Source organism: Pacificibacter sp. AS14 (genome assembly GCF_038899935.1).
In the GTDB taxonomy this organism is placed as follows: Bacteria; Pseudomonadota; Alphaproteobacteria; order Rhodobacterales; family Rhodobacteraceae; genus Celeribacter.
The window spans coordinates 114340-170932 of record NZ_JBBMQI010000002.1 but is presented as its reverse complement, the minus strand read 5'-3'; the positions used below and the strand labels follow the sequence as shown (position 1 = coordinate 170932).

Genomic DNA, 56593 nt, shown 5'->3' with positions numbered 1-56593 from the left:
TGAGGTGTGGTGGGATAAAATCAAAAACAGCACCACGCGCTTTGACAACCTTCAGGTTCTCAATTTGACCGAACAAAACACCAACGAGTTGGCCACGCTGGCAAGTCGGTCGATGAAGCTGCAAGTGAACATTCAAGACGGTGACGTGATGATCAGCGTTGATGACAGCATCGTTTACGTCACGCCGGTGAAGTGGAAACATAACGATCACTGAACAAAGGGGCCGCGCAAGTGTTGCGCGGCTTGCCTATGGCTTTGGCAGCAACCCGTTCAACATCAAGGCCAGATGGTCGTCTACGAATTTGTCGATATCCAACGCGTCGCGATCATGGAATAAGATGTTCCAAATGGCGATGTTGACATGTGTACCCACAAGGACACGCGGGCTGATGTCGATCACATCCGCGCGAAACTCGCCGCGTTCGACGCCATACTCCAATGTGGACCGAATAAGGGCTGACCCTTTTTGCACGACGTTTTCATAATAAAAATCGATGATGTCTTGCTGCTTTTGCCCGCCTGAAATCATGTAGCGCAATAATGTTTTCATGCCGGGGGAGGCCATCTGCGCTGCGATCATTTTGAACTGCAAAGACAACAGGTCAGGCGCGCTGCCCGTATGCGATACTGTCGCTTCAGTGATGCGTTGAAGGCTTGGCAGGATCGAATAGACCAACACGCCTTTGAGCAACTCTGCCTTGGATCCGAAGTAAAGATACATGGTCCCTTTGGCCACGCCAGCCCGATCCGCAATGTCGCTGATTTTGGCCGCGTCAAAACCGTCGCGATCAAACGCCTCAAGCGCCGCTTGGATGATGTCGTCGCGCCGTCTGAGTTGCGCGCGCGACAGCTCTTTTGTCTCAAAGGGATCTTGGGTCAAGTCGGGCTCCTCAGCCGATGTCTGGGCACACCTTTATACAAAATTTCCGTAGGCTTAGAAAGGTGTGGTCGGTGTGACTTGACATAGAATGACTTATAAGTCAATTAATGACCTATCAGTCATTTTTGGAATCACTGGTGGTACAAGATGGCGTGGGGGCTAAAAAGTGTCATGCGTTACAGGTTTCTCAAAACAGAAAAGACGGCTCATAATGCGTAAATTTTTATTCTTTACGGCCCTTTTGGCCCTGGTGGCCTGTAATGAAGACGATCAGACGACCGTCGCGCCCATTCGCGGTTTGAAAACGCATCTTGTCGCAGATGCGAAAAAGTCGACTGTCCGCAGGTTCCCTGCCGTGCTCGAACCGACCTCATTGAACACGCTGTCTTTTGAGGTGGCTGGGAAACTGGGTGCCGTTCCTCTTGCTGTTGGGCAGCGCGTGCAAGTTGGTCAAACCTTGCTAAGTCTCGACACAACCACATTGCAATTACAACTCGACACTGCCGAGGCGGGCGTCCCCTCAGCGCAGGTTGCACGCGATAACGCTGTCGATAACCTCGCGCGGCAGATGCAGTTGTTCGACAGGAGGGTGATAACCAAGAAAGATCTGGACGACGCAAGCACTCTGTCTGCCGCTGCGCAGGCGCAATTGGAGCAGGCGATCAAAGCCCGCGACAGCGCGCGCGAAACTTTGAGCAAAACCATCATCACCGCGCCCATCGATGGGATCATCAATTCTGTCGATGCAGTAAGCTTTGGCACAGTGTTAGCAGGGGCGCCCATGGTGACGCTCTATTCACCCGATCAATTTGAAATTTCGTTCAGCGTCAATTTCGACACCGTGTCACAACTGGTTGTCGGAACGCCCGCTACCGTGCGTTTGGCAGATTTACCCAATGTTAATCTTGACGCAGTTGTCAGCGAACTCGGGTCGCGCGCGGATACCGTCTCGAGTTTTCCTGTTGTACTGAAATTGAAAGATACCGATCCGGTTCTCAAAGCAGGCATGGCGGTTGAGGCCACGATTGAACTGCCGCTGCCCGCCGAAGAGGGCTTTACTTTGCCACTCAGCGCGATTGTCAAAAAGGGGCAGATCGGGTTTTCGCCCGATGGGCTGCAAGGTCAAAGTGCGGCGCGGGTTTTTGTATTTGACCCGCAAACCGAAACCGCTGTGCTGCGCGACGTGACGGTCGGCGGCGTGCGTGAAAATGAACTGCTTGTCATTGACGGTCTTGAGCATGGCGAATTGGTCGCCTCGGCGGGTGTGTCCTTTTTGAGAGACGGGATGCACGTCAAGCTCCTGGATGGTGAATAACGATGGAATTTCTAACACGTTTTGGACTTGAAAAATCACGCCTGACCGCACTGGTCATGATTGGATTGCTCATTGTTGGTTCGATGACCTATATGGCCATTCCCAAACGTGAAAATCCCGCCATCACCGTACGCACCGCCGTGGTCGCAGCGCAGTTTTTGGGAATGGCGCCTGAGCGTGTCGAGGATCTGATTGCTGTGCCTTTAGAGCGTGCAGCGCGCGAAATCGGCGAGGTGGAAGACATCGAAACACGTGTGATCACAGGTGGTGTGATCTTGAAGTTGAACATTTACGATTCCGTCCCAGAAGGCGATCTTGAACAGGTCTTTCAAGACATTCGCAACAAAATGAGCGACAGCGCGAGCGAACTGCCGACTGGTACGCTGGGGCCGATTGTGAATACCGATTTTGGTGATGTGGCCATCGCGACAATTGCGGTGACCGGCGACGGGTTTGCGCAAGACGAAATGTTTGATGCCGCGGATGCCCTGCGTGAGGGGCTTTATACGCTGGACGGGATCACCAAGGTGTCGATCTATGGCCAACAAGAAGAGCGCATTTGGTTGGAAATCGACACCCGCAGGCTGGCTGCTATTGGCGTGCAGCTTGAACAGGTTTTGGGGGATTTGCAGGCGCAGAATGTGATCTTGCCTGCGGGGCAGATGAATTCAGACGGCATCAACATTACGATGGAAGCCAATGGCGACCTTAAGACTGTTGAAGATATTGAAAACGTACTGACCAAAGTGTCAGGGCTCAATGGGTTCGTGCGTTTGAAAGATTTGATGAGCGTGCGGCGCGGCTATGTTGACCCGCCTGAGACGCCTATTTTCTTTAACGGGCAGCCCGCTTTGATGGTCAGTGTCGAGATGGCAAACGGCAAAGACATTCAACAGCTTGGGCGCGCGCTGAAAACACGCATCACTGAATTGGAACGCCAGCAACCTATTGGCATGTCTTTCAATATTTCGACCTTTCAGGAAACCAATGTGACCGTGGCGATCGACAATGCGGTGTCGAATGTTGGTCAGACATTTCTTGTCGTGCTGGCTGTTATGTTGGTGTTCTTGGGAATTCGACCCGCGTTGATCATCGCCAGTATTGTGCCATTTACAGTGATGTTCGCGCTATTGGTCATGGTCTATGTTGGCATCGATATTCAACAGGTATCGATTGCGGCCGTGATTATTTCGCTTGGGCTTTTGGTCGATAACGGACTTGTCGTCGTCGAGGAAATTCAAACCAAAGTTGACAATGGTATGTCCCCCTATGATGCAGCCATCGCGTCTTGTGGACAGTTTTTCATTCCCTTGGCTGTGGCCTCTTTGACCACGATTGCGGCGTTCATTCCTATGCTGATCCTTGACGGGTCCGAGGGTCAGTTTGCCTTTGCAATGGGTGTTGTTGTGGCCGCGATGTTGTCGGGATCTTGGTTGGTCGCGCATTACATTTTACCGTTTTTATCCGCGCGTCTGGTCAAGCCAAGTGTTAAAAAGGTAGAATCTGAAAACTGGTTGATCCGAGGTTATGGCAATCTGACGCGCCGCATTTTGCCTTTGGGCGTGCCTATCATTGTTTTATCATATGCGTTGGTGATTGGGTCTGCGACCGTATTTCCAAGCCTTAAGTCTGAGCTGTTTCCGCTGAGTGAACGGTCGGACTTTTTGGTCTATCTCGATATGCCCAAAGGCACCGCGATTGAGGCAACACGTGACGAGGCCTTGGTCGTTGAGGCGTGGTTGCGTGACAAGGACGAGAACCCTGAAGTGCGCGATACAACCCTTTATGTCGGCGATGGCGGGCCACGGTTCTATCTTAGCCTTGATCCTGCCGAGACCGATCCCGCGGGTGCTTTTTTCGTGGTGAACACCACAAGCCCGAAAGACGCGCAAATCGTTGAGGCGCGCGCGCGGCAGTATCTGTCGCAAAACGTGGCTGCTGCACAAGTGCGGCTGACGCGATTGTCCATGGGTGGCAATGAATCTGGCATTGTTGAAATTGAAATCACTGGCCCTGACGGCGAAGTGCTGATGCAAGCCGCAGACAAAGTGAAAGCCGCTTTTGACGAGGTGCCAGATTTGGTACGCAATGAAGACGATTGGGGCAACAAAACCGTCAAAGTCGTCATCGATGTGGCGCAAGATAAAGCGCGTGAACTTGGTATCACCTCAAGCGATATTTCGGATGTGATGGATACGTTCTTTCGTGGCTCGACCTATTCTACGTTTCGCGATGGCACGGATGCCATTCCGATTGTGGCGCGTGCCGAAGACAGCTTTCGCGATAGTCTAGAAGATCTGGCAAACCTGTCGGTGCCAACCAGCAGTGGTTTGATTTCGCTCAATCAGGTGGCAAGCTTTCGCCCCAAACTGGAATACGCGCAAATCCGTCGTGAAAACCAAGAACGAATGATCACCATTTCGGGCAAAAGCCAATCCTTGGGCGCAACACAGGTCGAACAGTTGCTTGCGCCGACGCTTGAGGCGCTTGATCTTGGGCCAGCGTATAAGGTCAACATCGGTGGCGAGACTGAGCAGGGGGGGGAGATCAAACGCAAACTTGCGGCGGGTCTACCCTATACGCTGGTCGTCATGTTGGTGGCTTTGACGTTTCAATTCAATTCGGCGCGGCGCGTGACGCTGATCTTCATGACAATCCCATTGATCGTTGTGGGCGCGCCGATTGCCTTACAACTTGCGGGACGCCCGCTGTCGTTTTTCGCGATCTTAGGGTTGATGTCTTTGATGGGGATCATCATCAACAACGCGATTGTTTTGATTGATCAGATCGACATTGAACGAGAAACCAACGACCTGGATGATGCCATTGTCATCGCCGCCAAAAAACGTGTGACGCCGGTGATGTTGACCTCGTTGACCACGGTGTTGGGCCTTGTGCCGATGGCGATCAATGGTGGCGCGTTGTTTGAGCCGATGGCGACGCTGATGGTGGGCGGTTTGCTTTTGGCCTCGCCTTTGACCCTTGTGTTTGTGCCACCAGCCTACCGTCTGTTTTTCCGCAAATCAGCCTAAGGCAACGGTGCGTTTTGCCGTTCTTTGATAAAATTTAGGCCATGCACCCGTGGCGGGATGCATGGCCTTGGACACTTGGGCGCCTCAGCGGTAAAAGTCCGATGCCCGTGCCGACGATCAAAGAGATCATTGCAGAAATGCCAACTCCTAAGAAAAGCCGCATTAAGGAAGCCCAAGTGTCTTTCCACAATACGATTTTCTTGGAGCGTTTGGCTGGTTCACAAAACAGGCGCTGGGCTGTGTCCCAAATGGTCGCGGGCGCGGGCAGCAGCTTGTCTTAAGGGGTCGCGGTGAGGCGGATGTCAGAGCCAATCGCATAGGCGATCAATACGATGGCGAAAGGCAAAGCAGCCAAAAATACCGCATTGGGTTTGGAGGGTATTCGATTGATCCGTCTCATGGTGCTCCTCCGTTTGGGTGAGCGTGTGAAGCGATGCAGGCAATGCAAATGCCGATGCAAGTCCGGCTGAGAGCGCCGCAGCGGATAGAATGTTCTTGAGTGTCCTGACTTTCCCCGTTGTGCGTCCCGCCTGATTTTAAAGACGTGTTTTCACACGCAGACGGAACAAGAGAATATAAGCGCGGACAAAACCAACGCAGTAACCTCCCGGGATTTTGCCCCGCCGTGTGCCTTTGCGGATTTTACCGCCTAGGTGGCGCTTCTCGGACCAGACCTTTGGTTTTGCATCCAAGCGAAACCCTAAGCACCCTGCATCTGTAGCCAACGACACCGGTTGCAATTGGGTCAAGGCGTCGGAGGATTCATTTTATGCGGTGAGATGGTTTTTGCAAAAATTCACCAAAAAGCATCGATTTGATGTGGATTTGTGCATGTGCCGCTCGTTTTGCAGCCTCTGTACTGTTCGCCAATCGGTTCATTCGCACCGTATGCTTATCTGGGTATCGGTAAAATTGCATTGATTGGCGTGCCGCATTCTATTTTTGAGGAAGCGTCGCGGGCCGGGTGGTCGCAAAAAATGGGATATACCTGACCTTGATGAGTTTATGGAACCGTGCGACAATTCTATTGCACGATATTCCTACAAATTGATTATAGTGAGTGTTTTGCCACGCAACAGAATGGGCAAGGTGACTAAAATATCTTGCACAATTCCTACAGTCTATGTTTGCTCCTGTGTAGGGGGATCGAATTTCTCTTTGTGAGGGGCTGTTACCTCGGCATCTCACAAAAACTGGTCGGTGCAGCAATGTGCCGGCCTTTAATATGCCTAATCCACACCACGCATATCGCTTGACGCTGCTTTCTTAATAAAGCGCGGCTGGCCGTGGGCCGTTTTTTGTCAGAGCGGCTACATTTGTACACCTATTTTAAGGTGCTGCCAAATTGCAACGCATTAACAAAGGCAACTTTTGTGCCGTAATCGTGCCTAATTCACAGCGATCTATAGGGACTGTTAACCAAATTGATCTAGCCTCAACAAGGACACCTGACCCCCAAGGACGTCTCGCTATGCCAAGACTTATTCGCCTTTGCGCTGTTATACTTTCTGCTTTGCTCGGCTTAATTGCCGCGCTGCCTGCGGACTCTCAAGAACGCCAAGCAGTGGGGGTTGGGCGCCTTTTTTCCAATGATTTTCTCGGGGATGGCAAAGATCGTTGGCATGCGACTTCATACGTTGTCTCAGCGCTAAGTGAACCGATTATTAGCCAGACTTCGCCAGCCACCTCAGGCCATATTATTGAACATCGATTGAGCGGCAAAGTTGTTGCGTCTGCCAATTTGTACGCCGTGGCTGCGGGTGATCGACCATATTCTGGGGTTCTTTCCTATAGTCATCACCGTTACTTGCGCAACGGTGATGCCCTCAATCGTATCGGCATAGACGTTGTTGTTGGTCCGCAAGCCGGCGTGGGTCAATTGCAAGGTTGGGTGCATGACGGTTTAACTGCGCCTCGCCCTGATCTAGAGGCGCAGTTGCCAAACGCGATCTATCCGACTTTGAGCGGCGAAGTTGCGAAATCTTTTCATCTCAGTAGAGTAGAGTTGCGCCCTTTCGCCGAAGTTCAGCTTGGCGTTGAAACTTTCGCGCGTCTTGGCGCAGATGTGTTTGCAGATGCGTTTTTTGGCCAGCGGGATGCAGAACAAATGCGCTTGCGCGATGTGACCACAGGGCAGCTTTACAATTCCGCTAGCGCACTCTCAGGTCCAGATATTGAATTTATGCCGGGCGCTGATATGGCTCGTGTTTGGTCGTCAAAATATCTTCCCGTATCTGATGGATATATGGTTGAACCCGCCCGGTTTCGCGGACGGGCGGGGGTACAGGTTTCTGTGCCGCAGGCGGATATGTTTTACGGTGTGACTTGGCTTGGTCCGCAATTCGAAAATCAACCAAGCGATCAGGTGGTGGGATCGTTGAACGTAAGCTTGCGTTTCTAATCCCGTTGCAAACAACCGTTTTATTAAGATTCGCGAGATGCAAAGAAATTGGTTAACAGACCGATTCGCTTGTGTTAGCTTGGAACCAATAAAAAAATTAAAAACTAAAATTGGCAGGCATACAGGCTATGAGAACGGGCTTTTCCGGCACGTTTGTCATTGCGTGGACACAGGTAGAGGTCGAAGGCCTCACTCGTGCACCGCTCACCGCACTCACAATCGGCGCTTTGTGGCGCTGGTCTGGGAATGAGGTGTGCGTGGACGGGCCGCGTGATGTACTCGTGCTCGACGGCGCGATCGGCAAGGCAGAACTTCATCAACGTGCGGCGCAATCCGTGCGGAGATTGATTGGCACAGCATTGGCGGGCGCTCCTATATATCACGACCCTGAGGCGCGTGAGCGTCTCTTCGACGGTGGATTTGATGTCACCGACGGGGTCAAAAAATACGAGATCACTTTGATCGATAGGCCTGACTTAGGCGCGCCCTTATTGATGTTCATAGGTGAAATGCCACCCAAAGACACCGATCTTTGGGTTGTATCCATCTATGTGGCAACTGCGCGGGATGCTCGAGTTGATGACAAAGGGGCTGTCATCTGCTTTACACCCGGCACTCAAATTTTGACCCCTGATGGGGCGCGTTTGGTTGAAGACCTAAGTGAAGGCGATTTGGTGCAAACCAAAGACAACGGTCCGCAAGCTTTGCGTTGGATCGGTGGGCGGCGTATTTCCGGCGCGCGGCTTTATGCGATGCCTGAGCTGCGCCCGGTGCGGTTGCGTGCCGATGCGCTTGGCTTGGGCAATCCCGATGAGGATTTGATCGTCTCGCCGCATCACAGAATGTTGGTGTCTGGTAAAGCTGCGCGTGAGTTGTTCAATGCCGACGAGGTACTTGTCGCAGCGAAAGATCTGGTCAATGACAAATCTATCGTCATTGATAGGTCCCACAAGCAATTGTATTATATTCATCTACTGTTTGATGCGCATCAGGTGATTGTGGCCAATGGGCTTGAAACCGAAAGCTTCCATCCCGAAATTGCGGATCTAAAGGATGTATCTGGAGAACAAAAACGGCATCTTTTTGAGCGTTTTCCAAATATTGCAGAACCGGGTGATTCGTATGGTCCTTCTGCACGCCGTACATTGACGGGTGCTGAAGCGGCCATTTTAATGCATGACGTCGCATGAATTAGAAAAACACGCGTCCCAGACGGGGGCGCGTGGTTGACACCCCCCATCAGCCCTATATAAGCCGCTCATCCCGTGTACAGAAATGTGTGCGGGTTAACTATTGGTGTTGGTGGCCCTCGCAAGAGGATGCCTGTCGGCCGAAAGCGATAACTGTGCTCAATGCACATAGTTCGTGGAAAGCAAAGGACAGCACCTTTCACATAATTTGAAAGGATCCAGATCGTGACCAAACGCACATCTGCCAAGTACAAAATTGACCGCCGCATGGGCGAAAACATTTGGGGCCGCGCTAAATCCCCAGTGAACCGCCGTGAATACGGCCCAGGCCAGCACGGTCAGCGCCGCAAAGGTAAGCTTTCCGACTTCGGTCTTCAGCTCCGTGCAAAGCAAAAACTGAAAGGTCACTACGGCGATCTGACAGAGAAACAATTCCGCCGCATCTACGCTGACGCTGTACGTGTCAAAGGCGATACAGGTGAAAACCTCATCGGCTTGCTCGAATCCCGCTTGGACGCAGTTGTGTACCGTGCGAAATTCGTTGCGACAATCTTTGCTGCCCGTCAGTTCGTAAACCACGGCCACATCACTGTGAACGGCAAGCGCGTTAACATTCCTTCTTACCGTGTAAAAGAAGGTGACGTTATCGAAGTGCGTGATCGTTCCAAGCAAATCGCAGTTGTTCTTGAAGCAACTCAATTGGCTGAGCGTGATGTTCCTGACTACATCGATGCGGATCACTCCAAATTGAAAGCAACTTTTGTGCGCACGCCTGGCCTCTCAGACGTCCCATTCGCTGTTCAAATGGAACCAAACCTCGTGATCGAATTCTACGCTCAGAACTAATCTGGGCCATCACGATAAAGTTTTGAAAGGCCGTCCGCTGGGGCGGCCTTTTTCTTTGAGGTATAAATGGCGCTTTAAGGTCGTTTGCTTGTCAAAACAGACGCGCCCGCGCAACATATTTGCGCCTATGCTTGAAGCGACTTTCCTTGCTGCGCGCACAAGGGTATGACGGGCACATCCTTATCGTGAGTTGAGCTATGACCCGTGTGATTGAACCCCAACCCAAAATTCTTGACATCACTTTGTATCAAGGTGGTGAAAGCCAGATTGCTGGACAGGGTAACGCCGTCAAACTGTCGTCGAACGAAAATCCGTTCGGAACACCTGATGGCGCGAAAGCGGCCTATACCAAAGCCGCCCATCAATTGCACCGATATCCCAATACAGATCACGGCGCGCTGCGCCAAGCCATTGGCGATGTGCACGGACTTGATCCGCGGCAAATCATTGTGGGCGTTGGGTCAGATGAAATTATCACCTTTTTGTGCCAAGCCTATGCAGGTGTTGGCGATGAGGTGATCCACACAGAACACGGGTTTTCGATGTACCGCATCTCGACATTGGCCGCGGGGGCGACGCCCGTCTGCGTGCCTGAGCGCGAGCGCGTGGTTGATGTGGATGCCATTCTTGCGGCCTGCACCGAGAAAACCAAGATTGTATTTATCGCCAATCCTGCCAATCCAACTGGAACAATGGTCGGTCAGCGCGAAGTGTCGCGTTTAGCGGATGGTTTGCCACCGCAAGCGATCTTGGTACTTGATGGCGCCTACGCTGAATATGTCGAAGCCTTTGATGGCGGTGCTGCCCTGATAGAGACCCGCGACAACGTTGTCATGACGCGGACTTTTTCCAAAATTTACGGATTGGGCGGCGCGCGGATCGGATGGGGCTATGGTCCACAAGAAATTATCGACACGCTCAATCGTGTGCGAGGCCCGTTCAATATGTCCGAGCCGCAATTGGCGGCGGCTGAAGCGGCAGTCAAAGACCGTGACTGGGTCGAGAAGTGCCGTGAAGAAAACACCCGTTTGCGCGCATGGTTGGCTGAGGCACTGATGGAACACGGTGTGCCATCCGATACATCTTGTGCCAATTTTATCTTGGCGCGTTTTATCGATGCCGTAGAAGTCGAAAACTGTGACGCATTTCTCAAATCCAATGGATTGTTGGTGCGTCGTGTGGCTGGCTACGGTCTGCCCAACTGCTTGCGCATTACCGTCGGGGATGAATCTTCTTGTCGCCGTGTGGCTCATACGATCGGGCAATTTTTGGAGCAAACCAGATGAGCGTCATGTATGAGCGCGTGGCCCTAATCGGGCTGGGCCTCATTGCGGGCTCTATGTCTTTGGCGATGCGCCGTGCAGGTATTGCGGGCGAGATCACAGGTTATGCGCGCTCAGCCGAAACCCGCGACATCGCCCGTGATATGGGACTGGTCGACCGTGTGTGCGACACTGCGATTGAGGCTGTGAAAGACGCCGATTTGATCGTTTTGGCTGTCCCAGTTGGTGCTATGGGCGCTGTTATGGCTGAGATTGCGCCTGGGTTGAAAGCGGGTGCTGTGGTGTCTGATGTTGGCTCCGTAAAGAAAGACATATTTGCATCCGTTTTGCCGCATCTACCTGTAAATGTTGAATTTATAGGCACTCATCCGATGGCTGGGACCGAGCATTCTGGCCCCAAATCAGGCTTTGCCGAACTGTTTGATAATCGTTGGTGTTTGATTGTGCCGTCTGATGAATCCTCTGAGGAGGAGATTGTGCGTCTTGAAGAGTTTTGGCGCGCTCTAGGATCAAACACCAAGCGCATGGATGCTGAGCACCATGATCTTGTTTGTGCGGTTGTGTCCCACACTCCGCATTTGATTGCTTATACAATGGTGGGTGTCGCCGATGATTTGAGCCGCGTCACGGATCAAGAAGTTATCGAATTTTCGGCTGCAGGTTTTCGCGATTTTACGCGTATCGCGGCCTCTGACCCGACCATGTGGCGTGACGTGTTTTTGTCCAACAAAGATGCCACGCTTGAAATCTTGGGCCGATTCACAGAAGAATTGTTTGCGCTGCAGCGTGCCATTCGTCAGGGCGATGGCGATCATTTGCACAAGTATTTCACCCGTACCCGCGCCATTCGTCGTAGCATTATTGATGCGGGCCAGGATACCGATGCCCCCAATTTTGGCCGCAATTCAGACGCGTCATGAGGCGGACCTGTGGATCCATTTTATCAATTTGGGTATTGATGAGTGCCGAAATTGCCACCGCCGAAATGACGCGGTCACCTTTTCCAATGGCGCGGCCCGGCTCTGTTGCGCTGGTCGATCCCGTAGTCGTCTTGCCGAACGTGGTGATTGCGCCTCAAACCGCGCCGGCAATGACGGTCTCTCTTGTGCCGCAATTCCGACCAAAAACCTTAAAGGCGCCGAGGCAAACTCAGGTGTCTTATCGGACCGCAGGATCTGTTTGCGGACATCGCGATATTCGTGGCACGGCGATTAAAGAAATTCAAGCAACACTCAAAGGCTGCGGTTTAAGCGATCCGGTGCGGATCACTGAAATATCCGGCGTCAAACTGTTCTCGCCCGCAATAATCGACTGCACAACAGCCAAAGCATTGCGCACGTGGATCGATAAAGGTGCGAAACCTGCGGTGGGGCGCAAAGGTGGCGGCTTGAGTGAGCTCAAGGTGGTTGCAAGCTATTCTTGTCGAACGCGCAACAATCAGCCGGGTGCGAAAGTATCCGAACACGGTCGAGGTCGCGCCATCGATATCGCTGGGTTTACACTTAAAAATGGCGATTCTACCACCGTTCTAGAGGGGTGGAATGATCGTAAGTATTCAACGATACTGAAAAAAATGCACAAATCTGCCTGTGGGCCATTTGGGACAGTATTGGGACCGAACGCCAATAAATATCACAAAGACCATTTCCATTTTGACACAGCACGCTATCGCTCAGGCAGTTATTGCCGTTGACGCATTAGCGGATGGTGATGCGCGGAGCAGGGCCAAGCGGCAGAAACCCAAGCGAAATATTACCGCGTGAAAGTGTTAGTTCTGCGTCAATCGTGTTGGCATTGCCCGACATCTTTGCCAACATTTCGCCGCCACGCAGCGCCAAGTTTTCAAAATTCTGAGGGATGATGCCTGCCGCGGCAGCGAGCGCAATCATCTCGCGCCAATTGGTTGCCTTTAGACTGATTTTCCCGTTGGGCACGCCGCGCTCATCTACTTCAAATTCGCCAGCAATGCGCAGATCAAGTGCGCCCCAAGTGGCTGCCATATTGCGCAATAGCACGTGAGTGGGCTGCGGACGGGGACCTTCAAGGGCTGTGATGTCCCAATCTTTGTCAAAAGTCATGCTGGCATCAATGGCCAAGGCATCGAACTGATCCGACAGAATGCCGTTTGGATTCAGCCGTTTCATCAAGGATGTCGATGGCGCGAGATCGTTCAATGTCATCTGTATATCATGGGTCAAGGGATCGTCTTCAAGGCGCTGAACCGTTGCCGTGGCGCTGTCCAAAGAAAACCCCCAACCAAGCGTTGATTCGGCGATAAGGTCGTCAAAATCAAAGGTCGCGCGATGCATTGTCAACGCAGGACCGACCTCGACAAACAAGGTGCCATTTGCGGAGGCGTTGGTTATGTCGATGTGTTGAAATGGCGTGGACAAGCGGACGTCTTGCGCAAGTTCCGCGTGCAATCGTGTGGGGGTAAAGCTGCGGCTTTTGATTGAGATTTTGGATGTTTGATAAGCCAGCCCCGTAGCAGGGTCTGCAATAGCGACATCTGTGAGCGTGGTCTTGAAGGTTAAAGGAAACCCACGTGTTTCGAGTGTCGCGTATTCTGTTTGCCATCCCTCAGTGGTGCGCGCCTCAAGCCATGTTTTGACGCCGAGCTCGCTGCCGCGCGCCGCAATAAACCAATAGCCGGAATAGAGCACAGCAAGCCCCAAAAGAAGCCAAGTGACTTTGCGCATAACGATCCCTTTCAACAAGACTTCCAACGGTGGCCAAAGACGTGTTTAACCACAGCCAAGCAACTTGGCCAGTGGGCCTGTAAGACAAGGGCGTGATCAATTATGGATGATTTCGAAAATGGGTTTTGGGTCTTTGGTTACGGATCGTTACTGTGGAACCCCGAGTTCGATTTTGTCGATCATGCGCCTGCCACGCTGACGGGGTATGCGCGTTCGTTCTGCATGTGGTCGATCCATCATCGCGGCAGTGTCGACGTGCCTGGTCTTGTTTTGGCGCTAGATGCGACTGCAGGTGCCACGTGCCGTGGTGTTGCATTTCAAGTCGGCGCTGATACAGCCCTGCAATGTTTGAACGACTTGCGTGAACGCGAATTGGTGTCTTCTGCCTATTTCGAAGATCATGTGAAATTGCATTTGGATGATGGTCGTGAGATCACGGCCTTGGCATATGTGATCGATCCAAAGCATGTGCAATACACCGGCCCTCTGCCATTGGAGCAACAGGCTGATATCATCGCTGTTGCAACAGGTGGCCGAGGTCCAAACAGCGCCTATTTGTTCAACACAGCGGAGCATTTGGTGGGCATGGGTATGGAAGATGTCGAGCTTACGGTGCTCGCGGACAAAGTTAGATCGCGTTTGCATGCAAAGTCTTGAAATCGCGTGTTGGCAGGACGCCATTCGTCCCCTATCGTAGCCACAACATGAAACATTAGGTCAGGACAGGGTCACATGGGCCAACCCGATCAAGAGGTGTCGCAGTATTTTTCACAACCCGTGAGACAGATCACTTTGATGGTGATGGTCCTGGGGTTGGTTGGCTTTGGCGGATACGTGGCTTTGCCGCGGGTTCTTCCTGTGTTTCTGGCCAATCCCTATCTTAACGGATTCATTGGATTTGTGTTTGTCATCGGTGTTGTCGCTTGTTTTTGGCAGGTGTTGCAGCTCGTGGGATCGGTCAATTGGATCGAGCGTTTTATTGGCGTGCGACCCAGACAAGAGGGCAAGCGCGCCCCTCGGCTTTTGGCACCGCTTGCGGGGTTGATGCGCGAACGCGGTGCGCAGTCCCAGATCTCGAGCTCTTCATCACGCTCAATATTGGATTCTGTCGCCACGCGCATTGACGAAGCGCGCGATATTACCAGGTACATATCTAACCTTTTGATTTTCTTAGGGCTTTTAGGTACGTTTTACGGCCTTGCCACGACGGTACCTGCACTGGTTGACACCATACGCGCGTTATCTCCGCAAGAGGGCGAGGGCGCATCTGTTGTCTTTACACGTCTGATGACGGGGTTAGAGCAGCAACTTGGCGGGATGGGTACGGCCTTTGCATCGTCCCTTTTGGGTCTCGCAGGCTCGCTCGTGGTCGGGCTACTTGAACTGTTTGCATCTCATGGTCAAAACCGTTTCTTCCGCGAACTTGAAGAATGGATGTCCTCGATCACACGAATCGGATTTTCTTCGGGGGATGGCGATGGCGAAATGTCCGGCGCCGCTGCTGTTCTTGATCACATGTCCCTGCAGATGGAGGGGCTGCAAAATCTTTTTGTGCAGTCGGATGTCTCGCGTTCTTTGATTGATGATCGTATCGACCAGCTTTCAAAATCTATCGATCGCATGGTTTTGCGCATGGAAAATGATGGCGGGACTGGACCAGCATTGGAGAAGATTGCCATAACCCAAGAACGCCTTGTCTCTGTGCTTGAAAAAAATGCGAAATCTGAGACACAAGGCGATTTGGGTGACGATGCCGAAAGCAGAATGCGGTTGCGTTCGATAGACGTTCAACTTTTGCGCATTCTCGAAGAACTTTCGGCGGGGCGCCAAGAAAGCACCACGGCATTGCGCGGCGAAATTTCCGCCCTGACACGTGCTTTGCGCGATATCGCAGGGCAGGAGCAATAGGTCGTGGCCGTTTTGCGCCGTTCTTCGCAACGCATGTCAGGGTCGATTTGGCCTGGCTTCGTCGATGCGATGACCGCGCTTTTACTGGTTTTGATGTTTGTTTTGACCATTTTTATGGTCGTACAATCTATGTTGCGCGAAACGATTTCAGGGCAAGAAACGGAGCTTAATGCACTGACATCTGAAGTTGAAGCTTTGGCTTTGGCATTGGGGCTGGAACAACAGCGTGCATTTGGGTTGGAAGATCAACTCGGCACGATCCGCGCCACATTAAGCGACGTACGCGATATGGCGGCGGCCCAGACTGCATTAATCGCATCACTCCAGTCGCAGAACTCTGAAAAAGAGGCTCAAATTGCTTCATTTGAGGCGCAAGTTGCCAGCCTGTTATCGGAGCGCAACTCCGCTTTGGCGCTGTCCGGTGAGCAATCCGCTACCATTGCGGATTTGGAGGCGGCCAACGCGCGAATCATTTCTGAGCAAGAAGCCCTGCAGCTTGCTTTGGCCCGTGCACGTGATGAAATCGATGTCGCTACGCAAAATGCACGTCTTGCTGCGGCAAGACGTGAGGCATTGGATGCTTTGGTGGCGCAATTGCAAGCAGATGTGACGGATAAAGATGCTGCCTTGGCTGCAGTCATAGCGCGTGCCGATGACGCAACCGCTGCCTTAAACGCCGCAGAGCAGGCTCGACTTGATGCCCAAACCGCTCAGGCACAGTCGGACGCTGCTCGACTTGAAAGCGATACGGCACTCTCGGAGGCGCAAAAAGCACTTTTGTTGAAAGAGGCCACTTTGACTGAGGCAGAAAAGGCCCGCATTCTGGATCAAGCGGCTTTGCAGGCTTTGCGTGATAAACTGGCGACATCGCAAGATGAATTGACCGCCTTGACCCTTGCCCTTGAAGAAGAACGCAAATCTGCCGAAGAAACGTTGACCTTGCTTGCCGCAGCCGATGCTGCCCGCAAGTCGCTTGATCTCGATGTTCAAACCCAATTGTCAGAGGCACAAAAGCAGGCGGCTTTGTTGGCAACAGCCAAAGCAGCCCTCGCGGATGAAAGTGAAAAGTCAGCTGAGAGCGCGCGTAAAGTGACCTTGCTTAATCAGCAAGTGTCGGCGCTGCGTAGTCAACTGGCGTCTTTGCAGGCCATTTTGGATGATCGCACCGACCGCGATGTCGAAGCCAATGTGCAAATCGACGCACTGACATCGCGGCTCAATTCTGCGCTTGCGCAAGTTGCCGCCGAAGAACGTCGTCGCGCACAACTAGAAGAGGCCGAGCGCAAACGACTGGAAGAAGAGGCCAAGCAGCTGCAAAATTACCGATCAGAATTCTTTGGCCGCCTTCGTGACATTCTTGGGGATCGAGATGGTGTGCGCATCGTCGGCGATCGCTTTGTGTTCAGCTCTGAGGTTCTGTTTGGTCAGGGGTCGGCAACCTTGGCGGCCAGCGGCCAAGCACAAATTGGACGTGTTGCCAGTATTTTGGCTGAGGTTTCCAAAGATATTCCTACAGAAATTGATTGGGTAATCCGCGTGGATGGCCATACTGACAAAGTACCTCTGTCAGGGACCGGAGATTACAAGGATAACTGGGAATTGAGCCAAGCGCGTGCTTTGTCAGTTGTGCGGTATATGATAGATGCGCTCGGTTTTCCTGGCAGCCGTTTGGCAGCCGCGGGCTTTGGCGAATTTCACCCGATCGCACTTGGCGATAGTCCCGCTGATTTGGCGCAAAATCGCAGAATCGAGCTTAAGCTGACGGAGAAATAGTCCTAGGGCGTAACCGTGATTTGGTGCGCTTTGGTTTCTATTATTTCGCTGTCACGTATGATCTGAACTTTGGCCGTATAGGTGCCAGCAGGCCAGTCCATTGAAGATTTTCGACCTGTTGCATTGAAGTATTGGGCTTTGTTTTTGTCCAAAGTGACGTCGCGATTGGCAACTGTCCCATTGGGACCAGAGAGCATCAGGCGCATAATATCCCCACCGTGACCGCCAAATGCAAATCCAAAAACGACCAGATTAGGGCTATCGATGGATAAGGTTTCGGCCTGTGCAGTCCCTGCTTTGACGTCGTCGTAATCTGGAATTCCTGAGGCAATGCCCACGTAGAGAAGACCTGTCGATTGATATGCGATGGGGATATCCCAAAGTGTGTCAGTATGTGTTTCACCACAAGTGGTTGCAGGCTCTGGACTGAACGGATCAATGACCTTGCCGTCTTTTCGGACGACCAAATGCACATGTGGAAACTCTGTCATACCTGACAGACCGACATGGCCGAGAGAGGTGCCTCGGTCCAAATGATCGCCCTTTTGGACGCGAATAGACCCTTGCATCATATGGCAATACTGCGTCGTCCAGCCTTCACCGTGATCAATGACAAGACCGTTGCCGCATTCAACGCCAGACACGTCTGGAGCGCCGGCTGTGCGCTGCCGGTGGTCGGTCATTCCGTCGCGCGTGGCCATAACCGTGCCTGCCGCAGAGGCAAGGACGTGCACATTGCTTTCGAGATCTTTGACTGTCGGCAATGCGAAATCTGTACCCTTATGGCCGTCGTAGGAGAGAGCGCCGCAGGTGAAATCCGCCATAGTGTCGCTTGGGTCGGCATCGACGTAGTTTTGGATGTAGCAGGTGTTCCCCAGCTCACAGTCGATAGGAAGCCCCAAAGAGATGTCCCCCGCCAAAACAGGGCTGGCGAGGGACATACATGTCACTATAGGTAGAGTTAGAAGCCGCATTGACGACTTAATCAGCTGTAAGCAAAGGCGGTTTTTTGCGTGCAGCGATTTTTCGGTCACCTGGTTCTTCTATGCGCAGATCGATTTTTCCATCTTTTACGCCAACCTGAACGACACCGCCTTTAGCCAATTTCCCAAAGAGTAGTTCTTCAGCCAACGGTTTTTTGATGTACTCTTGGATCACCCGGCCAAGAGGACGTGCGCCCATTTTGCTGTCATAGCCTTTTTCACCAAGCCATTCAGCTGCGGCACGTGTCAGTTCGATTTGAACATTGCGGTCCATAAGTTGTGCTTCGAGTTGCAGTACAAATTTTTCAACCACTTGGAAAATAACGTCTTTTGGCAGAGGCGCGAAAGAAATCACGGCATCCAAACGGTTGCGGAATTCTGGGGTAAAGGTGCGTTCAATCGCGGCGGTGTCTTCACCTTCACGACGGTCACGTCCAAAGCCGATAGCTTCTTTCGCTTGCTCAGCCGCGCCCGCGTTAGATGTCATGATTAAAATGACATTACGGAAATCAACTGTCCGTCCGTTGTGGTCAGTGAGTTTGCCGTTGTCCATCACCTGAAGCAGGATGTTGTAAACGTCAGGGTGGGCTTTTTCCATTTCATCAAGCAACAGCACACAATGTGGGTGCTGATCGATACCGTCTGTGAGCATACCGCCTTGGTCAAAACCGACATAGCCAGGAGGCGCACCAATCAAGCGCGAAACAGCGTGTTTTTCCATGTATTCGGACATGTCAAAGCGCAAAAGTTCAACGCCGAGTGTGTCCGCAAGCTGCTTTGCAACTTCGGTTTTGCCCACACCTGTTGGTCCGGCAAAGAGGTAGTTGCCGATGGGTTTTTCAGGCTCGCGCAGACCTGCTCGCGCCAGTTTGATGGCTGACGATAGGGCAACGATGGCTTTGTCTTGTCCAAAGACCACACGTTTGAGCGTGGCTTCGAGATCTTTGAGCACTTCAGCATCGCCTTTGGAGACATTTTTAGCAGGAATGCGTGCGATTTTCGCCACCACAGCTTCGATTTCTTTGGTGCCGATTGTCTTGCGACGACGGCTCTCAGAAACGAGATGTTGTGCTGCACCAGCTTCATCAATCACGTCGATGGCTTTGTCCGGCAGTTTGCGATCGTGGATATAGCGCGCGGCCAATTCTACAGCAGACTTGATCGCGTCATTGGTGTAGCGGATATCGTGATGTTCCTCAAAGTAGGGTTTGATCCCCATCAAGATTTTCACGGCATCATCTACAGAGGGTTCATTCACATCAATTTTTTGAAAACGACGTGCCAAAGCGCGGTCTTTTTCAAAGTGCTGACGGAACTCTTTGTAAGTTGTCGAGCCCATACAACGCAGCTTTCCGCCAGCCAAAGCAGGTTTGAGAAGGTTGGAAGCATCCATGGCACCGCCAGAGGTGGCACCTGCGCCGATCACGGTATGAATTTCATCAATGAACAAAACGGCATCAGCGTGATCTTCAAGCTCTTTCATAACGGCTTTGAGGCGTTCCTCAAAATCACCGCGGTAGCGAGTGCCTGCCAGCAAAGCGCCAAGATCGAGTGAATAGATTGTGGACCCAGCCAGAACAGCTGGGGTCTCGCCGTCAACGATTTTACGCGCAAGACCTTCTGCGATGGCGGTTTTACCAACACCTGGGTCACCCACCAAAAGTGGGTTGTTCTTGCGACGACGACAGAGGACTTGGATACAGCGTTCGACTTCATGTGAGCGGCCAATGAGGGGGTCCACATCCCCTTCAGCGGCCTTTTTGTTCAAGTCGACACAGTATTTGGCCAGTGCAGATTCTTTTTCTTCGCCTCCAGAGGCCGGTCCGCCAATGGTTGGACCTTCATCCTCGTCATCGGCGCCGGCGATCGGGCGAGTTTCTTCAAAATCGGGATCTTTGGCAACGCCATGCGCTATGAAGTTCACAGCGTCGTAGCGAGTCATGTCTTGTTCTTGCAAGAAAAACGCCGCGTTGGATTCCCGTTCGGCGAAGATCGCAACCAGAACATTGGCTCCGGTCACTTCTGTGCGGCCTGAGGACTGTACATGGATCGCTGCGCGTTGAATGACGCGTTGGAAGGATGCCGTTGGAACGGCTTCGGAGCCCTCGACGTCGGTGATCAGCGTTGTCAAATCGTCTTCTATATAGTCTACGAGCGTTTTGCGTAGCTCTTCCAGTTCGACGTTGCAGGCCTGCATGACGCGGGCAGCATCAGGTTCATCGATCAACGCGAGCAACAAATGCTCGAGCGTTGCGAGTTCATGTTTGCGCGCATTCGCAAGCGCCAGCGCTGCATGAATGGCTTGCTCAAGGGTGTTCGAAAATGATGGCACTGTGGGGGTGCTCCTTTCATTCGGGTCCAGACGGGGCTTGTAGTGGCCCTTCAGCCACCGTCGCCTCATACTCTTAAAGTTCGATTTAAGCCTGCGTACTTCAAGATGTTTTTTGGTTAAGACACGTCATTTTGATTGGTCGTACCAATATTTCCTCGGCACCGCGTATAAATGCAGCCCCTTTGTTAACATGATGTATGCTGCGCCCCTGTCTTTGCAAGGGCCAATGTAAGATCAGAACCTGTCTTTTCGGGTGCGAATTTCTGTGAAGGCCTCTAAATCTGTTGATCCAGACATGCCGATGGCGGCTTTGAGGGCCGTATTGTCTGCGCGAAGGAACGGATTTGTGTCGATTTCGAGCTGTAAAGTGGAGGGTACTGTGGGCAGGTTTTGCGCTCGTTTTGTGTTGATATCTTTGATCCGCGCTTTGAGTTCTGCATTGTTTGGATCAACTGTGATCGCAAAGGCAGCGTTGCTTTGAGCGTACTCGTGGCCTGAACACACAGTGGTTTGTGCTGGCAAAGCACGTAGCTTTTGCAAGCTGTCCCACATTTGCGCGGGGGTGCCTTCAAACAAACGCCCGCAGCCCAGCGCCATCAGACTATCTGCGGTAAACAGAGTGCTGATGCTGGGCAGGTGAAAGGCGATGTGGCCAACTGTGTGCCCTGGAACATCGATGACATGCACAGGGATGTCCCCGAAGACAAAAGTATCGCCATCGTGAGTTTGATAGGTGATCCGGTCGGTGGGTAGGCGGTGCATATCGGCGCGTGCGGCCACAACGCGTGGGGCCCAGCCGCGGGATGCGCAGGAGTCTAACAAGGGCGCAAGGCCGTCGACATGGTCCCAATGGTGATGCGTGATCCAAATGTCCGTTAACGTCCAACCGCGTTTGTCGAGCTCGGCCAGAATGGGGGCGTGGTCCGCAACATCGACAAGAGCGGTGGACTCTGATGCCTCGTCATGCAGCAGAAATGCGTAGTTGTCTTGAAGCACAGGCAATGTGACGCGTTCTGTCATGGTGTTTGTCCGCCTTTTGAGTCATGGTTGCTTTAACTCTGTGCCATGGACCCTGAACATTCAATGCATCTCGACGTTGTTGATCTTAGAAATTTCTACTATCGCACCGGCCTTGGGCGGGCGGCGCAGCGTGTGATCCGCAATCAAGTGGTGTCCTATTGGCCCGATGCATCGCGCCAGACTGTTGCGGGCTTCGGGTTCGCCGTGCCGTTGTTGCGACCCTATTTGGCTGATGCGCGTCGCGTGGTGGCCTTGATGCCCGACCAGCAAGGGGTCATGCATTGGCCTGCGGGTATGGAAAACACATCGACGCTTTGCCAAGAAATCCGCTGGCCGTTGCAAACAGGCGTTGTGGACCGGCTTGTGGTGATGCACGGGCTTGAAACTTCGGAAAATCAAGCTGCCTTATTAGACGAATGTTGGCGGGTCTTGGGCCCTGGGGGGAAGGCGTTGTTTGTTGTGCCCAATCGCGGGGGCCTCTGGTCGCGCTCGGACGACACGCCGTTTGGCTATGGTCGGCCCTATTCTTTGGGGCAGTTGGAGGCGCAGTTGAAGCGCGCCAACTTTATCCCTGAGCGCCACAAGGCCGTGTTGTTTCAGCCGCCATCGAACAAAAAATTCTGGCTACGCTCTGGGCCTGTGCTGGAAAAAATAGGCCGCCAAGTGACCGATCACTTGGCGGGTGGGGTTTTGATTCTGGAAGTGTCCAAGCAGGTCTATGCCCAAACTGGCACGGGCAGCCCTCAGGCTTTGAGCCGTGCCAAAGGCGTGCTGGGCGGGCTGCGGCCTGTGCCCGAGACGAAGCCGGCTTAATACTGGCGCGGATAAGCTTGGTCTTGTGACGGTTTAGTACCGGTCTCTTTCGAGCAATATTTGCTATGACGGAGATCAAGAATGGCCAAGAGATATCAAGAGATATCAAGAGATCTACAGACGAATTTCTCCGCGACGCTGTTCGCATAGCATCGCCACGACCAGTGGCCTGACGCGACCACAAGCGGTCTGCGATTTTTGGGCTTTCGGCGTTGAACAAATGGGTTCAGAATCATCAGCATGACGACCTGATGTCTAGGCCGCCCTTTGGCGTGACGACTTCCGATTCATCTTTCTCGAGATCTGAAACATCTCCATCTGTTTCGTTGTCATCTGGTTCATTGAATAACTCTTCTGTGTCTGCGGCGTCAGAATTCAACAGGTCAATCAGCATGGATCCTATGCCAAGCCGATAAAATACAGAATAAGACGTTCGGACATACTGCACCTGACGCGAAAATTGAGTCCAATTGTACCGCAGCACCGATCTGAGCCATAGCTGCGACTGGACTATCTAATTTACGTAGAGTTTGTCCTGGCCGAACAAGGTGTGAATTTGGGAAAACGGAACAGTCAAAAGGACTACAGCGTGGATGGTCACAGTCTCTCGTTTTTGTCTGTATTGTTTTGAAAGTAAGTAAGTTGCTGGCAGTGTCGCCACTTAGAAAACGTTTCACTTTAATCACGTTCTCAAAATGTCAGCACCGACCATAGCATCGAGTCACCCAGTAAATTCAACACTGGATTCGCCCAATTGAGAGGCAAAATGGCAGCAATGTTTAACTTTTTTTCAGGCCTTGGATCGGGTATTTTCCCTAAGTAATTGATTTTACGTAAATGCCCCCGCGACATCTTGGCACGACAGGTCAGTAACAAGGTTGCGAGGTGGCAAATGCTCAGCTATACCCAGCGCGATTTTTACTGCCTGTGCATCCGCACGGGCTTCTCAAGATGCCCGACCTTTGATGTACACAAATCCGTGTATTGAGAAGGAAAGGCCCAACGACATCGGAAGGGTGGACGTGTCCGAACCAGCTTCGATTTCCCGCGGTATTGCCGCACGCTACGCCACGGCCTTGTTTGATCTGGCCAAGGAAAGCAATGAGCTAAAAGCGCTTGAGAGCGATGTTGCGTCTCTCGCATCGGCTCTGGCCGATAGTGCTGACTTGAATGCGGTTATCGCATCACCTGTTGTCTCGCGTGAGGAACACGGTGCTGTTGTTGCCGCCATCTCGAAAAAAGCGAATTTTTCGTCCATCATGGCCAATACTTTGGCCTTGCTGGCGCAAAACCGTCGTCTTTTTGTGCTTCCACAACTCGTGGAGACACTGAACGCCATGCTCGCAGAAGAGCGCGGCGAACTGACTGCGGACGTCACCTCTGCTAAGGCGATGACCAAAACGCAGAGCGACAAATTGGCCAAAACACTCTCTGCTCAATTTGGCAAAGACGTCACCATCAATGCGACCGTGGATGAGTCCATCATCGGCGGTCTTATCGTTAAAGTGGGCTCGAAGATGATTGATACGTCAATCGCTTCAAAACTCGCGTCCCTCCAGAATGTTATGAAAGAGGTCGGATAATGGGAATCCAAGCAGCCGAAATTTCTGCGATCCTCAAGGATCAGATCAAAGACTTTGGCAAAGATGCCGAAGTTGCTGAAGTTGGTCGTGTACTGAGCGTTGGTGATGGTATCGCCCGCGTCTACGGTCTCGACAACGTTCAGGCTGGTGAAATGGTTGAGTTCCCCGGCGGTATCCGCGGGATGGCTCTCAACCTCGAAGCCGATAACGTAGGTATCGTTATCTTCGGGTCTGACAAAGACATCAAAGAAGGCGACACAGTTAAGCGTACGAAGTCCATCGTGGACGTTCCTGCCGGTGACGAACTTCTGGGCCGCGTCGTAGACGGCCTTGGCAACCCAATCGATGGCAAAGGCGAAATTAAAACGTCCAAACGCCTCGTAGCTGACGTGAAAGCGCCGGGCATTATCCCACGCAAATCCGTTCATGAGCCAATGGCAACAGGTCTTAAATCTGTTGACGCGATGATCCCAGTTGGCCGTGGCCAGCGCGAGCTCATCATTGGTGACCGTCAGACTGGTAAAACAGCTGTGGCGCTCGACACCATCCTCAACCAAAAATCCTACAACGATGCTGCAACGTCTGAAAACGACAAGTTGTACTGTATCTACGTGGCTATTGGTCAAAAACGCTCCACAGTGGCTCAGCTTGTTAAAAAGCTCGAAGAGTCCGGTGCGTCTGAGTACACAATCGTTGTGGCAGCAACCGCGTCCGATCCTGCACCTATGCAGTTCTTGGCACCTTACGCTGCGACAGCTATGGCTGAGCACTTCCGCGACAACGGCCGCCACGCTTTGATCATCTATGATGATCTTTCAAAGCAAGCTGTGTCCTACCGTCAAATGTCCTTGCTTTTGCGCCGCCCACCAGGTCGTGAAGCTTACCCAGGTGACGTTTTCTATCTTCACTCCAGACTTCTTGAGCGGTCTTCAAAATTGAACGAAGATTATGGTTCAGGGTCTTTGACGGCTTTGCCGATCATCGAAACCCAAGGCGGCGACGTTTCTGCGTTTATTCCGACAAACGTGATTTCCATCACCGATGGTCAGATTTTCCTTGAAACAGAACTCTTCTACCAAGGGATCCGCCCTGCGGTGAACACTGGTCTGTCTGTTTCCCGTGTTGGCTCATCTGCGCAAACTAAAGCGATGTCTTCCGTTGCTGGCCCAGTGAAACTCTCTCTCGCTCAGTACCGCGAGATGGCTGCTTTTGCTCAGTTCGGTTCCGACCTCGATGCCTCCACTCAGCAGTTGCTGGCCCGTGGTGCGCGTTTGACAGAACTCATGAAACAAGCTCAGTACTCACCGCTGACCAACGCAGAAATCGTTTGCGTTATCTTCGCGGGTACAAACGGTTACCTCGACAAAATCGCTGTATCCGATGTGAGCCGTTTCGAAAAAGGTCTTCTTGAGTTCTTGCGCGGCAAGCACAAAGATCTTTTGACTTGGATTTCTGATGAAGATCCAAAAATCAAAGGCGACGCCGCCGATAAGGTGAAGGCTGTTCTGGACGAATTCGCAGCAACCTTCGCTTAATCCCGGGAAAAGGACAGTTAAATGCCTAATCTCAAGGACCTGAAAAATCGGATCGCGAGTGTGAAATCCACACGCAAGATCACGAAAGCCATGCAAATGGTCGCGGCCGCAAAATTGCGCCGCGCCCAAGATGCAGCTGAAGCGTCACGGCCCTACACAGAACGGTTCAATGCCGTTCTGGGTGCCTTGTCGGCTTCAGTTGGTGGCTCTGATAGCGCGCCCCGGCTTCTTGCTGGGACGGGCAAAGACGATGTGCAATTGCTCGTCGTGATGACTGCAGAACGCGGCCTGTGTGGTGGCTTCAACTCTTCGATCGTGAAACTCGCAAAAACACGTATCGCGGAATTGCAAGCGGCTGGCAAAACAGTGAAAGTTCTCACTGTTGGCAAAAAAGGTCGTGAACAGCTGAATCGTGAATTTGGTGCGCTTTTGGTCGGCCATGTCGATCTGAGCGGCGTGAAACGTCTGGGCTATGCCAACGCACAAGAAATCGCCAAGGATGTCCTTGGTCGTTTCGATGCGGAAGAGTTCGACGTTGCGACGATCTTCTACTCGAAGTTTGTCAACGTTGTGTCCCAAATTCCAACAGCTTTGCAGGTTGTCCCAGCAGCATATGAAGCAAGTGAAGATGACGGTGGATCGCTCTACGATTATGAGCCTTCCGAAGAAGCCATCCTCGCAGACCTTCTGCCGCGCGGCGTCGCCACGCAGATCTTTGCAGCTCTTTTGGAAAATGCTGCCTCCGAGCAGGGTGCGCGCATGTCCGCTATGGACAACGCCACACGCAACGCAGGCGACATGATCGACAAACTGACGATCCAATACAACCGTTCGCGTCAGGCTGTCATCACCAACGAGCTTATCGAAATCATCTCGGGCGCTGAAGCGCTCTAAGAACCGGAGTAACGAAACATGGCACAAGCAAAAGGCAAAATCACGCAGGTGATTGGCGCCGTTGTTGACGTTCAGTTCGTCGGCGACTTGCCGGCAATTTTGGACGCGCTCGAAACAGACAACAATGGCAACCGTTTGGTTCTCGAAGTTGCGCAACACCTTGGCGAAGGTACAGTTCGTACAATCGCTATGGATGCGACTGAAGGCCTCGTACGTGGTCAAGCCGTCACAGCAACGGGTTCACAGATCTCTGTTCCAGTTGGTAAAGCGACTTTGGGCCGCATTATGAACGTCACAGGCGATCCTGTTGACGAAAAAGGTCCTGTTAACACAACTGATCGCCGCCCAATTCACGGCGACGCGCCTGCGTTTGACGAGCAATCTACAGCGACTGAAATCCTCGTGACAGGCATCAAGGTTATCGACCTTCTCGCGCCTTACACGAAGGGTGGTAAAATTGGTCTCTTCGGTGGTGCGGGTGTTGGTAAAACAGTTCTCATCATGGAACTCATCAACAACATCGCGAAAGTGCACTCTGGTGTGTCTGTGTTCGCCGGTGTGGGTGAGCGTACACGTGAAGGCAATGACCTTTACCACGAGATGATCGAATCTAACGTTATCGTTCCTGACAACCTCGAAGAGTCTAAAATTGCTCTCGTTTACGGTCAGATGAACGAGCCTCCCGGTGCGCGTATGCGTGTTGCTTTGACAGGTTTGACCCTTGCTGAGCAATTCCGTGACGAATCCGGGTCTGACGTTCTGTTCTTCGTCGACAACATCTTCCGCTTTACACAAGCCGGTTCCGAGGTGTCTGCGCTTTTGGGTCGTATCCCATCAGCTGTGGGTTACCAACCAACATTGGCGACCGACATGGGCGCGATGCAAGAACGCATCTCATCCACCAAGAACGGTTCTATTACGTCCGTTCAAGCGGTTTACGTGCCTGCGGATGACCTTACTGACCCTGCACCAGCGACGTCCTTTGCTCACTTGGATGCGACGACCGTTCTCGATCGTTCTATCTCTGAGAAAGGTATCTACCCAGCGGTTGATCCACTCGGTTCCACATCTCGCTTGCTCGATCCTTTGATCATCGGCGACGAGCACTACAAAGTGGCGACTGACGTTCAGCAAATTTTGCAGCGTTACAAGTCTTTGCAAGACATCATCGCCATCCTTGGTATGGACGAGTTGTCTGAAGACGACAAAATGACTGTGACACGCGCCCGTAAAATCGAGCGTTTCTTGTCCCAGCCATTCGATGTTGCGAAAGTGTTCACCGGCGCTGACGGTAAACAGGTTCCTCTCGAAGACACTATCAAATCGTTTAAAGCTGTTGTGGCTGGTGAGTACGATCACCTTCCAGAAGGCGCTTTCTACATGGTTGGTGGCATCGACGAAGTGCTTGCTAAAGCTGAGAAAATGGCGGCTGACGCTGCTTAAGTCTGACACTCCAAACGGTTCGGGATCTATGTCCATCTGGACTTGATCTCGGATCGTTCGCCACCACACATCGGGTAGATTTGGTCTATCGGGCGTGACGGGGCGGGGGGCAAAACGCTTTAAAGGAGGCCATTCATGGCTGATACTGTCCAATTCGACCTCGTCTCTCCTGAGCGCAAACTTGCGTCTATGGTTGCGACAGAGGTGCAGATCCCAGGCGCCGACGGTGATTTGACTGCGATGGCCGGCCACGAGCCGACAATCTTGTCATTGCGTCCCGGTTTCCTGACCGTCAAGGGTGCTGCAGGCGAAGAGCAGTTTGTTGTCACAGGCGGTTTTGCTGAACTGTCAGCAGACACCATTTCTGTTTTGGCTGAAATTGCTTTGCCACGTGCTGAAGTGACACCAGAGGTTCTTGCTGAGCTCGTGTCCACTGCAACACAGGCGCATGAGGCGGCAGAAGTTGATGCGCATCACGAGACGCAAAAGCTTCTCGCTGATCTCGTCCACATTGCTGAACACTTGGGCTTCGACGCTCACCTGTAAGCTTCAGCACTGTTTAGAGATTTAAAAGTCCCTTGGTTTACGCCAAGGGACTTTTTACATATAGCCGTGGCGGTTCCGTGTTGGTTGGAACACTAAATTTCGTCATCGCGCCAGCATCAAAAAGCCGTAATACGCTCATAGTCTACCTGAACGTGGACAAGCCTGCGCGCACAGCCTAGAATGGAAAAAAGGTCGATGGGGCGATCCTAAAATTTAGTCCACCCTATTGAACATGCTAGAGATATACTGACTTATGCAAAGAATTGACACGCACCAACTGGGAATTGAACAGGATTCCCTTTTGCTGTTTTCCGATTTTCAAGATGGCGGCGTGATGTGGACCGGCACTGGTCCGCGCGAATTGCGCCGCGTGATTGATTTCGATGAACCCTTTTCAACCTCACCGATGATTACCGTTGGGCTTTCGATGCTCGATATTGACCAAGCGACCAATCACCGCGTGGACATTTGCGCCGAGATGGTGACCGAAGAGGGCTTTGTGATCGTCTTTCGAACATGGGGCGACACGCGTGTGGCCCGTGTGCGTGCCGACTGGATGGCCATTGGTCCGGTACGTCACACGGATGATTGGGACGTCTAACAGCATGACAGTCGGGTCGTGGCCCAAACCCTGAGCTTAAAATTGAAAATGGCGCGCAAGGGTTCCCTTCCGCGCCACTTTTGTATCTGATGTGCTGACCGCTTACAGGTGGTAGTGGCCTTCGTACAAAGGCACCAAAGTCTCGTTGTCGAACAAAGACGACACAGATGTGCCGTTCCAAGTGTTGATGATCCCTTGAGCAAACAGTGGGGCTGTTGGTACGATACGAATGTTCGGGCAGTTTTTGACCGCGTCTGAGGCCTCAATCGAATCGGTGATCACCAAAGACTTCATAACAGAGTTGGTCACACGCTCGACCGCAGGGCCTGACAACACGCCGTGGGTGATATAGGCGTGCACTTCTGCGGCGCCGTGGTCCATAAGATTCTCAGCCGCTTTACACAGCGTGCCAGCCGTATCGCAAAGGTCATCGACGATGATACATTTTTTGCCAGCAACGTCACCGATCACAGTCATCTCGGCAATTTCGCCAGCTTTTTCACGACGCTTGTCAACGATCGACAGTGGCGCATTGATACGTTTGGCAAGCTCGCGGGCCCGCGCCACACCGCCAACGTCAGGGGACACCACCATGATGTCGTCCATAGCGCCTTTGAAATGGTGCTTGATGTCCAAAGCGAACACCGGCGAGGCGTAAAGGTTGTCTACGGGAATGTCGAAGAAGCCTTGGATTTGTGTCGCGTGCAGGTCCATGGTCAAAATGCGCTCGATACCAGCTTCAACCATCATGTTGGCGACCAGTTTGGCAGAAATAGGTGTGCGCGCTTTCGAGCGGCGGTCTTGGCGTGCGTAGCCAAAGTAAGGGATCACAGCCGTGATACGACCTGCACTTGAGCGGCGCAGCGCATCGGTGATGATCAACAGCTCCATCAAGTTGTCATTGGCAGGGTTTGATGTGGGCTGGATGATAAACATGTCCTCGCCGCGTACGTTTTCGTACACCTCGACGAAAATTTCACCATCATTGAAACGTTCAACGCGAGCGTCACAGAGCTGCACATTCATACCGCGATGCATCGACAAACGTCGCGCGACAGATTTTGCGAGAGGTCTGTTCGCGTTACCAGAAATCAGTTTAGGTTCAGAAGCGTTCGGCATTGCAGCATTCCCGATGAGTTATTTGGCCAACAGTCATGGAATCGTGATGTTGACACCGCTTACCATCCCTCTACGGTCTTGAAAACAGCGCTGACCAGGAGAGACGCAAAATGAAACAGATTGACTACTATTTTTCACTGCTTTCGGGCTTTGCCTACCTCGCCGGAGATCGTTTGGAAAAGATCGCGGTAAAACATGACGCCACGATCAATTATAAACCCTATGACATCATGGCGATGTTCGAGGCTTTGGGTGCGCAAAAGCCTGCGGACCGTCCTGAAGGACGCAAGGTTTACCGCACGCAAGAACTCACCCGTCTGTCCAAGAAAACGGGCCTGCCTTTGAAACTGAACGCGCAGTTTTGGCCAACCAATGCGGCCCCCGCATCTTACGCGATTATTGCGGCGGTTAACGCAGGCGGCGGCGATGTTGCGGCTGTGATCACATCATTGAACCATGCCATGTGGGCTGATGACAAAAACATCGCCGATGACGCCGTGATCACCGAGGCGCTCAAAGCTGGCGGGTTTGATCCGCAGCTGTCGATGACAGGCATGTTGCAAGGCGCGGAAACCTATGCGCGCAATTTGGAAGAGGGCTTAGCGGCTGGCATCTTTGGGTCGCCGTTCTACATTGTCAAAGACTCAGACGAGCGGTTTTGGGGGCAAAATAGCCTTGAGGATCTTGATCTGCACCTCGCGGGCAAGATCTAGACCAGCAAACTCAAGGCTTGCGTTTTAATCTGCGAAAGCGGCCAGCAAAGCGTCCACATGCGCAGGCGTCGTGGACCAGCTGGCCACAAACCGCGCCATCTGGGGCGTGTCTGGATCGCCGATCAACGCGGTGTCAGCGCACCACAGGTTATAGACCGCGCCCTTTGCCTTGGCCTGCGCATGTTTCCCGCGGGGCAGGGTGGCAAAGACCATATTGCCGTCGACACTATAGTTCAGATGTCCGCCCAGTTCGGTGATCCCTGCGGACAGACGTGCAGCCATGGCATTGGCGTGTGACGCCAGTTCAAGCCAAAGATCATCCTCAAGCCAAGCCAAAATCTGCGCCGAGACAAAACGCGCTTTTGATATGTTGTGCCCACCGCGCATACGTTGGCTTTCAAAGGCTTGCACCAATTCTGGATCAAACACCACAGCGGCTTCGGCAGCCATCGCGCCGGTCTTGGTGGCCCCCAAAGACAGTGTGCTCAACTCGCGGGTCATTTCCCAAGGCGTCGCACCACTTGCGGCCATGGCATTGGCAAAGCGTGCGCCGTCAAAATGGATAGGCAGAGACGAAGCGCTGGCGATTTGTGCGATTTGCGCTGGTGTGTAGATTTCGCCAAATTCGGTAAGATTTGTCAGCGACACAGCAGCGGGGGGCATGCCGTGTACATCGGTGTTGCCGCGGTCCTCAGTCACTTTTGTGCGCAAAAAATCAACATCAATGCGGCTGTCTTTGGACGCCAGCGCCTTGAGTTTCGCGCCCCCTGCATAAAACGTCGCAGCGCCCCGTTCATCGACTTCGATATGTGCTGTTTCGTGGCAATAGATCACGCCCCAAGGCGGCGTCATAGCTGCCAAAAGTGCTGCATTGGCGCCCGTGCCTGAGGTCATCGGGTAGACCCGCGCATCAGGCGCATCAAACATATCACGCAAACGTTCTTGCAGCGCGCCCGTGTAGCGATCATTGCCGTAAGCAGGGGCAAAGCCGCTGTTGGCCTCGGCTAGGGCTTCCATGATTTTGGGGTGAACCCCCGAAGTGTTGTCAGAGGCGAAAAACATTAGACTGGCTCCTCAATGATGTGATGTTCCCAGTCATCATCATCCACGTTCAATTCAGATACTGTCATGCCTTGCACCGACACGCCCGCGTCATGGACGCTTTGCGGGTCGCCGGTGAGCAGCGGGTGCCATTCGGGCAGGGCGTGACCCTTGTGCAGCAAGCGATACGCACAGGTCTCGGGCATCCAATAGATGTGCTTTTCCAAGGTGCTGGGTTTGAGCACGATGCATTCCGACACGATGCTTTTGCGCGTCTCATATTGACCGCACAGGCAGCTTTGATCATCGAGCAGACGACAGGCCACGCGGGTCAAAAAGACTTCGCCCGAATCCTCATCTTCGATCTTGTTCAAACAGCATTTGCCGCAACCGTCACACAGCGCTTCCCACTCATCCGCATTCATTTTCTTGAGAGGCACTTCCTCCCAAAAACGTGGGCGCAGGGTCATGTCAAGGACGCCAAAATGCGCCGCGCTTTATCGCAATCGGCATGCATTTGGGTGATCAAGTCGTCCAAATTGGAGAACTTTTCTTCGCCGCGCAAAAATTCAACAAACCCAACAGACAGATGTTCGTCATATAGGTCGCCATCAAAGTCGAAAATAAAGCTCTCTAAGCAGGGCACATTGGACCCAAAAGTAGGCTTTACACCCAAAGAGGCCGCGCCTTTATAGCTGCCTTGATGCTTGCCTGTGAGCACATCCACCAGCACAGCATAGACGCCAAATTTTGGCGCGTGCAGCCCGTCGATGGACATATTCGCCGTCGGAAATCCAAGATCTCGGCCACGTTTGTCGCCGTGGTTCACAGCGCCCTCGATACGGTGCCAATGGCCCAGCATATCCATGGCGTGGCTCATCCGACCGTCGGCCAAGGCCTCGCGGATCGCAGATGACGATGACACACCGCTTTCGGTTTTCAACAAAGGTGCGATGGTGACGCCAAAGCCCATCTCTTTGCCATAGCGCACCAAGTCTTCGGCTGTGCCGGCGCGACCTTGGCCAAAGCAAAAATCAGCGCCCACCACGACATGACTGAGGCCCAGCCCGTCTTTGAGAACTTTACGGACAAATTCTTCAGGCGGCATTGCCGCGAGCTCTGCGTCAAAAGGCAGCTGAAACAGATGTTCGACGCCGTTTTTTTCCAAACGGCTTTGTTTTGATTCCGCATTCATCAAGCGAAAGGATTTGCTGTGTGGGGCAAAATATTCGCGTGGATGCGGTTCAAACGTGAGAATGCCAAGCGGCCCCTTGGCGCGCGCGATGTCGATCACCGCACAATGACCAAGGTGAACCCCATCAAAATTTCCGATGGCGGCACTTGCCCCACGGGCGGTGTCAGGAATGTTCGTCCAATGTGTGTGCGTCTTCATGGGGCTCCTCGCGGGGGCCGCCCCGCGCGTCAATCAAATTTGCGGCTGGGCGCCAGCACCATGGCGTCGCCCTTTAAAACCACGGTATCGCCCACCGTGCACTTACATTCAAGGGCGACGCGACGTTTTGCGTGGATGATATCGGTCACTGTGACCTCGGCTAACACCATATCGCCAGGACGCACAGGGGCAAGGAACTTAAGCGTTTGTCCTAAATAGACCGTCCCATGCCCCGGCAACTGCTCGCCAATCACAGCTGAAATCAACCCTGCGGTTAGCATGCCATGGGCAATACGGCCTTCAAAAATAGTGTCTTGCGCATAGGCCTCGTCCAAATGCACGGGATTGCGGTCGGTAGACACCTCGGCGAACAGTTCGATGTCGCGGTCGGTGACGATTTTGCGCAAGGATCTGGTCATACCGATTTCGATATCTTCGATACAGATCGTCCCACGGGGAAAATTGTCGAGCATATGATGCGATTCCTTGGTCATGTTGCGATGCAGCATAGCACAAGGGAGACCGTAAATCAATCATATGCGCAACTTAATTACTATTTTAGCAACATAATGAGAATCAAGTTGCGCGATAGGTTTATACAAGGCTCAGCGCAGAAATGAAATCGCAGCCGTTGGCGACAGGTTTTGGTCCGCCAACCATGTTTTCAGGCGCTCGGGATCGGGATTGGCAGGATCGTTGCCAAACTCATGTGCCGCCAAACCGCCGGTGATGAACAAAACATCCAAGCCTTCGCCAATGCCGCCCATAACATCTGTGCCAATACCGTCACCGATACACATGATTTTCGCGTCATCGACCTGCGCAATTTTCGACAGATGCCTGCGCGCGAGATCATAAATGGGCGGATGAGGTTTGCCGAAATACAGGCTTTCGCCACCCATTTCGGTGTAAAGCGCCGCCAAAGCACCCGCACACCACTCGCGTGTTTCACCGCGATCCACAACAATATCGGGGTTGGCACACAGAAGCTTCAAACCCTTTTGCTTGGCGTATAAAAACTCAGGCCGGTTCACATCGACATCTGCCATCGAATCGCGCGGGCCGGTGCAAACGATGCCTTCGGCCTCTTCCAATGGCACTGTTTCGATCTCAAGCGCGTTGTCCAAAATATCGCTAGGGGCAAAGAACACCGCGATCTCGTCAGGTGTGCCGATGTGGTACACTTTTTGTCCAACAGCGCCCATGTGCATCGCCGTGCGCGCGGAATCGCCAGAGGTGGCGATGGCGTCATAGGCATCTTCAGGCACGCCGAAGCTGAGCATCTGTGCGGCAACCGAACGCCATGGACGTGGGGAATTTGTGACCAAAATCACGATGCCGCCGCCCTTACGGTAGTCTTGCAGCGCTTTCACCGCCTCAGGGAAGGCCTTGATCCCGTTGTGCACGCAGCCCCAAAGATCGACAAAAAGCGCGTCGTAGTTGGTGGAAATCTCGGACAGGTTTTGGATCAAACGGGTCATAGCGGCCTCATGCATTGCGGTTCATGGCTGTGGTATAGATTGGGCGTGTAAAAGGAAAGAGACAGGCGGTTGATCGAGGGATTAGAGCTGTTTGCACAAGAAATGACGCGGATGCCCGTCCATATAGGCGTCGATCTTGCCGAATTCCTCATACCCCAGCGTTTTATAAAACGCGGGCGCTTGAAAGGCGAAAGTGTCGAGGAAAATACCGGTGCGGTTCATGTCGCGCGCCTTATCCTCAACCTGTTGCATCAATTGTTTGCCCACACCGCGTCCGCGGGCTTCAGGCGCGACAGCGAGCAGCTCTACGTAAAGCCATTCCTTGCCAGCCTTGGCAAAAACGCCGCCCAAATACACATCACCGTCCCAAGCCTCAAATCCCCAGTCTTGCATCACAAACGGGGTGCCGTTGTCTTGGGCATGGGTCATCAAAATGTCGATAAGGCGCGTACGAATGTCTTGCGGGTCTGCTGCAGGGCGGATGTCGATCATGGGCTGTCCAAGTGAGGAGACGAAAAAGGCGCCCCCGAAGGCGCGCCTGATTTTTATCACATGTTGCTTCGAATTACGTTGCTTCGAATTACAGTGTGAGGTTCGGGATGATCTGTTTTTTGCGAGACATGATGCCTGGCAAAACAACCGCATCGCCGGTCACTGTCGCCCCGAAAGATTTCTCGGCCACTGTTTTCACTGTGTCGTTTTGTATGAACAATGTGGCTTCCTCGTTCAAGATGTCGACAACAAACAAAAGCACGTGATCAACGCCGTCTTCTGCCGCTACTTCAACCATTGAGTTCAAAAGGCTGGCTTTGCGGTCGAGTACGATTTTCGGTGCAGTTGTTTCCAAAACTGACACGCGGAATTTTGTGCCCTCAACTGTGAACTCTTTTGAGTCCATACGGATCAGGTCTGCGTCAGAGAATTCTGACACGTCTGATTTCGCTTCGAACAATTCAGCCGCATAAGCCGCCATGTCGATGTTCAACTCAGCTGCCAATTTTGTGGCCACAGCTTTGTCGTGGTCTGTTGTGGTGGGGGAGCGGAATTCAAGCGTGTCAGACAAGATGCAAGACAGCATCGCGCCTTTGATATTGTCAGGCATTTTGTCTGCATCATCACCCATCAGGTCGAACATGATCGTCGCGGTACAAGCCAGCGGACGGATGGTGATGTCGATTGGGCCCTTTGTTTCCAAGCCGCCAACCAATTTGTGGTGATCGATGATCGCTGTGATGTTCGCGTCGTTGATCGCCTCAGGCAATTCTGCTGGATTGTTGGTGTCTACGATGACAACGTCTTGGTCTGCTGCCACTGTTGAAATGATTTCAGGTTTCTCAAAGCCCCATTTTTCAATGACAAATGCCGCTTCAGTGTTTGGCTCGCCGAGCAAAACAGCTTTGGCAGGCGTGCCTTTGATCTCGGACAGGTACCAAGCCCAGATGATGGGGGATCCTGTGGAATCAGTGTCAGGGGATTTGTGGCCGAAAACGAGCGTTGTCATGTGATATATCCGTAAAAAGAGTGATTTCGCGTTCTTATAGGCAGTGCAGCATCGCTTGTCACCTATTCAGATTGGGGTGCGGCTATGTGCGTGCCGCAGGGCTTTCCCATCTTTGTCCATCTCGTTACAACAAGGCATGAGCAAACTGCGTGAAACCGACCTGTATCTGCCCGTGAAAGCCCATTTCGAGGCGCTGGGCTATGAGGTGAAAGCCGAAGTCAAGGATGCAGATGTCATGGCGCTGCGCCCTGATGCGCCAGACGCGCCACCTGTGATCATCGAGTTGAAAACAGTCTTTTCACTCAAGCTGTTGCACCAAGCCATCGCGCGTCAAAGCATCACCGATCAGGTCTATGTCGCTGTGCCGCGCTGGAAAGGCCGCGCGGCGTGGAAGGTCTTTAAGGGCAATATCTCCATCTGCAAACGCTTGGAGCTGGGCATGATCTCGGTGAATGCCTTGGAAGGTACGGTACAGGTCCATAATGAGCCAAAACCGTTTAAGTCTCGTAAAAACTTAAAACGCAAAGAGATCACGTTGAAAGAGTTCAACGGCAGAGACGGAGACCGCAACATCGGTGGCACGCCGGGCGGCGCCAAAAACACCGCCTACCGCCAAGACGCCGAGACCTGCCGCGATTATTTGCTTGAGCATGGCCCAACCAAGGGCGCTGTGGTTGCAAAGGAAACAGGCGTAGAGCGTGCCACAGCAATTATGCGGGCCAATCATTACGGCTGGTTTGAGAAAGTGGAGACGGGGGTTTATGGGGCAGTGGGTTAGATATTTTTGAGTGGAATCTGGCATGTCTGTCCACGCCAACCTTGGTACAGGCGTCGATCTATCATTTTTCCACGATAGCCGATAACGCCAAATATCAGGACTTCGACCAGCCATTGTGCTAGCAGCCAAATTTCATGAAGCTGAATACCCGTAGGTGTGAACTTGATATCTTGATGAACAAGTTTGTTTCTGAAGAAAGATATCAACGCGTAACTATCTATATTCCTTGCCGAAACCACTTTTCTTAATTCAGGGCTTTCACTCAGCAGGTCAGCTTGTATCCCATAATAATAACATGCTGCTCGCAATTTGTCTGAGAATGAGTTGGTTCTAGAGGTCATTAGTGCATTAGACCAGCCCGCACGGTATTCTAGGATGAAGTTTACGATAGCTTCTAGGGCGCTGTGGGCCGCTATGATCGACATTTCGATTGATACATCTCGCGAAGCGTTTGATGCACGGTAAAATTCGATTGTTTGCCTAAGTGCTGTTTGCGCTAAGTCGTCCGATAATGCTTTAGTAAACAGCGTAAATATGGCGGGCAATTGACTCTGGATTCCGATGTCGAACCAATTTGTTTTTCTTTTTTGTGCATCGTTGCGCGTAAAGCCAATTAATCTCAGCGCGATTACGGCATTTTCATCATGTGCGATTAGGTTGCCAAAGCCCAAGTGCCCACCTTTAACGAAAGTAAGGAAATCGATAAGAGGGCCTAGCGGTTTGAGAGGGGCGTCCGCTCTTAGTTCTAGGTTAGAGCTGATCACACAAGGGCTGTTCGTCTCTTTTGCACGCACAATTGTGTACTCGACGCCGTCAATATCCGTCAGGATAATAGGCTTTTGCAAAAATTCGGGTGGGTTTAGAAGTACTGCATCAAAGCTGGAGGATGTTTGTTTGTCGACTAAGAGTATAGGTTCTCGTGTGCTTACGGCTTCTATATCGGTCTCTGGCTTGTTGGAAGAGAAGTTGGCTTTTGTTATAAAGAGGGTTTGATCGGTGTCTCCAGTTTTATATTTAAAAGAAATAGTTGGTTGGTTGAATGCATCCTTAAATGTAGCGAGCTCTTGCAATTGTATGCGAGGGCTAAACTGCTCATTATAGTGTATGTGTAAGGTTGTTGGACCTAAGCAAGCCCCATTCACGTTAAATTCAGCTACATCTATTTTAAAAGCTGGCAGTTCGGATGCTGAGATGAACTGATCGGGAGTAAGCATGTATGAAATATCCTTAATCTAAATCTGGGTAAATTTTACGCGGGAATTCCGAGATGTGGCTAGGATTTATTTTTCTCGAAAGAGAAACGCAGCTCCGCCCATTGACACCCTCCAAATCCGTACCTAACTATGCATCGTTATCACTCGATACCTTTGAGTGCTAACGATGAATTTACCTCTGTCTTTTAGATAGGGACTGAAATTGAAACTTTGTGCAAGGAGCCGCGCAAGATGGCCTTTAAACCACTTCACGACCGCGTCGTAGTTCGCCGCGTTGAAAGCGACGAAAAAACAGCTGGCGGGTTGATCATCCCTGATTCCGCAAAAGAAAAACCAGCAGAAGCTATCGTTGTTTCCGTTGGTGAAGGTGCTCGCAAAGACAACGGCGAATTGATCGCAATGTCAGTGGTCGCTGGCGACAAAGTTCTCTTCGGCAAATGGTCCGGTACAGAGATCACTGTTGACGGCGAAGAGCTGCTCATCATGAAAGAATCCGACATTTTGGGCGTTATCGCTTAAGCGATACCCCTTTGGGCGCAGCCGCTCATTGAGCGAGCAGCGCCGATGTCCTTTCATTCAATTTAATCCGACTTAAGGAGAGAACTCATGGCTAAAGAAGTCAAGTTCGATACAGACGCCCGCAATGCAATGCTCCGCGGCGTGAACATCCTCGCTAACGCTGTTAAAGTGACACTCGGCCCTAAAGGCCGCAATGTTGTTTTGGACAAATCTTTCGGCGCGCCACGTATCACCAAAGATGGTGTGTCTGTTGCCAAAGAAATCGATCTCGAAGACAAGTTCGAGAACATGGGCGCGCAAATGGTCAAAGAAGTGGCCTCACGCACCAATGACGAAGCTGGCGACGGTACAACAACCGCGACTGTTTTGGCGCAAGCGATCATCAAAGAAGGCCTCAAGCAGGTTGCTGCTGGTCTGAACCCAATGGATCTGAAACGCGGCATCGACCTTGCAACAACAAACGTTGTTGAAGCGATCAAAGCGGCGTCACGTGAAGTGAAAGATACTGCTGAAGTTGCGCAAGTGGGTACAATCTCTGCAAACGGCGAAACTGAAATCGGTCGTCAGATCGCAGACGCGATGCAAAAAGTTGGCAACGACGGTGTCATCACTGTTGAAGAAAACAAAGGCATGGAAACTGAAACAACTGTTGTCGAAGGCATGCAGTTTGATCGTGGTTTCTTGTCTCCTTACTTCGTCACCAACCCAGACAAAATGGTTGCTGATCTTGAAGATTGTGTGATCCTCTTGCACGAAAAGAAACTCTCTTCTTTGCAAGCAATGGTTCCCCTCTTGGAAACTGTGATCCAATCCCAAAAACCACTTCTCATCATCGCAGAAGATGTTGAAGGCGAAGCGCTTGCAACTTTGGTTGTGAACAAATTGCGCGGCGGCTTGAAAATCGCAGCTGTTAAAGCACCAGGTTTCGGCGATCGCCGCAAAGCCATGTTGCAAGACATCGCGATCCTCACTGGCGGCCAAGTGATTTCAGAAGATCTCGGCATGAAACTCGAAAATGTCACTATGGACATGCTCGGTTCCGCTAAGAAAATCTCCATCACCAAAGACGAAACAACAATCGTTGAAGGCAATGGCGCGAAAGCTGAAATCGAAGCACGTGTGGGTCAAATCCGCGCGCAAATCGAAGAAACAACGTCTGACTACGATCGTGAAAAACTCCAAGAGCGTGTTGCGAAACTCGCAGGCGGCGTTGCAGTTATCCGCGTTGGCGGCATGACTGAAGTTGAAGTTAAAGAACGCAAAGACCGCGTTGACGATGCTTTGAACGCGACACGCGCTGCTGTTCAAGAAGGTATCGTTGTTGGTGGTGGTGTTGCTCTGGTTCAAGCTGCAAAAGGTCTTAGCGGACTTGTTGGTGCGAACGCGGATCAAGACGCTGGTATCGCAATCGTGCGTCGCGCGATTGAAGCACCACTGCGTCAGATCGCTGAAAACGCAGGCGTCGACGGCGCTGTTGTGGCAGGCAAAGTGCGCGAATCTGATGATCTTGCATTCGGCTTTAACGCTCAAACCGAAGAGTACGGCGACATGTTCGCATTCGGCGTGATCGATCCAGCTAAAGTTGTTCGTACAGCTTTGGAAGATGCAGCCTCTATCGCAGGCTTGCTCATCACAACCGAAGCTATGGTTGCTGACAAACCATCCAAAGACGGCGGCGCCGGTGGCGGCATGCCTGACATGGGCGGCATGGGCGGCATGGGCGGCATGATGTAATCATCCGGTCATCTGACTGAAAAATACGACGGAGGGTGTGTAAAGCGCCCTCCGTTTTCGCGTTTGAGCGTAAATCGCCTATGAATTCACCACCTTGGCGCATCAAGAAATTGTAAACCAAATTAATCACAAATTTTGACTTGTTATTCCGTGCTCAAAGCGTGATCACTAGAATAACAACGTTTGGATAATTAGATCATGAACCTGCGCCCCCTAACACAATCAGATGATCTCGCCCTTTCCATATTTTTGGACAGCGAGTTTTCCAAGGCTGCCACCTATCAAACTGTTCTAAAGCTGCGTAAAACCAATATGGTGGCGATGGAGCGCTTGGCATTTGAGGGCACCAAAATCGTGGGCTATCTGTGTTGCGCCAAAATGGTCAACCCTTCTGACTGGTGGGTTTTGTCTGTTCTCGTTGTTTCGTCAAGCCATCGTAAAAAGGGCATTGGTCGTGAATTGGTCTACCGTGGTATGAATCATGCCCGTCGTGAAAAAGCACCTGCAGTCGTTGTGGTTGGTGACCCTTCATACTTTGCTCATGTGGGCTTCTCAAAAGCGGCAGCAGAAAACTTGGTTCTACCTTTCGCGCAAGATTACACATCGCTTTACCCTATTGCTCCGGGTACAGGATTGTCGCGCCATGAATTGGTTTACCCAGATGCTTTCTTGCCCGTCGGTGACGTGACGACTTCGCCTGCGTCGGCATAATCCTATTTCAGTATGACTTCTAACGGGTCGTAAATCGCAGGACCAGGTGGTGCAAAAGCGATTTCTGACAAGCTGCTTGGCTTAATGGTCATTGTAGACATCTGTTCTTGCGTGACCCATTTTCGTTTGCTGACGACTCCTGCGACGTCTTTCCAATTTGGGTCGATGTGACCATTCACGAGTGTGCAATGAAAAATCAAATCCACTTGGTGAAATCCACTTTTGGGATCATGAAATTCGTTGATCAACGCCAATTCCCCAACGGTGACAGTTAAACCCGTTTCCTCAAACACCTCGCGGATCAGGTTGTCAGGGATTGAGCTGCCACGTTCCACTCCGCCTCCAGGGGCGCACCACAATCCAAGATGATGTTTCGGATAGGCATTCACCAGCAGCAAACGGTTCTCTTGCGTAATGAGAGCGCGGGCGGCCAAGCGGGGGGATTGAATTGCGGGTGACATGTCTTAGCATGGGCACGGACGCGCCTTGATGCAAGTCTATTGAAACCCCTATGGTTGATCTCCATATTGAAAATATGAAAAAACCTATTGTTTTTGCTTTATTTTCAGCGCTGCCCTTTGGCGTGTTCGTGCATCCTTCCGTGGCGGCAGATATGGCGCCCTCCGTCAGCACGCCGTCTTGCGTCATTTTGTTGCACGGCTTGGCACGCACCAAGACCTCGATGGTGACGCTTGAGCAGTCGTTGATCCACGCAGGGTTTGACGTCGTGAACCAAGGTTACCCATCGCGCTCCGCACATATAGAGGCATTGGCCGAACACGCTTTAAGTGCCGCGCGCCAAGTCTGCGTTAATGATGCAACCCCTGATGTGGTGACCCATTCGATGGGCGGCATTTTGCTGCGCACCTATGCGCTAGCGCATCCCGACCTTGATTGGGGTCGCGTTGTTATGCTGGCCCCGCCCAATCACGGGTCTGGCATAATTGACGCACACGGTGACAGTAAATGGTTTCAAATGCTCAACGGTCCTGCGGCAGAGCAGCTGAAAACCGGTGGTCTTCCGGACCATTTGCCGCCTGTGCCTTTCGAAACCGGCATCATCGCGGGCAGTCAGTCTTTGAATCCTGCTACTTCGGCTTTGGTTGAAGGCGTTGACGATGGCAAGGTGTCTATCGCCTCGACCAAAGTGGCTGGGATGCGCGCCCATATCACCCTGCCTGTGACCCATACCTTTATGATGCATAACCCAAAAGTGATGGCACAAAGTTTACGGTTTTTGCAGACAGGAGGCTTCGAGACCGATATGACCACAGCTCAGGCCTTTGGGTATCTCAAGGCTGGCAACTGATGATCTTCAGCAGATAGCGACGCTGAGGGCGGCATAAGGATTCACGCGTATGAAACTTCTTTGGCTCACGATTGCTGCTTTGACGGCCTTTGCGGCGAACTCCGTTTTGACGCGGCTTGCCATCGTTGGCGGTTCTGACCCCTTCGCCTTTGCTGTTGTGCGTGTGGCTGCGGGCGCTGTGATGTTGTTGGGTTTGACCCGTATGCGTGGCTCTATGCCTGCATTGCGCTTGAATACGCGGCTTGTGCCTGCTGCCATGCTCGCCCTTTATATGCTCGGATTTTCCATCGCCTATCTCGCGCTGCCTTCAGGCGCAGGCGCTTTGGTGTTGTTTGGGACTGTGCAAATCACCATGTTTGGCGGCGCTTGCATTGGCAAAGATATGATCCCGCCGCTGCGCTGGCTTGGAGCGCTCGTCGCACTTGGGGGTCTCAGCTATCTGCTGTGGCCAAGCGGCGATGTTGCTTTGCCACTTTCCGCTTGTTTGGCGATGATGGCCGCTGGCTTTGGCTGGGGCGTTTACTCTTTGCTGGGGCGCGGCGCGAAAAACCCGCTGGCTGACACTGCCTATAATTTTGCTCTGGCCCTTGTGCCTGTCGTGTTGGCTTGGCTCATCGTGCAAGATGGGATCACCGCTGGCGGCGTGCTCTTGGGCATCATCGCAGGGGCGATCACCTCGGGTGTTGGTTATGCAATTTGGTACGCTGTGCTGCCCGGCTTAGGGGCAAGTCGCGCCAGTGTTGCGCAGCTGTCCGTGCCGATTTTGGCCACAATAGGTGGGGTGGTTTGGCTTGCTGAACCCGTGACGCTTAGGCTGATGATTTCCAGCGCTTTGGTGCTGGGCGGTGTCGGGATTTCATTGGTGAAGCGCTAACATTTTTTGAAACGCCGAAACGCAAAGCGCCGCGCTATCTCTTGCACGGCGCTTGGTTTTTAGAGTGCGGCCCGATCAAGCGGTGCCCGTAACCTTGTTCACATGGCCCATTTTGCGACCGGCTTTGACATCAGCCTTGCCGTACAGATGCAACGCGACGCTCCCGTCTTTGGCATAGTCCGCCACGCGGTCCATGTCATCGCCAATCAGGTTCAACATTTCCACGTTTGAGTGACGTTTTCCGTCGCCCAAAGGCCAGCCCACCACAGCGCGGATATGCTGTTCAAACTGATCGATCACACAGCCGTTTTGCGTCCAGTGACCAGAATTGTGCACGCGGGGTGCGATCTCGTTGACCACCAAGCCTTCAGGCGTGACGAACAGCTCGACCCCCATAACGCCGACATAGTCGAGCGCATTGAGAATATTCGCGGCCAAAAGCACTGCATCCATACGCTGGTTGCCCGTGAGATTAGCAGGCACAGTGGTGGTGTGCAAAATGCCGTTCACATGCACGTTTTGACCGGGATCAAAGCAAGATACATCGCCCGCTTGTCCGCGCGCGGCAATCACAGACACCTCGTGCGAAAAGCTCACAAAGCCTTCCAAAACTGACGGTGCACCCGCCATGTCGGCCAAGGCAGAACTGGCGTCATCCATATCCATGATGCGGGCTTGGCCCTTGCCGTCATAGCCAAAGCGGCGGGTTTTCAAAATCGCAGGCGCGCCAATATCAGCCAGCGCTTTGTCCAAATCCTCATTTGTGTCCACGGCCGCATAAGGCGCAACTTTCAGGCCAAGACCTGATAAGAATTCCTTTTCCGTGATGCGGTCTTGCGACACAGCCAAAGCACGGCGATTTGGGCGAATAGGGGTCACAGATTCCAGAAGGTCAAGTGCCGATGTGGGAACGTTTTCAAATTCATAGGTGATCACATCCACAGAAGAGGCGAAGGCTTTAAGCGCGGCTTCATCGTCATAGGGCGCCGTGGTGACCACATCGGCCACATGGCCCGCAGGCGGGTTGATCCCTGGTTCAAAAATGTGGGTTTTAAACCCCAAACGCGAAGCCGCAACAGACAACATCCGTCCCAGCTGCCCGCCACCTAAAATACCAATGGTCGATCCGGTGCTCAGAACTTCAGTCATCGCTTGGCTCTTCTGGAATTGAGGCAGCAAGCGCATCGCGCCATGCATCAAGGCGCGCGGCCAATGCATCGTCGGACGTGGCCAAAATACCAGCGGCCATCAGGCCCGCGTTGGCCGCACCCGCTTCGCCGATCGCCATGGTGGCAACAGGGAACCCTTTTGGCATTTGCACGATGGAATACAGGCTATCAACGCCAGACAAAGCGCGGGTTTGCACCGGCACGCCCACAACAGGCACGCGGGTTTTTGACGCCATCATGCCCGGCAAATGCGCAGCCCCACCAGCGCCAGCGATGATCACTTTTAGACCTCGCTCGGCCGCGGTTTTGCCATAGGCCCACAGACGATCCGGCGTGCGGTGGGCAGAGACGATTTTGGTTTCATAGGTCACGCCCAATTCATCCAAAATATTTGCTGCAAGTTTCATAGTGGGCCAATCCGATTGGCTGCCCATAATAATGCCGACTTTGACGCTCACGATGCTGTCCTCATTGGTGCCTTGAGAGAAGGGCGCACTATAGCGGGGATCAGACGGGGTGCAATAAAATGCGCACCGTTTCCGCGATTAGGCGATGATGTCTGGGGTGATAAGGTCTTCGAGCTGTGCGATACGGTCTTTGAGCGATAATTTTTGCCGCTTCATCCGCTGCAAACGCAACGCATCTGGCATCGGCTTGGCCTGAATCGCGTCGATTGCCTCATCCAAATCGCCGTGTTCGCGTTTGAGCACTGACAGCTTAATGCGCAGCACTTCTTTATAGTCCATACGGGATGTGGTGTTCATTTTGCGTTCATTCGACTCATTTTAGGTGTTGAATATACTCTACGCGCAAACACACTTTTCTCAAAGCAAAGTCATCCAAACCTTGAAGCGAGCTTAAGCTCCCCCCATATTGTTAACAAGGGTCGCCGGCAACGGGGCTAAATTTGTACTGTCGCTTGATTTGAAAGGGCATGTTCATGACGAAAATGACATTTGGATCGCATCCGTTTTTACTGGGGTTTGATCAATTGGAACGATTGGTGGAACGCACAGCCAAAGCGGATTCCGGCGGTTACCCCCCGTATAATATCGAACAAATTTCTGAAAATGCGTATCGGATCACTCTTGCTACTGCCGGATTCTCCGAACAGGATTTGTCTATAACCTTGGAACATCGCCAGTTGGTGATCCGTGGCCGTCAAGAAGATGATTCTGAAGGACGGTTGTTCTTGCACCGTGGTATCGCTGCGCGTCAGTTTCAACGCTCGTTTGTTTTGGCTGATGGTGTTGATGTGGCGGGAGCCACAATGGAAAACGGCCTGCTGCACATCGATCTGTCACGCGCTATGCCAGATTCGGTTGTCGAAGTTATTGAAATTAGAAAAGGATAAGACGATGAATGCGAATTTTGATAATATTCCAAACGCAAATGAAAAAATCGTCTACGTGCGTTCCGTCCTTGTGGCTGACCTGCCGGATGAGGTGCGTGAAAAAGCGGGCGACATGGAGCGAATTTATTCGGTGCACAATTCTGACGGCGACCGGATGGCGCTTGTTGCGGATTTGAAACTGGCTTTTGATCTGGCGCGCGAGAACGATTTTTCACCGGTGAGTGTGCACTAAAATTGCGCGCCCCGCGCTGAACTCTATCTTACTTTAAATGCAAAACGCCCCGATCACAGGATCGGGGCGTTTTGTGTTCTGGTGTGGTCGCTATGGCTTAGTTGCCAGCGATAAGGCCCATAGATTCCAGTTTAAGGATCACTTGGTGCGCACAGTTGTCGACGTCTGTGCCAACAGTTTCAACGCGCATTTCAGGGTTTTCAGGAACGTCATAAGGATCAGAAATCCCTGTGAATTCTTTGATCTTACCTTCGCGCGCCAATTTGTAGAGACCTTTGCGATCGCGTTTTTCACATTCCTCGATGGACGTGGCCACGTGCACTTCGATGAAGGCACCGAAAGCTTCAACATCTTCACGCACAGCGCGACGTGTTGTGGCGTAAGGCGCGATTGGCGCACAGATCGCGATACCACCGTTTTTGGTGATCTCGGACGCAACATAACCGATGCGGCGGATGTTGAGATCGCGGTGCTCTTTAGAAAAACCAAGCTCGGAAGACAGGTTTTTGCGCACGATATCACCATCAAGCAAAGTTACCGGACGACCGCCCATTTCCATCAATTTGACCATCAAAGCGTTGGCTATTGTGGATTTGCCTGAGCCAGAGAAGCCAGTGAAGAACACTGTGAAACCTTGTTTCGCACGTGGTGGTTTTGTGCGGCGCAATTCTTTCACAACTTCAGGGAAAGAGAACCACTCAGGGATCTCAAGGCCTTCAGCCAAACGGCGACGCAATTCTGTACCAGAGATGTTGAGGATGGTGACGTTGTCACGATCTTCGATTTCATCATTTGGCTCGTATTGTGCGCGCTCGGCAACCCAAACCATGTGTTTGAAGTCGACCATTTCGATGCCCATTTCTTCTTGGTGCTCACGGAACAGGTCCTGTGCATCATAGGGGCCGTAGAAATCTTCGCCTTGGGAGTTGTTTCCAGGTCCAGCGTGATCGCGACCAACGATGAAGTGTGTACAACCGTGGTTGGCGCGGATCAGACCGTGCCAAACAGCTTCACGTGGGCCAGCCATACGCATCGCAAGGTTCAACAAAGACAATGATGTTGTTGCTTGTGGGTATTTGTCGAGCACAGCTTCGTAGCAACGTACGCGTGTGAAGTGATCCACATCGCCAGGTTTGGTCAAGCCAACAACTGGGTGAATCAAAAGGTTGGCTTGCGCTTCTTTGGCTGCGCGGAATGTCAGCTCTTGGTGGGCGCGGTGCAATGGGTTGCGTGTTTGGAACGCAACGATGCGACGCCAGCCCATTTTGCGGAAGAAAGCGCGCAATTCGTTTGGTGTTTCGCGGCGTGCGCGGAAATCGTAATGGACAGGCTGTTGGATGCCAGTCACAGGACCGCCAAGGTAGATTTTGCCAGCTTGGTTGTGCAGGTAGTTCACAGCAGGGTGCGCGTCGTCGTCAGCGCCGAATACTTTTTCGGCTTCAAGAGCTTTGTTTGGCTCCCAGTTGTCTGTGACCGTCATGGTCGCAAGGATAACGCCTTCTTGGTCGCGCAGCGCGATGTCTTGGCCTTCTTCTAATTTACCCGCGAATGCTTCGTTCACGTCCAAAGTAATTGGCATTGGCCACAAAGAACCGTCAGCCATACGCATGTTTTCAACAACACCGTCGTAATCTGCTTGGGTCAAGAAACCTTTGAGTGGGTTAAAGCCACCGTTCATCAACAACTCAAGGTCGCAGATTTGGCGTGGTGTCAAATCCCAGCTGACAAGATCAGCGGCTTCAACTTTAAGTTTTTGAGCGCTCTCATATGAGACGTAGAGCTCAGAAATAGGGGCGAGGTTGTTTTCCATCGGGTGGGTCCTGTGTTTTAGCGGAACCAAGCTGCTGCTGGTGCCAGTTAGTTCCGCGTGCAAAGAATTGTATTCGTTAAGTTTGCGCGCTAGAAATCTGTCGGTGAGGCGCACTTTTTCTGCGCCGCCACGAGAGGTCAGTGAATAGGCAAATCGTTGGCGTTTGTCGGGGCCGTCGCGTCCGCTGACGCGAATAAGGCCCGATTCTGCTGCTGATTTTATGAGTGCATTGAGCCGCCCCAAAGACACGCCGATCGCTTCTGCGATGCTGCGCTGAGATGCATCCGACGTCAGATCGAGCTGGCGCAAGAGTTTGAAGAGCTGGTCTTCATCATCGAATTTGGTTTTGGCAGTTGTCAAAATAGTATCCTGCGACTCAAAGTATGTTCACGTGTGAACGCATCGCACGGATTGATGTTCAGACAAAGTCAAAAATAAGGGAAGTTTTTGAAAACTTGTACCAGTGTCGCCCAAATGCGTCTTTTTTGCGCAGAAAGTCGCCTAACCTTAAGTGTTCCAAACCTGCGCTGCGCCCGCAGCAACCACCCGAGCACCGCTTGGTGTGTTCCATTTAAACAGCGTCAAATGTGTTTTGCTTGGATCACTGCGCGAGGCATAGAGCATACCGTGAAACCCCAGCGCACGCACACACGCACACGGTCCGAAATATCCCAGGTGGGTGCACGCAGCCCTTGCGCGCGGATTTTTTGCCAATGCGCAGCGCGGTGGGGCACATCGTTGTCATACAATTTGAAAGCAAGCGGATCGCGCAAATCAATGATGCGATCAGACTGGACGCGCAAAGGGAATAGTGAGCGCTCAGGGTCTTCGGTCGTCATATAGCGACGCGACGACGCACCCCTCAGACGTGGCAGACAGATAAAAGGCTTTCTTCTGCCCGCCATAATGCGAACGACCCACGACCCTCAGGGCTGCGGGCTGCGGGCAGGGGCCAATCTGGCCTCTGCCCGCTGGGTAAACATCATGCGCCAATGCATCTCATCCACGGATATGATGTGGCTGTCATGTGGCTTAGTCTTCTTGTTCCGCCAAGAACCGTTCTGCGTCGAGTGCAGCCATACAACCCATGCCCGCAGAGGTGACAGCTTGGCGGTATTTGTGGTCGGTTAAGTCGCCCGCCGCGAAAATACCAGGGATGGATGTTTCAGTCGAGCCGGGGATCACTTTGACATAACCGCCGTTATGCGTTTCCAAAACGTCAGACACCAATTCGCTTGCCGGCGCGTGACCGATGGCGACAAAGACGCCTTTGGCTGGGATTTCGGTGATCACACCTGTTTTCACATGTTTTGCGCGCACGCCGTTGACGCCTTTCATTGGGGCCTCATCGCCGAAGACTTCTTCAAGCTGATGATCCCAAAGCACTTCGATCTTTTCATTTTTGAACAGGCGGTGCTCAAGAATTTTCTCACACCGCAGGCTGTCGCGGCGGTGGATCAGCGTCACTTTAGAGGCGAAGTTGGTTAAAAACAGCGCTTCTTCGACGGCCGTGTTGCCGCCACCGATGACAACGATTTCCATGCCACGGTAAAAGAATCCATCACAAGTCGCACACGCCGAGACGCCAAAGCCTTTGAATTTTTCTTCACTTTCAAGCCCAAGCCATTTCGCCCGCGCACCTGTCGCCAAAATCACCGCATCAGCCGTATAAGTCGTGCCGCTGTCGCCCATGGCAACAAAAGGACGCTTGCTGGTGTCAAGATCGGTGATGATATCTTGCTTGATCTCACACCCCATGGCTTCGGCATGGGCCTGCATGTTGACCATCAATTCTGGACCTTGAATTTCTGTGTGACCAGGCCAGTTTTCAACTTCGGTCGTGGTGGTCAATTGACCACCGGGCTCGATGCCTTGCACCAGCAAGGGGGCCAGCATCGCACGTGAGGCATAGACGCCAGCAGTGTATCCAGCTGGGCCAGATCCAATGATCAGAACTTTGGAGTGTTTTGTCTCAGACATATCGGCCTCTTGTCATTGTCTTTAGGTTGAACCCGATATAGACACGCCGTCCCAAGGACGTAAACCCAAGTCGCATATCAATCCTTCACAGTTGCGTATTAGGGGTATTTTTATTGAGCAAGAGACCAATCCTTTTGTGCAGTGAATGGAATCTTCTTGAAATTATACGCCCTAAATGAGACACATCGTTGCGCCCAGTAGGGTGTTTTTAGTTGTTTTGAAAATTGCACCCCTTTTCGCTAAACCGTCGGAGACCTGAATGCCCGTCCATAAACTTGATGAAATCGACCGCAAGATTTTGGCTGAATTGCAGGCTGATGGGCGTATGACGAATGTGGAGCTGGCCAAACGTGTTGGCATTTCCGCGCCGCCGTGCCTGCGCCGTGTGCGTACACTCGAGGAAGCTGGCTATATCACCGGTTATCACGCGGTGGTCGATGCGCGCGCGTTGCATTTTGAAGTGCAGGTTTTTGCGATGGTGGGTTTGCAAAGCCAGGCCGAAGTGGATTTGTCAGCGTTTGAAGCAAAATGCATTGAATGGCCGCTGGTACGTGAATGTCATATGCTCAATGGCGAGGTTGATTTCATTTTGAAATGTGTCGCCCCTGATCTGTCGACCTTTCAGACGTTTTTGACATCGCAATTGTTGTCGACGCCCAATGTGGCCAGCGTGAAAACGTCGTTGGTGATTCGTGGCGCCAAAGATGAGCCCGGCGTGCCGTTTGAAGTACTAGAGGCGCGCTTGGCGCGAAACGCATAGACTGCCGTCATGTATCTATATTAGGTTAAAGTCTTAAAGCGGCCCCACTCGGAGGCCGCTTTGATGTATCTTTTGTACGAATAAACGCCTAGGCCGCGTCCAATGTTAAAAGATCCCCCGCTGACAGCCGCGGATGCACCATTGCCCCAAAATCACCCAACTCGGTCAAATGGGGAAACAAATCCATAAACCGCGCGCGCATCGATCCTATCAGCTGGCCTGAGGCCGCAGTTCCTGGATGATATGTCTCTAAATCAACGCCGTTGACGCGGATCAACCGATGTTGCGGCAGACAGATATGGTAAGTTTTCACCGAAGACATCGGCGTCACTTCGATCACCGCATGTCCATCCACCAAGCTCGACACTGGGGCCAAGGCCTCTGATGTGCCCAAATAAGATTTCAGCGCATTTGATCGGTGCAAATAGCGCGCGCCGCTGCCAAGCAGCAGATCAGGGGCAGGACAACCATAGCCAAAGCTATCCGCCATCAAGCGATACAGGCATTCAGGGGCCGCCCCTTGCTTGCGGGTGCCTTGGGCATCCAATTGCATGGAACCGATCCATTGGATTGGCAAAAAATCACCACTGACTGTTTCCACAAGGTCACCGGGCAACAGGTCTTCGATGGCAACGGGGCCATGGTCTGTCGGGATCAAAGCGCCACGGGCAAATGCACTAAAGGCATCCTCAAATACGGGTAAAGCAGGGGCAGATACGCGACGATCCATGATATCGCCATTTGCAGCCGACCACATCATGTCAAAGATGCGGGTGGCAATTTCGGTGCGTGGCGCAGGGCGTGCGCGGCGCACAGTCCAAGCGGCTTGCGCCTTCGTTGGATGAGTGGCGCCAAGCGGCGTGGCAGCGCGCGGGGTGCCTGACGCAGAGTTTGCGTCAAAATGGGGGTGCGACATTGAACACTCCTGTGGTCACTGTTCGGCCCCCACCGATCCAGTGGGTAAACATTCACAGGTATTTAGGCTTATTGTCAAAAACTTAATAGTATTACCTCAAACTGCGGCACCAGTGACAGTTGGCTCCGTTTCTTTGTTTCCAAATCTGCGAGAAATGTGGCGCTGCTTTGCTGAAAAAGACGGCGCAGGCCGTTGGGTGTTCACCACGATTGATGCGAATCTGCCAAGTGATTCTAGTTCTATTAGGGACTTTGGGCCGCAGACCAAAGTCGGGAGGGAGCTTCGGTCCACAGCAAGACGGCCTATGCTGAGGCGGCCAATTTGGAGCCTAAGGCGCGGGCAGCAACCTTTGCTTTCCACTCGGACCGGCGATTGCCGCGGGCCCAAGGCAGGTGTACGTCAGAATTCTTTGCCTCTGCGATTGCAGATGTCAGCCAACGACGGTTCTTGATTTTGGTTTGCTGTGTCATGCTCTGTTCTCTCAAATGCCCTGTCTGGTGCGGGTGTGTGTTTGTGAGGGCTAATATGACTGTAGCCTGAGGCGATATTTGGGCGCGGATGCATGTTTTCGCGTAAATGCAGGAAAAATTTCATGATCAATCGGGATGGGTGAAGGCGATGATTATCCTATTGAAAATAAATAATTTTTAATAAAATGGAAACAGTGAAACTTAAAGCGACTAGATTGTTTCTGACTTAAATGGGGCGGGGCTTGGCCGCTTTTCAGCCGCATTCCAGAGTTTACAGGCGAATGGTGGACAGCAAACGACCGTAGTCGGCTTCTTTTTTATGCACGGACCGGCGATAAGAATAGAATCGCGCTGGATCCGCATAGGTACAATGGCGCGTCCATTCTGCATGGCCAACGCCAGCCTTGCGCAAACAGTGCAGCCCAAAGGCGGGCAAGTTGAACATATACCGATCGCCCTGACCGCTGGCAAAGAACTGCACGTTGTCAGGATCATGCGCGATAAAATCGTCCAAGAATTCTGGGCCAACCTCGTATGCACTTTGCGAAATGCTTGGGCCGATGACGGCGGTGATGTTTTCGCGCGTTGCGCCCAAGGCGACCATTTCCTCAACCGTGCGCTCCAAAATGCCATCGATAGCACCGCGCCAACCGGCATGGGCAGCGCCTATAACGCCGGCATTTTTGTCGGCAAACAGCACAGGCTGGCAATCAGCGGTGAGAATAACCAATGCCAACTCCGGTTGATCGGTGACCAAAGCATCAGCGCGGGGCGTATCGCCCGATGGGGCGCCAGTGATCCGCACGACGTCGTTGGAATGCACTTGGTGGACGCCGCACAGTTGTGATTGATCGACATTCATCGCCTGCGCCACACGGCGGCGGTTGATCGCGACGATGTCGGATTGATCGGTCGAGCCCAATCCGCAGTTTAGACCTGCGTACACCCCAGAAGAGGCACCACCTTTGCGGGTGAAAAACCCGTGATCGATTCCGTCCAAGGCCTCAGCGGTGATGACTTCAAGGTTCATATCAACAACTCTTTCAAACAAAGTGGGCGACCTGAGCAGTTCAAACGGGGCGGGCAAAGCCTGCAGGCAACATATCCGCCTTGGGCGCGATAGCAATTGCTTTGAAAAGTAAGCCCATTTTATCGGCGTTGATCAACCTATCAAATGCGGCAATATGATTTTCCAACGCCTCACCTTGCATATGGATGCTTAGATTTTCAGCACGCTCTACAATGCCAAGCTGCGCCAAAAGCTGACCCTGCGGAATCATGGATGACACATAAGCCCCTGCGTTTTGTGCTTCGATGCTCAGGGCTTCGAAATCCACATGGGCGGTCAGGTCGGCACATCCGGGGCGCGCCAGAGGGTTGACCATCTCATGGTTTTCCAGCGCTTGAAAGGTATCGCCGCGTGCATGCCAATCGCCGTAGTCTATGACAATCGCAGCCCCGCCATGCTCTGCGATACGTCGTGCAATTTCATCGATGATCGGCGCAGATGAAGGGCAAATTTCAACCACATCGCCATCTTGCGTGTCATCCAATCGATGATCCAGCAGCGCGATGGGCGCAGGCTGTGACAGGCCAAGGGCAAGCTTATCGTCGATCAATCCCACTTGAGTTTCGCGCCAGCCATGCGGGTCACGCACAAATTGGCGGATCGGCAGAGCGTCGAAAAATTCATTGGCAATCAAGAAAAGCGTTTGATCGGGCAGATCGGCGGCTGTGTCTGCATAAGTGATATCAAAGCCGCTGAGCAGCTCTTGTTGTTTGGCGCGCAACGTCGGCGAGGCCTCAACCAATGTCAGCTGCATCGATGCGTGAAACTGCGGCACAGCTTTGGTCGCGCGCAAAATATCTGCCATTAAAGTCCCACGCCCCGGGCCAAGTTCCGCCAACGTGAACGGGGCAGGGCAGCCTTGATCGATCCAAGCCTGCGCCAAACACAGACCTAACAACTCGCCAAACATTTGGCTGATCTCAGGCGCCGTGGTGAAGTCCCCCGCAGCCCCCAAAGGATCGCGGGTGGTGTAATAGCCGTGGGTCGGGTGCAGCAGGCAATCGGCCATATATTCGGCCAGAGAAATCGGTCCGGTGTTGGAAATGCGCCGCATCAACAGCTCGGCCATTGGGGTCGCAGTGGGCTTAGGCGTGCTCATAAGCGTTTCGCCCGAATGGCCAGCCCCAATCCGACCAAGATCATTGGCAGGGACAACAACTGCCCCATCGACAGGCCGATGACGACATGACCCATGGGATTGTCAGGGGTGATGAATTGCGCGTCGGCTTGGCGGAAAAATTCGACGATAAAGCGCGAGATGCCGTAGCCTGCAAAGAAAAGCCCCGCAATCAGCCCTGGTTTTTTCAACGCATTGAAACGCCAAACCAAGATCAACAGCAAGGCGCCCAAAAGTAATCCCTCAAGCAGACCTTCATACAGCTGCGACGGGTGACGCGCACAAAATGAGGTTGCGGTGGCGCAAGCCTGTGCCGCATCGCCCGGAAAAATCACCGCCCAAGGTGCATCAGAGGGACGCCCCCATAGTTCTGCGTTGACGAAATTCGCCATCCGCCCCAGCAGCAATCCCGCAGGGGCCGCCATCGCGCAGAGATCTGCCAGCGACAACAGACGCAGATTTTGCGCGCGTCCATAAAGATAGGCCGCAACCACAACGCCCAAGAACCCGCCATGAAAGGCCATGCCGCCCTGCCAAATCATCGGAATCTCGGCAGGATGGGCCAAGAAATAGCTGGGTTTGTAAAATAACACATAGCCAAAACGCCCGCCCACAATCACGCCCAGCACCAGCCATGACAGCATGTCGTCCAGCTGGTCGCGCGTCATCAGTGCGCCGTCATCTGGCCAAAGCCTAGCCGCTTTCAAAGCGGCCAGCGCCAGCCCCCATGCGATAAAAACCCCAACGATATAGGCCAAAGCATACCAGTGCAGTGCAAAGTGAATGGGCCCAAGCTCGATCGAGAAGAGCACAGGCGAGATATCGGGGAATTGGATCACGGCGGGCAATTTAAACATGCGCGCATCTGTCTTGGGGAAAGGCCAAGAGTCAACCTTGTGATTTGCGTCGCTTCCCCCCATATATCACCCAACGACGACACATTCGCGTGACTTGGCCCCCTACGGCGCGGCGCGCAGACCCAAGTCACGCCACCAGGCACGCAACGGAGAGCCCCATGCAAACGCGCAATAAAATTCTTGATGACTTTTCCCAGCTGATGACCAATGCGATGGGCGTGGCCCAAGGCGCAAAGGGCGAAGCTGAAACTGCAATCAAAGGTCTTATGGATCGCTGGCTTGCGGATCGTGATTTCGTCACCCGTGACGAATTTGAAGCGGTGCGGTTGATGGCGCAAAAAGCGCGCGAAGAAAACATCGCTTTGAGCGCCCGTTTGGACGCTTTGGAAGCGGCTGCAAAATCTTCTACAAAATAAGCCGAACCCACGGACTTGGTTTAGAATTATCAGTATCAAGGGGGCGCATTGCGTCCCCTTTTTGCGTTGCGTTTTTTCTCATTGCCTAAATTGCGGGCTGATTATGAACGCTTTATATGAACCGTTTTGCACGGTTGGGCCGACGCCGTGAGACGATTTAGCGTCTAAGCGCCTGTGTTTTGCGCGCGTATTTTTTCCATTTTCCTCAAAGCCTTGTGGATAAGTTATGCCAAATGGCCCTTTGGGCGAATTTTCCCTGTGGGTAAGCACGAATGCTGGGGATAAGGGTAAAGTTTCTCTTTACAGGCGCAGTCTTTCGACACACCATATGTGGTATGGGGTGCGAGGTTTCCCGCCGCCCCTAGAGCAGGCACCAAGTCTTGGTGGTGGTGTTGGGGAACATCGCAAAGCCAAAGACGATAACAAAAGCGAGGCTGCACATGTCGCTGAACGAACAGTCCTTTACCGACGATCTTCATCCTATCGATCTGGTTGAAACCCTTGCGGTCACCCACGATTGGGAATTTGACCGCGTGACAGACGACCAGATCGCTATGGCCGTTGTTGGCCAGTGGCGGACTTATTCCATCACTTTGGCATGGTCCGATTACGACGAGACCCTGCGTTTGATCTGTACGTTCGAGATGGAGCCGCCAGAAGAGCGCCTGCCGCAGATCTATGAAGTGTTGAACCACGCCAATGACGAATGCTGGGCGGGCAATTTCACTTTTTGGCAGGACCAAAACTTGATGGTGTACCGCTATGGTTTGTTGCTGGATGGCGGTCAGGTCGCGGGGCCAAAACAGGTCGATCGCATGATCAACGCCGCCGTTGCCGCAGCCGAGCGTTTCTATCCAGCGTTTCAACTGGTCGCATGGGCTGAACGCACGCCCAAAAGTGCTATGGATGTGGCAATCCGCGAGGCCTACGGGCGCGCTTAAAACGATTGCCTAAACAATCTGGCAGATGCACGCGGGTT

Annotated in this window: 58 protein-coding genes and 1 riboswitch (1 of these 59 cut by a window edge); of the genes, 32 read left to right on the top strand and 26 right to left on the bottom strand. The window is 52.6% G+C overall.

Annotated elements, in window-relative coordinates; all coding sequences use genetic code 11:
• Positions 1–214: the end of a YaeQ family protein gene (locus tag WNY38_RS03700; protein ID WP_342855975.1), read on the top strand. It extends 335 nt beyond the left edge of the window; the window shows 214 of its 549 coding nt (coding positions 336–549); the start codon falls outside the window, past its left edge; the stop codon is at positions 212–214.
• Positions 215–247: 33 nt separating this feature from the next.
• Here WNY38_RS03700 and WNY38_RS03695 read toward each other — a convergent pair whose 3' ends face one another.
• Positions 248–880 (bottom strand): TetR/AcrR family transcriptional regulator, encoded by a 633-nt coding sequence (locus tag WNY38_RS03695; RefSeq protein WP_342855974.1) that lies wholly within the window; start codon positions 878–880, stop codon positions 248–250.
• Positions 881–1091: 211 nt separating this feature from the next.
• On the opposite strand from WNY38_RS03695, the gene WNY38_RS03690 reads away from it, so the two are divergent.
• From WNY38_RS03690 to WNY38_RS03680, 3 genes are all read left to right on the top strand, one after another.
• Positions 1092–2195 carry an efflux RND transporter periplasmic adaptor subunit gene (locus tag WNY38_RS03690; RefSeq protein ID WP_342855973.1) on the top strand — a complete coding sequence of 368 codons (1104 nt, stop codon included), beginning with the start codon at positions 1092–1094 and terminating at the stop codon, positions 2193–2195.
• Positions 2196–2197: 2 nt separating this feature from the next.
• Positions 2198–5227, top strand: coding sequence for an efflux RND transporter permease subunit (locus WNY38_RS03685; protein WP_342855972.1), 3030 nt, complete (start codon positions 2198–2200; stop codon positions 5225–5227).
• 107 nt (positions 5228–5334) lie between these two features.
• Entirely contained in the window at positions 5335–5508 is a 174-nt protein-coding gene (locus tag WNY38_RS03680) for a hypothetical protein (RefSeq protein WP_342855971.1), read from the top strand.
• On the opposite strand, the gene WNY38_RS03675 is transcribed toward WNY38_RS03680, so the two are convergent.
• Entirely contained in the window at positions 5505–5627 is a 123-nt protein-coding gene (locus WNY38_RS03675; protein WP_342855970.1) for a hypothetical protein, read from the bottom strand. The genes WNY38_RS03680 and WNY38_RS03675 overlap by 4 nt on opposite strands.
• A gap of 202 nt (positions 5628–5829) precedes the next feature.
• A riboswitch (guanidine-I (ykkC/yxkD leader) is annotated at positions 5830–5942 on the bottom strand.
• Positions 5943–6698: 756 nt separating this feature from the next.
• Between WNY38_RS03675 and WNY38_RS03670 the strand changes: the two genes are divergently transcribed.
• The 6 genes from WNY38_RS03670 (at position 6699) to WNY38_RS03645 (ending at position 12640) form a co-directional block, all read left to right on the top strand.
• Entirely contained in the window at positions 6699–7628 is a 930-nt protein-coding gene (locus tag WNY38_RS03670; RefSeq protein ID WP_342855969.1) for a lipid A-modifier LpxR family protein, read from the top strand.
• A 128-nt stretch (positions 7629–7756) separates the two neighbouring features.
• Entirely contained in the window at positions 7757–8818 is a 1062-nt protein-coding gene (locus WNY38_RS03665; RefSeq protein ID WP_342855968.1) for a Hint domain-containing protein, read from the top strand.
• Between the two features lie 225 nt (positions 8819–9043).
• Entirely contained in the window at positions 9044–9664 is a 621-nt protein-coding gene (gene rpsD / locus WNY38_RS03660) for a 30S ribosomal protein S4 (protein WP_342855967.1), read from the top strand.
• A gap of 197 nt (positions 9665–9861) precedes the next feature.
• Positions 9862–10950: a histidinol-phosphate transaminase gene (hisC, locus tag WNY38_RS03655; RefSeq protein ID WP_342855966.1), complete on the top strand. Its 1089-nt coding sequence runs from the start codon at positions 9862–9864 to the stop codon at positions 10948–10950.
• Entirely contained in the window at positions 10947–11867 is a 921-nt protein-coding gene (locus WNY38_RS03650) for a prephenate/arogenate dehydrogenase family protein (protein WP_342855965.1), read from the top strand. Before hisC ends, WNY38_RS03650 begins: the two co-directional genes overlap by 4 nt.
• A gap of 38 nt (positions 11868–11905) precedes the next feature.
• The gene (locus WNY38_RS03645) at positions 11906–12640 is read left to right on the top strand and encodes an extensin family protein (protein ID WP_342855964.1); all 735 of its coding nucleotides are present in this window, start codon (positions 11906–11908) and stop codon (positions 12638–12640) included.
• Positions 12641–12644: 4 nt separating this feature from the next.
• Here WNY38_RS03645 and WNY38_RS03640 read toward each other — a convergent pair whose 3' ends face one another.
• Positions 12645–13646 (bottom strand): DUF2125 domain-containing protein, encoded by a 1002-nt coding sequence (locus tag WNY38_RS03640; protein ID WP_342855963.1) that lies wholly within the window; start codon positions 13644–13646, stop codon positions 12645–12647.
• A 102-nt stretch (positions 13647–13748) separates the two neighbouring features.
• Here WNY38_RS03640 and WNY38_RS03635 point away from each other — a divergent pair, with 102 nt between their 5' ends.
• The 3 genes from WNY38_RS03635 to WNY38_RS03625 all read left to right on the top strand — a co-directional run bounded on the left by WNY38_RS03635 (position 13749) and on the right by WNY38_RS03625 (position 17327).
• Complete coding sequence (locus WNY38_RS03635) at positions 13749–14303, top strand: gamma-glutamylcyclotransferase (protein ID WP_342855962.1); 555 nt, start codon at positions 13749–13751, stop codon at positions 14301–14303.
• Positions 14304–14378: 75 nt separating this feature from the next.
• Positions 14379–15554, top strand: a complete 1176-nt coding sequence (locus tag WNY38_RS03630) for a biopolymer transporter ExbB (RefSeq protein ID WP_342855961.1) — start codon at positions 14379–14381, stop codon at positions 15552–15554.
• 3 nt (positions 15555–15557) lie between these two features.
• Positions 15558–17327 (top strand): peptidoglycan -binding protein, encoded by a 1770-nt coding sequence (locus WNY38_RS03625; RefSeq protein ID WP_342855960.1) that lies wholly within the window; start codon positions 15558–15560, stop codon positions 17325–17327.
• Positions 17328–17329: 2 nt separating this feature from the next.
• Here the strand turns inward: WNY38_RS03625 and WNY38_RS03620 are convergent, their stop codons facing one another.
• The 3 genes from WNY38_RS03620 to gloB form a co-directional block, all read right to left on the bottom strand.
• Complete coding sequence (locus WNY38_RS03620) at positions 17330–18268, bottom strand: M23 family metallopeptidase (RefSeq protein ID WP_342855959.1); 939 nt, start codon at positions 18266–18268, stop codon at positions 17330–17332.
• A 40-nt stretch (positions 18269–18308) separates the two neighbouring features.
• Positions 18309–20642 carry an ATP-dependent Clp protease ATP-binding subunit ClpA gene (gene clpA, locus WNY38_RS03615; protein ID WP_342855958.1) on the bottom strand — a complete coding sequence of 778 codons (2334 nt, stop codon included), beginning with the start codon at positions 20640–20642 and terminating at the stop codon, positions 18309–18311.
• Positions 20643–20876: 234 nt separating this feature from the next.
• A complete protein-coding gene (gene gloB, locus WNY38_RS03610) occupies positions 20877–21662 on the bottom strand; it encodes a hydroxyacylglutathione hydrolase (protein ID WP_342855957.1) in 786 nt (261 codons plus the stop codon).
• A 63-nt stretch (positions 21663–21725) separates the two neighbouring features.
• Between gloB and WNY38_RS03605 the strand changes: the two genes are divergently transcribed.
• The 7 genes from WNY38_RS03605 to WNY38_RS03575 all read left to right on the top strand — a co-directional run bounded on the left by WNY38_RS03605 (position 21726) and on the right by WNY38_RS03575 (position 29077).
• On the top strand, positions 21726–22475 hold the full coding sequence (locus WNY38_RS03605; RefSeq protein ID WP_342855956.1) for a methyltransferase domain-containing protein: 750 nt from the start codon (positions 21726–21728) through the stop codon (positions 22473–22475).
• 1022 nt (positions 22476–23497) lie between these two features.
• On the top strand, positions 23498–24058 hold the full coding sequence (locus WNY38_RS03600) for a F0F1 ATP synthase subunit delta (RefSeq protein WP_342855955.1): 561 nt from the start codon (positions 23498–23500) through the stop codon (positions 24056–24058).
• Positions 24058–25593 carry a F0F1 ATP synthase subunit alpha gene (gene atpA, locus WNY38_RS03595; protein WP_342855954.1) on the top strand — a complete coding sequence of 512 codons (1536 nt, stop codon included), beginning with the start codon at positions 24058–24060 and terminating at the stop codon, positions 25591–25593. The genes WNY38_RS03600 and atpA overlap by 1 nt, the downstream gene beginning before the upstream one ends.
• Positions 25594–25614: 21 nt before the next feature.
• On the top strand, positions 25615–26487 hold the full coding sequence (locus WNY38_RS03590; protein ID WP_342855953.1) for a F0F1 ATP synthase subunit gamma: 873 nt from the start codon (positions 25615–25617) through the stop codon (positions 26485–26487).
• 18 nt (positions 26488–26505) lie between these two features.
• Entirely contained in the window at positions 26506–27930 is a 1425-nt protein-coding gene (atpD, locus tag WNY38_RS03585) for a F0F1 ATP synthase subunit beta (RefSeq protein ID WP_342855952.1), read from the top strand.
• A gap of 135 nt (positions 27931–28065) precedes the next feature.
• Positions 28066–28476, top strand: a complete 411-nt coding sequence (locus WNY38_RS03580) for a F0F1 ATP synthase subunit epsilon (RefSeq protein ID WP_342855951.1) — start codon at positions 28066–28068, stop codon at positions 28474–28476.
• Between the two features lie 253 nt (positions 28477–28729).
• Positions 28730–29077, top strand: coding sequence for an H-type lectin domain-containing protein (locus WNY38_RS03575; RefSeq protein ID WP_342855950.1), 348 nt, complete (start codon positions 28730–28732; stop codon positions 29075–29077).
• A 102-nt stretch (positions 29078–29179) separates the two neighbouring features.
• Here the strand turns inward: WNY38_RS03575 and WNY38_RS03570 are convergent, their stop codons facing one another.
• Entirely contained in the window at positions 29180–30196 is a 1017-nt protein-coding gene (locus WNY38_RS03570) for a ribose-phosphate pyrophosphokinase (RefSeq protein WP_342855949.1), read from the bottom strand.
• Positions 30197–30306: 110 nt separating this feature from the next.
• Here WNY38_RS03570 and WNY38_RS03565 point away from each other — a divergent pair, with 110 nt between their 5' ends.
• A complete protein-coding gene (locus WNY38_RS03565) occupies positions 30307–30909 on the top strand; it encodes a 2-hydroxychromene-2-carboxylate isomerase (RefSeq protein WP_342855948.1) in 603 nt (200 codons plus the stop codon).
• Between the two features lie 24 nt (positions 30910–30933).
• Here WNY38_RS03565 and WNY38_RS03560 read toward each other — a convergent pair whose 3' ends face one another.
• From WNY38_RS03560 to WNY38_RS03530, 7 genes are all read right to left on the bottom strand, one after another.
• Positions 30934–31971, bottom strand: coding sequence for a beta-eliminating lyase-related protein (locus WNY38_RS03560; RefSeq protein WP_342855947.1), 1038 nt, complete (start codon positions 31969–31971; stop codon positions 30934–30936).
• The gene (locus WNY38_RS03555; protein ID WP_342855946.1) at positions 31971–32420 is read right to left on the bottom strand and encodes a YcgN family cysteine cluster protein; all 450 of its coding nucleotides are present in this window, start codon (positions 32418–32420) and stop codon (positions 31971–31973) included. The genes WNY38_RS03560 and WNY38_RS03555 overlap by 1 nt, the downstream gene beginning before the upstream one ends.
• A complete protein-coding gene (locus WNY38_RS03550; RefSeq protein WP_342855945.1) occupies positions 32417–33343 on the bottom strand; it encodes a bifunctional riboflavin kinase/FAD synthetase in 927 nt (308 codons plus the stop codon). Before WNY38_RS03550 ends, WNY38_RS03555 begins: the two co-directional genes overlap by 4 nt.
• Positions 33344–33372: 29 nt before the next feature.
• Positions 33373–33816 (bottom strand): MaoC family dehydratase, encoded by a 444-nt coding sequence (locus tag WNY38_RS03545; protein ID WP_342855944.1) that lies wholly within the window; start codon positions 33814–33816, stop codon positions 33373–33375.
• 132 nt (positions 33817–33948) lie between these two features.
• The gene (locus WNY38_RS03540) at positions 33949–34824 is read right to left on the bottom strand and encodes a TIGR01459 family HAD-type hydrolase (RefSeq protein ID WP_342855943.1); all 876 of its coding nucleotides are present in this window, start codon (positions 34822–34824) and stop codon (positions 33949–33951) included.
• Between the two features lie 81 nt (positions 34825–34905).
• Entirely contained in the window at positions 34906–35316 is a 411-nt protein-coding gene (locus WNY38_RS03535; RefSeq protein WP_342855942.1) for a GNAT family N-acetyltransferase, read from the bottom strand.
• 88 nt (positions 35317–35404) lie between these two features.
• Positions 35405–36325 carry a manganese-dependent inorganic pyrophosphatase gene (locus WNY38_RS03530; RefSeq protein ID WP_342855941.1) on the bottom strand — a complete coding sequence of 307 codons (921 nt, stop codon included), beginning with the start codon at positions 36323–36325 and terminating at the stop codon, positions 35405–35407.
• A 112-nt stretch (positions 36326–36437) separates the two neighbouring features.
• Between WNY38_RS03530 and WNY38_RS03525 the strand changes: the two genes are divergently transcribed.
• Entirely contained in the window at positions 36438–37103 is a 666-nt protein-coding gene (locus WNY38_RS03525) for a DUF2161 family putative PD-(D/E)XK-type phosphodiesterase (protein WP_342855940.1), read from the top strand.
• On the opposite strand, the gene WNY38_RS03520 is transcribed toward WNY38_RS03525, so the two are convergent.
• Positions 37100–38317 carry a hypothetical protein gene (locus tag WNY38_RS03520; protein ID WP_342855939.1) on the bottom strand — a complete coding sequence of 406 codons (1218 nt, stop codon included), beginning with the start codon at positions 38315–38317 and terminating at the stop codon, positions 37100–37102. The genes WNY38_RS03525 and WNY38_RS03520 overlap by 4 nt on opposite strands.
• A gap of 231 nt (positions 38318–38548) precedes the next feature.
• Here WNY38_RS03520 and WNY38_RS03515 point away from each other — a divergent pair, with 231 nt between their 5' ends.
• The 3 genes from WNY38_RS03515 to WNY38_RS03505 all read left to right on the top strand — a co-directional run bounded on the left by WNY38_RS03515 (position 38549) and on the right by WNY38_RS03505 (position 41281).
• Positions 38549–38836 carry a co-chaperone GroES gene (locus WNY38_RS03515; RefSeq protein ID WP_342855938.1) on the top strand — a complete coding sequence of 96 codons (288 nt, stop codon included), beginning with the start codon at positions 38549–38551 and terminating at the stop codon, positions 38834–38836.
• An 87-nt stretch (positions 38837–38923) separates the two neighbouring features.
• The gene (groL, locus tag WNY38_RS03510; RefSeq protein WP_342855937.1) at positions 38924–40570 is read left to right on the top strand and encodes a chaperonin GroEL; all 1647 of its coding nucleotides are present in this window, start codon (positions 38924–38926) and stop codon (positions 40568–40570) included.
• A gap of 198 nt (positions 40571–40768) precedes the next feature.
• On the top strand, positions 40769–41281 hold the full coding sequence (locus WNY38_RS03505) for a GNAT family N-acetyltransferase (protein ID WP_342855936.1): 513 nt from the start codon (positions 40769–40771) through the stop codon (positions 41279–41281).
• 2 nt (positions 41282–41283) lie between these two features.
• Here the strand turns inward: WNY38_RS03505 and WNY38_RS03500 are convergent, their stop codons facing one another.
• Positions 41284–41742, bottom strand: a complete 459-nt coding sequence (locus tag WNY38_RS03500) for an NUDIX domain-containing protein (protein ID WP_342855935.1) — start codon at positions 41740–41742, stop codon at positions 41284–41286.
• A gap of 50 nt (positions 41743–41792) precedes the next feature.
• On the opposite strand from WNY38_RS03500, the gene WNY38_RS03495 reads away from it, so the two are divergent.
• Together WNY38_RS03495 and WNY38_RS03490 are read left to right on the top strand one after the other, a co-directional pair.
• A complete protein-coding gene (locus WNY38_RS03495) occupies positions 41793–42590 on the top strand; it encodes an alpha/beta hydrolase (protein ID WP_342855934.1) in 798 nt (265 codons plus the stop codon).
• A gap of 49 nt (positions 42591–42639) precedes the next feature.
• Positions 42640–43464 (top strand): DMT family transporter, encoded by an 825-nt coding sequence (locus WNY38_RS03490; protein ID WP_342855933.1) that lies wholly within the window; start codon positions 42640–42642, stop codon positions 43462–43464.
• A gap of 75 nt (positions 43465–43539) precedes the next feature.
• On the opposite strand, the gene WNY38_RS03485 is transcribed toward WNY38_RS03490, so the two are convergent.
• The 3 genes from WNY38_RS03485 to WNY38_RS03475 all read right to left on the bottom strand — a co-directional run bounded on the left by WNY38_RS03485 (position 43540) and on the right by WNY38_RS03475 (position 45397).
• Positions 43540–44613, bottom strand: a complete 1074-nt coding sequence (locus WNY38_RS03485) for a 5-(carboxyamino)imidazole ribonucleotide synthase (RefSeq protein WP_342855932.1) — start codon at positions 44611–44613, stop codon at positions 43540–43542.
• Positions 44606–45094, bottom strand: coding sequence for a 5-(carboxyamino)imidazole ribonucleotide mutase (purE, locus tag WNY38_RS03480; protein ID WP_342856086.1), 489 nt, complete (start codon positions 45092–45094; stop codon positions 44606–44608). The genes WNY38_RS03485 and purE overlap by 8 nt, the downstream gene beginning before the upstream one ends.
• An 84-nt stretch (positions 45095–45178) precedes the next feature.
• Positions 45179–45397, bottom strand: coding sequence for a DUF465 domain-containing protein (locus tag WNY38_RS03475; RefSeq protein WP_342855931.1), 219 nt, complete (start codon positions 45395–45397; stop codon positions 45179–45181).
• 176 nt (positions 45398–45573) lie between these two features.
• Between WNY38_RS03475 and WNY38_RS03470 the strand changes: the two genes are divergently transcribed.
• Together WNY38_RS03470 and WNY38_RS03465 are read left to right on the top strand one after the other, a co-directional pair.
• Positions 45574–45987, top strand: coding sequence for an Hsp20 family protein (locus WNY38_RS03470; RefSeq protein WP_342855930.1), 414 nt, complete (start codon positions 45574–45576; stop codon positions 45985–45987).
• 4 nt (positions 45988–45991) lie between these two features.
• On the top strand, positions 45992–46219 hold the full coding sequence (locus WNY38_RS03465; RefSeq protein WP_342855929.1) for a DUF1150 family protein: 228 nt from the start codon (positions 45992–45994) through the stop codon (positions 46217–46219).
• 97 nt (positions 46220–46316) lie between these two features.
• Here WNY38_RS03465 and WNY38_RS03460 read toward each other — a convergent pair whose 3' ends face one another.
• Both WNY38_RS03460 and trxB read right to left on the bottom strand, forming a co-directional pair.
• On the bottom strand, positions 46317–48389 hold the full coding sequence (locus WNY38_RS03460; protein ID WP_342855928.1) for a bifunctional sulfate adenylyltransferase/adenylylsulfate kinase: 2073 nt from the start codon (positions 48387–48389) through the stop codon (positions 46317–46319).
• 672 nt (positions 48390–49061) lie between these two features.
• Positions 49062–50009, bottom strand: a complete 948-nt coding sequence (gene trxB / locus WNY38_RS03455; RefSeq protein ID WP_342855927.1) for a thioredoxin-disulfide reductase — start codon at positions 50007–50009, stop codon at positions 49062–49064.
• Between the two features lie 259 nt (positions 50010–50268).
• Here trxB and WNY38_RS03450 point away from each other — a divergent pair, with 259 nt between their 5' ends.
• Positions 50269–50769, top strand: coding sequence for an Lrp/AsnC family transcriptional regulator (locus WNY38_RS03450; RefSeq protein WP_342855926.1), 501 nt, complete (start codon positions 50269–50271; stop codon positions 50767–50769).
• A gap of 88 nt (positions 50770–50857) precedes the next feature.
• Here the strand turns inward: WNY38_RS03450 and WNY38_RS03445 are convergent, their stop codons facing one another.
• The 5 genes from WNY38_RS03445 to lgt all read right to left on the bottom strand — a co-directional run bounded on the left by WNY38_RS03445 (position 50858) and on the right by lgt (position 55189).
• The gene (locus WNY38_RS03445; RefSeq protein ID WP_342855925.1) at positions 50858–51685 is read right to left on the bottom strand and encodes a Hint domain-containing protein; all 828 of its coding nucleotides are present in this window, start codon (positions 51683–51685) and stop codon (positions 50858–50860) included.
• A 302-nt stretch (positions 51686–51987) separates the two neighbouring features.
• Positions 51988–52155, bottom strand: coding sequence for a hypothetical protein (locus tag WNY38_RS03440; RefSeq protein ID WP_342855924.1), 168 nt, complete (start codon positions 52153–52155; stop codon positions 51988–51990).
• A 271-nt stretch (positions 52156–52426) separates the two neighbouring features.
• On the bottom strand, positions 52427–53185 hold the full coding sequence (gene pgeF / locus WNY38_RS03435; protein WP_342855923.1) for a peptidoglycan editing factor PgeF: 759 nt from the start codon (positions 53183–53185) through the stop codon (positions 52427–52429).
• A 40-nt stretch (positions 53186–53225) separates the two neighbouring features.
• Positions 53226–54323: an SAM-dependent methyltransferase gene (locus WNY38_RS03430; RefSeq protein WP_342855922.1), complete on the bottom strand. Its 1098-nt coding sequence runs from the start codon at positions 54321–54323 to the stop codon at positions 53226–53228.
• Positions 54320–55189 carry a prolipoprotein diacylglyceryl transferase gene (gene lgt, locus WNY38_RS03425; protein ID WP_342856085.1) on the bottom strand — a complete coding sequence of 290 codons (870 nt, stop codon included), beginning with the start codon at positions 55187–55189 and terminating at the stop codon, positions 54320–54322. Before lgt ends, WNY38_RS03430 begins: the two co-directional genes overlap by 4 nt.
• Positions 55190–55356: 167 nt before the next feature.
• Between lgt and WNY38_RS03420 the strand changes: the two genes are divergently transcribed.
• Together WNY38_RS03420 and WNY38_RS03415 are read left to right on the top strand one after the other, a co-directional pair.
• The gene (locus tag WNY38_RS03420; protein WP_342855921.1) at positions 55357–55614 is read left to right on the top strand and encodes an accessory factor UbiK family protein; all 258 of its coding nucleotides are present in this window, start codon (positions 55357–55359) and stop codon (positions 55612–55614) included.
• A 440-nt stretch (positions 55615–56054) separates the two neighbouring features.
• Positions 56055–56555: a YbjN domain-containing protein gene (locus tag WNY38_RS03415; protein WP_342855920.1), complete on the top strand. Its 501-nt coding sequence runs from the start codon at positions 56055–56057 to the stop codon at positions 56553–56555.
• The last annotated feature ends 38 nt before the right edge of the window (positions 56556–56593 follow it).

Coding starts and splice junctions, on each gene's coding strand:
- WNY38_RS03690 (WP_342855973.1), top strand. CDS start 1,092: ATGCGTAAATTTTTATTCTTTACGGCCCTTTTGGCCCTGGTGGCCTGT.
- WNY38_RS03685 (WP_342855972.1), top strand. CDS start 2,198: ATGGAATTTCTAACACGTTTTGGACTTGAAAAATCACGCCTGACCGCA.
- WNY38_RS03675 (WP_342855970.1), bottom strand. CDS start 5,627: ATGAGACGGATCAATCGAATACCCTCCAAACCCAATGCGGTATTTTTG.
- WNY38_RS03670 (WP_342855969.1), top strand. CDS start 6,699: ATGCCAAGACTTATTCGCCTTTGCGCTGTTATACTTTCTGCTTTGCTC.
- WNY38_RS03665 (WP_342855968.1), top strand. CDS start 7,757: ATGAGAACGGGCTTTTCCGGCACGTTTGTCATTGCGTGGACACAGGTA.
- hisC (WP_342855966.1), top strand. CDS start 9,862: ATGACCCGTGTGATTGAACCCCAACCCAAAATTCTTGACATCACTTTG.
- WNY38_RS03650 (WP_342855965.1), top strand. CDS start 10,947: ATGAGCGTCATGTATGAGCGCGTGGCCCTAATCGGGCTGGGCCTCATT.
- WNY38_RS03645 (WP_342855964.1), top strand. CDS start 11,906: ATGAGTGCCGAAATTGCCACCGCCGAAATGACGCGGTCACCTTTTCCA.
- WNY38_RS03640 (WP_342855963.1), bottom strand. CDS start 13,646: ATGCGCAAAGTCACTTGGCTTCTTTTGGGGCTTGCTGTGCTCTATTCC.
- WNY38_RS03635 (WP_342855962.1), top strand. CDS start 13,749: ATGGATGATTTCGAAAATGGGTTTTGGGTCTTTGGTTACGGATCGTTA.
- WNY38_RS03630 (WP_342855961.1), top strand. CDS start 14,379: ATGGGCCAACCCGATCAAGAGGTGTCGCAGTATTTTTCACAACCCGTG.
- WNY38_RS03620 (WP_342855959.1), bottom strand. CDS start 18,268: ATGTCCCTCGCCAGCCCTGTTTTGGCGGGGGACATCTCTTTGGGGCTT.
- gloB (WP_342855957.1), bottom strand. CDS start 21,662: ATGACAGAACGCGTCACATTGCCTGTGCTTCAAGACAACTACGCATTT.
- WNY38_RS03605 (WP_342855956.1), top strand. CDS start 21,726: ATGCATCTCGACGTTGTTGATCTTAGAAATTTCTACTATCGCACCGGC.
- atpA (WP_342855954.1), top strand. CDS start 24,058: ATGGGAATCCAAGCAGCCGAAATTTCTGCGATCCTCAAGGATCAGATC.
- WNY38_RS03590 (WP_342855953.1), top strand. CDS start 25,615: ATGCCTAATCTCAAGGACCTGAAAAATCGGATCGCGAGTGTGAAATCC.
- atpD (WP_342855952.1), top strand. CDS start 26,506: ATGGCACAAGCAAAAGGCAAAATCACGCAGGTGATTGGCGCCGTTGTT.
- WNY38_RS03580 (WP_342855951.1), top strand. CDS start 28,066: ATGGCTGATACTGTCCAATTCGACCTCGTCTCTCCTGAGCGCAAACTT.
- WNY38_RS03575 (WP_342855950.1), top strand. CDS start 28,730: ATGCAAAGAATTGACACGCACCAACTGGGAATTGAACAGGATTCCCTT.
- WNY38_RS03570 (WP_342855949.1), bottom strand. CDS start 30,196: ATGCCGAACGCTTCTGAACCTAAACTGATTTCTGGTAACGCGAACAGA.
- WNY38_RS03565 (WP_342855948.1), top strand. CDS start 30,307: ATGAAACAGATTGACTACTATTTTTCACTGCTTTCGGGCTTTGCCTAC.
- WNY38_RS03560 (WP_342855947.1), bottom strand. CDS start 31,971: ATGTTTTTCGCCTCTGACAACACTTCGGGGGTTCACCCCAAAATCATG.
- WNY38_RS03555 (WP_342855946.1), bottom strand. CDS start 32,420: ATGACCCTGCGCCCACGTTTTTGGGAGGAAGTGCCTCTCAAGAAAATG.
- WNY38_RS03550 (WP_342855945.1), bottom strand. CDS start 33,343: ATGAAGACGCACACACATTGGACGAACATTCCTGACACCGCCCGTGGG.
- WNY38_RS03545 (WP_342855944.1), bottom strand. CDS start 33,816: ATGCTCGACAATTTTCCCCGTGGGACGATCTGTATCGAAGATATCGAA.
- WNY38_RS03540 (WP_342855943.1), bottom strand. CDS start 34,824: ATGACCCGTTTGATCCAAAACCTGTCCGAGATTTCCACCAACTACGAC.
- WNY38_RS03535 (WP_342855942.1), bottom strand. CDS start 35,316: ATGATCGACATCCGCCCTGCAGCAGACCCGCAAGACATTCGTACGCGC.
- WNY38_RS03530 (WP_342855941.1), bottom strand. CDS start 36,325: ATGACAACGCTCGTTTTCGGCCACAAATCCCCTGACACTGATTCCACA.
- WNY38_RS03520 (WP_342855939.1), bottom strand. CDS start 38,317: ATGCTTACTCCCGATCAGTTCATCTCAGCATCCGAACTGCCAGCTTTT.
- WNY38_RS03515 (WP_342855938.1), top strand. CDS start 38,549: ATGGCCTTTAAACCACTTCACGACCGCGTCGTAGTTCGCCGCGTTGAA.
- groL (WP_342855937.1), top strand. CDS start 38,924: ATGGCTAAAGAAGTCAAGTTCGATACAGACGCCCGCAATGCAATGCTC.
- WNY38_RS03505 (WP_342855936.1), top strand. CDS start 40,769: ATGAACCTGCGCCCCCTAACACAATCAGATGATCTCGCCCTTTCCATA.
- WNY38_RS03500 (WP_342855935.1), bottom strand. CDS start 41,742: ATGTCACCCGCAATTCAATCCCCCCGCTTGGCCGCCCGCGCTCTCATT.
- WNY38_RS03495 (WP_342855934.1), top strand. CDS start 41,793: ATGGTTGATCTCCATATTGAAAATATGAAAAAACCTATTGTTTTTGCT.
- WNY38_RS03490 (WP_342855933.1), top strand. CDS start 42,640: ATGAAACTTCTTTGGCTCACGATTGCTGCTTTGACGGCCTTTGCGGCG.
- WNY38_RS03485 (WP_342855932.1), bottom strand. CDS start 44,613: ATGACTGAAGTTCTGAGCACCGGATCGACCATTGGTATTTTAGGTGGC.
- WNY38_RS03475 (WP_342855931.1), bottom strand. CDS start 45,397: ATGAACACCACATCCCGTATGGACTATAAAGAAGTGCTGCGCATTAAG.
- WNY38_RS03470 (WP_342855930.1), top strand. CDS start 45,574: ATGACGAAAATGACATTTGGATCGCATCCGTTTTTACTGGGGTTTGAT.
- WNY38_RS03465 (WP_342855929.1), top strand. CDS start 45,992: ATGAATGCGAATTTTGATAATATTCCAAACGCAAATGAAAAAATCGTC.
- trxB (WP_342855927.1), bottom strand. CDS start 50,009: ATGTCTGAGACAAAACACTCCAAAGTTCTGATCATTGGATCTGGCCCA.
- WNY38_RS03450 (WP_342855926.1), top strand. CDS start 50,269: ATGCCCGTCCATAAACTTGATGAAATCGACCGCAAGATTTTGGCTGAA.
- WNY38_RS03445 (WP_342855925.1), bottom strand. CDS start 51,685: ATGTCGCACCCCCATTTTGACGCAAACTCTGCGTCAGGCACCCCGCGC.
- WNY38_RS03440 (WP_342855924.1), bottom strand. CDS start 52,155: ATGACACAGCAAACCAAAATCAAGAACCGTCGTTGGCTGACATCTGCA.
- pgeF (WP_342855923.1), bottom strand. CDS start 53,185: ATGAACCTTGAAGTCATCACCGCTGAGGCCTTGGACGGAATCGATCAC.
- WNY38_RS03430 (WP_342855922.1), bottom strand. CDS start 54,323: ATGAGCACGCCTAAGCCCACTGCGACCCCAATGGCCGAGCTGTTGATG.
- WNY38_RS03420 (WP_342855921.1), top strand. CDS start 55,357: ATGCAAACGCGCAATAAAATTCTTGATGACTTTTCCCAGCTGATGACC.
- WNY38_RS03415 (WP_342855920.1), top strand. CDS start 56,055: ATGTCGCTGAACGAACAGTCCTTTACCGACGATCTTCATCCTATCGAT.